Here is a 57,671-nt window from a genome sequence, read left to right on the forward strand (position 1 = left end):
TACCACAGAGTCAAGCCTTCTTGGATGCAGATTGTGACGGTGATGGTATTACCAATGGACAAGAGATTATTGACGGTACAGATCCTCAAGATCCTTGTAGTGGAGATGCTGCAAATGCTACATTACCACAATCAGGTGATTACTTGGATGCAGATTGTGATGGTGACGGAGTTACCAATGGTGATGAAATTTCAGATGGAACGGACATTAATGATCCTTGTGACTTTAATGAAGCTAGTGTGACATTGCCGCAGACAGGTGACTTCTTAGATGCAGATTGTGATGGCGATGGTGTTACTAATGGAGATGAAATAAATGACGGAACTGATCCTACCGATCCTTGTGACTTTGATGATGCAAGCGTAACACTTCCACAGACACAAATATTCTTGGATGCAGATTGTGACGGTGATGGTGTTAGTAATGGAGATGAAATTTCAGATGTAACGGACATTAATGATCCTTGTGACTTTAATGAAGCTAGTGTGACATTGCCGCAGACAGGTGACTTCTTAGATGCAGATTGTGATGGTGATGGCGTTAGTAATGGAGATGAAATTTCAGACGGAACTGATCCTACCGACCCTTGTGACTTTAATGATGCAAGCGTAACACTTCCGCAGACACAAATATTCTTGGATGCAGATTGTGATGGTGATGGTGTTACCAATGGAGATGAATTAATGGATGGAACAGACCCATTAGATCCTTGTGATTTCAATATCAATAGTGTTACGCTACCTCAAGATGCGGATTTCTTAGATGCAGATTGTGATGGTGACGGTGTAACTAATGGAGATGAGATTATGGATGGAACAGATCCTACAGATCCTTGTGATTACATTGATGCTAGTCAAACAACAGGAACAAGCACTGCTTGGAACGATTTAGATTGTGATGGTGATGGTGTAACTAATGGTGACGAGATTATGGATGGTACAAACCCTCTTGATCCTTGTAGTTATGATAGTGATAGCCAGGATATAACTAATACAACTACTGCATTTAATAATGCAGATTGTGATGGCGATGGTGTAACTAATGGTGACGAGATTATGGACGGAACTAACCCACTTGATATTTGTGACTTTATTATAGATAGCCAAACGATTGATCCTGCCGCTCAATGGTATGATATTGATTGTGATGGTGATGGGGTAACTAATGGAGATGAATTAATGGATGGGACAGATCCACTAGATCCTTGTGATTTTGAAATTGGAAGTGTAACAGTTGAGCCGAGTATCGCTTTCTTAAATGGTGATTGTGATGGTGATGGCATTCCTAATGGAATAGAACTTGGAGATGATAATGGAAACGGAATACCAGATTACTTAGAAATAAACAATGGTAATCCAGATGGGGACCTTGATATCTTTGATATAATGACTCCTAACGGAGATGGATTGAATGATGTGTTTACTATAAGAGGTATTCACTTATACCCTAATAATAATGTGAAAATATATAACCGTTGGGGAGTATTAGTTTATGATGTTGATGGATATGCGCAAGGTGATAACTTCTTTAGAGGCTTCTCTGATGGTCGTGTAACAGTAACAGAGGAGGAGCAACTTCCTGTAGGAACTTATTATTATGTTGTTCGCTACGTTGTGGAAAGTGGAGAAACTAAAAAACAAGCTGGTCCATTATACATCAATAGAAAATAAATAAATCAATAATAATCCCGCCTTTGTTGGCGGGGTTTAAATAAAGACTTATGAAAAAATTACTTATACCTTTTTTGGGGTTGCTGTTTCTAGGGTTTTCCAGCGTTGAGAGCTATGGTCAACAAGATGCCCAATATACCCAGTATATGTATAATACATTGAGTATCAATCCTGCCTATGCTGGTAGTCGTGATGTCTTCAGTTTTTTAGGATTGTACAGAAACCAATGGTTTAATAGTATTGAAGGTGCTCCTAATACACTAACATTATCTGCTCATTCTCCTGTGGGAGAACATGTAGGGTTAGGTTTAAATATTGTAAGGGATGAAATCTTTATTACGAATGAAACATATTTTGACCTTGCTTTTAGTTACAATTTTAATATAACAGAGAAAGGAAAACTTTCTTTAGGTCTCAAAGGAGGAGGTCATTTATTGGATGTAGATACAGCACGTTTAAATACGGGTGGGTTTAATAATGGCGACCCAGACGCCGAGATCAATATAGACAATAAGTTTTCTCCTCAATTTGGTTTAGGGGCTTATTATTACACTGATAAATTTTATGTTGGCTTAAGTGCACCAAATGTTTTAGAAACTGATCATTTTGATGAGAGCCAAACAGACCCTAATAGTCTTTCTAGTGCAACAGCTAAGGAGAAGATAAACTATTACCTTATGGCAGGTTATGTGTTTGAAATAAATTCTGACTTAGATTTAAAACCATCTGGATTATTAAAAGCTGTTGAAGGAGCACCTATTGCGGTAGATCTTTCTTTAAACGCTTTGATAAAAGATAAAGTTACTTTAGGAGTTGCGTATAGATGGAGTGCAGCAGTTAGTGCAATGGCAGGTTTTCAAGTAACAGATAAAGTAATGCTTGGATTTGCGTATGACCGTGAAACAACAGAACTAAATCAATACAATTCAGGTTCGTATGAGATTTTCTTACGCTATGAGTTATTCAAGAAAGAGGAGCGTTTAATTTCTCCAAGATTCTTTTAATATTTTAAACAACTGACAGATGAAATATTGTATTAATATTATTGCAGTTATTTTCTTGCTAAACGCAGGGTTAGTAAATGCTCAAAAGAAGGCAATTAAAAAAGGTAATAAAGAAATTGAAGGCTATTCTTATATAGATGCGCAAGAACAATATCTTAAACTTGCTGACGAAGGTTTTAAGTCTGAAGATTTATTTAAGGGTCTAGGTGACTCCTATTACTTTACAGCAGATTACATAAACGCTTCAAAATGGTATGGTGAGTTATATCAATTTATGGAGTTAAATGATACTCCAGATTACCTATATAGATACGCACAATCTTTAAAAAGTGCTGAACAATATAAATTATCTAATAAGATAATGATTGAGTATAGAAGTGCTGCTGGTATTCCTGATCCAAAAGAAAATAATGAGGAGAAAATGAAAGAAATAGTTTATAATTCTGGTAGATATGAAATACGACCGGTTTCTTTCAATTCATCGTTATCAGATTTTGCTCCAGCTTTCAATGGTAATAAATTAACATTCGCATCTAATCGTATTGTAGGAAGCAAGCCTGATAAAATTCATAATTGGAATGAACAACCTTTCTTGGATTTGTATTCTGTAATTATGGAAGGTGCTTATTCTGGGACTGTACCTGAGAAAATTGATGACAAGTTAAATACTCAATATCATGAGTCGACAGCTGTTTACACTAAAGATTTGAATACAATATATTTCACAAGAAATAATTATACAAAAGGAGATTATAAATCTGACAATAGTGGAACAAATAGATTAAAGTTGTACAGAGGAATTAAAAACGAAAAAGAAAAATGGGATATTATTGAACTTCCATTTAATAGCAATGAATATTCTGTAGCCCATCCAGCTTTGAGTGTGGATGAGAAAACATTATATTTTGCCAGTGACATGCCAGGAGGTTTTGGACTTTCAGACTTATATAAAGTAGATATTACAAACGATGGTTTTGGAACTCCTATAAACTTAGGTGATAACTTTAATACAGAGCAAAGAGATACATTCCCATTTATTAGCAGCGATAACATGTTATATTATGCATCAGAAGGACTTACTGGTTTAGGTGGTTTAGATATATTTGTTGCAGACTTAAATCAAAATACTGCCTTTGATGGTATTGTCAATGTTGGTAAACCAATAAATAGCCCTAAAGATGATTTTGGCTTTATTATACATGGAATATCTAGAAAAGGTTTCTTTTCTTCTAATAGAGATGGAGGAAAAGGATTTGATGATATTTATGGGTTAACTGAATTAAAACAACTTCAACGTATTTGTACTCAATCTGTAATAGGAATTATTCGTGATAAAAATACCAATCAAATTATCTCAGGTGCTAAAGTAATTTTGCTAAGCGATGCTAATGAAGTTTTAGCAGAAGATATCTCAGATGATAATGGAGCATTTAAATTAGGGGAGATTGATTGTGAAAGAACTTATACTGCAAGAGCAACAAAAAATGGATATAGTATTGCTGAAAAAATTTTCACAAGTACTGCTGAGCTAGCATTAGAACTTGACCTTACTCTTAATATGTCGCCTATAATTACAGGTCCATCTGTTGCTATTGGAACAGATTTAACAACCCTGTTAAATTTAGAAAATATTAATTTTGACTATGATAAAAGTTTTATTAGACCAGACGCAGCTGCGATTTTACAACGAGTTGTTAACTATATGAATGAATACCCAACGGTTAAAATTGATGTGCGTTCACATACAGACTCAAGAGGTAGAGATTCCTACAACCAAAAACTATCTCAAAGAAGAAATAAAGCGACAAGAGAGTGGTTGATTAACAAAGGCGGTATTTCAAGTACTAGATTATCAGGTCAAGGATATGGTGAGTCAAGGTTGGTTAATGAGTGTTCTAATGGCGTTCCTTGTGGGGATGAAAAACATGAAAGAAATAGAAGATCTGAGTTTATAGTAGTTAGTAAATAAACCTTAATACTTAAGCAATAAAAAACCCATTTGTCTCAAGGCAAATGGGTTTTGTAATTTAAACTACAATAAATTAATTATCGTCGTTCCCTTCAATTTCATCTTCAACTTCTTGAGCAGCGTTTTCAATAGCATCACCAGTCTTTTCTGCAGCATTTTCAATAGCATCTCCAGCTTCTTCAAGATTGTTTTCAATATCCTCACCAGCTTTTTCAAGAGCTTCATTAGTGCTGTCTTTTGTAGTTTCTCTACAAGAAGAAATTGATACTACCATTGCTAAAGCAGCAAATGTTACAAGTACTTTTTTCATAATGTTTGGGTTAAGTGTTAATGGTGCAAAGGTAATAATTTTTCCTATTGAGGATTCTTTTCACTTAAATATTTCCAGTACCTTTTAGGTACATGTCTTACATGTAATTTCATATTTTTTCGTGATTTGATATTTGTGCTTTTAAAATAATTTTTCCATAAATTTTGATAGTCAAATTCTTCTAAAGTAAAATAATTACTGTTTTTTTCTGAAATATTAATTGAACGGTCAAGATCAATACAAATGGTTTCTACCGTTTTTAAATTATAATACAAACCATATTTTCGTTTTAAATCATAAATAATCCATCGTTGGTCTGCATACCTATTTTTAAAATGTTTCAAATTTAACGGCAATACGTTAAAGTCGGGTTCAATAGTAGCAAAGTAAATACCATCTTTCGTAAGTCTAAATCTCACAAAAGCATCCATACGGTGTTTTTCTCTTCGTACCATTTTTGCAACTTTAGAGGTTCTTAAAACATGTTTATTTCCATAGTCACCATCAATACTTTTTAAGCTCTTAAACGCATATCTTATATATTCAAGCAAGGTGTTTTCTATATCATCATATTCACTTAAAAAAGCACGATAAATGTTAGAAGTACCCGCTGACGAACATTTTTTTTTCAATCCTTTCCAGACTCTCTCTGCTTTTCTTTCTTCAGTAATAACTGTTTCACAAACCTCAAAAAAAGTATCTGTAGCAATGGTTGATTTACAGATGCTTACCTTATCAATTTTTCGTTCATAAACCTCAAAGACGCATGTTAAAAAACCTTCAAAACTCCCATCATATTTAAGTATGAAAATCATACGCTCAGGGGAAGATTAGAAGTGAAAAGGTTTAATTGATTACTATACGTTTTTGAAAATTTACTTTTTGATTCTTGTAAAATAAGTCCTTTTATTTGAGCAGCAGTCCTGTCTTTTGTTTCAAAATTTCTAGAATTACACACCATAAAATATTTTGCTCTGTTGAGCGCTATACCAATTGCCTTTAAATGTTCCCAATTTAATTTTCGAAACCTTCGAGCATTAATAATTTTATGGACACTCTTCATTCCAAGACCAGGAATTCTTGCAAGCATGCGTTTATCTGCTGTATTGACATCAATTGGAAAGTGCTGAAGATTACGTAAAGCCCAACTTAATTTTGGATCAACATCAGTATCAAGATTAGGATGTTCCTTATTCAAAAGCTCTCTTACATCAAATCCATAAAACCTTAGTAACCAATCTGTCTGGTACAATCTATTCTCTCTAAGTACAGGAACTTCAGTGCCAATGGAAGGTAACCGCTCGTCATAACTAATAGGAATGTATCCAGAATAATACACTCTTTTTAAATTATAATTTTTATAAAATTGAGCAGAGGTATACATGATTTCTGCATCTGTTTCTCCACTTGCACCTACAATCATTTGAGTGCTTTGACCTGCAGGCGCATAAATAGGGGTAGATTTTATAAGCTTCTTTTCATTCTTATATTGTATAATTTCATTTTTAACCTTTTCCATCGGTTTTATAAAATCTGCTCTGTTTTTATCCGGAGCTAATAATTTTAATCCTTTTACAGAAGGTATTTCAATATTAACCGAAAGTCTATCAGCATACAGCCCAGCTTCTCGCATCAACTCATCACTTGCCCCAGGGATTGACTTTAAATGGATATAACCGTTAAAATTTTCTTCCTCTCGTAATTTTTTTGCAACTGCAATAAGTCGTTCCATTGTGTAGTCTGCATCTTTGAAAATACCACTACTTAAAAAAAGACCCTCAATATAATTTCGGCGATAGAAGTTGATGGTTAAATCCACCACTTCTTGTACTTTAAATGCTGCGCGTTTGATGTCGTTACTTTTCCGAGTAACACAATAGGCACAGTCAAAAATGCAATGATTAGTCAAAAGTATTTTTAGTAGTGAAACACATCGACCATCCTCAGTGTAGGTATGACAAATACCCATACCACTGCTATCACCAAGACCTTTGTTTTTATTAGATCGTTTACTACCACTTGAAGAGCACGATACATCATATTTTGCTGCATCAGCAAGGATGTTTAATTTTTCTTTAATGCGTTCAAAATTCATAAATTAGTAATTTTTTCTTCGGAAATATTACAAAATTATGGAAATAATCCGTTAAGTGGGAAAAATTCCGAAGAAAAATTTGGATATATTCCAAAAAAAAGTATATTTGAATATGGAATCAAAACTTTCTATCGAAGCTCGAAGATTTAAAAAAATTAGAGAAGAGCAACATCACACCCAACAATCGTTTGCCGAATTACTGAAAATAGGAGCGACAACGGCAGATATTGAACGTGGTAAGACTAAAATTTCTGGTAAAATAGTGATGGAATTACTTAAACAATTTTCAATAAATCCTTTGTGGTTATTTGGAGAAAGCTATACTAAAGTTGTTAATATTAATGGGGGAGACGTTAGTCCTAAAGTAATTACACTTGATGTTAATCAAAATGATACGATTGCTTTAGTAAATCAAAAGGCAGCTGCAGGGTATCCACACAATATTCAAGATGTTGAATGGTATGAAACATTGCCGGCTTTTAACATTCCACTGCCACAGTATCGCAATGCAACGTATAGGGGTTTTCAAGTAGAGGGTGATAGTATGCTCCCTAATATTAGGCCTAATGAATGGGTATTAGGAAAAGCTGTTCCTAATGTTTCAGAAGCCAGTGATAGCAAAATTTATATAGTAGTATTGAATGATTCTGTTCTCGTAAAAAAATTACAAAAAGTACCTAATTCTCCCGAGAAAGTAAGGCTTATATCATTAAATCAAGAATACATTCCTATTGAAGTTGAGGTTAAAAATATTCAAGAATTATGGTTAGTGAATAGCAAGCTTACATTTGGGATTGACGAGCCTAATGAAAGCTCACTCTTAAGAGAGCTACAACAATCAATGGAAGAGTTAAAAGGGCAGATTAATAATTTAAACACTTAACTTAAATGCTATTAAAAAAAAAAGCGATTCTTATATAAGAATCGCTTTTCTCTTTTAAAAATGATAATTATTTTTTAATTATTATCATCTGTTTTGATTTTAACGTCGCCATTATCATCTGTTTTGATTTTAACTTCGTCACCATCAACTTCTTTGATTTTGACTTTATCACCACCGTCTTTCATTTCAATGTCGGCGTTATTGTCACGAGCGTCTTCAATAATAGTTTCAGCTTCAGTCTTTTTTTTATCTTCACAAGAGGTAAGTCCTATTGCGAATATGGCAACTGCCATTAAAATTATTTTTTTCATTTAATTGTTTTAAATGGTTATTAGTTGTCGTCTTCTCCTGTAATTGCATCTTCTACATCATCTGCAGCATCTTCGATCGCATCACCTGCATCGTCAATTGCATCTTCGATATCATCCGCAACATCGTCTGCATCATCAGTTACTTCTACTTCTATTGTTTCTTTTTTAGTATCTCTGCAAGAAACAAATGTTGTTCCAAGTACTGCTACTGCTGCTAGTGTTAAAAATATTCTTTTCATAATATATTGAGTTAAGGTTAATGTTAGTTTATTAAAAATTATTGTGATTAGTCATCATCACCTATTCTGTCTATCTCTTCATCAATTTCATCATTGACTCTCTCGTCAACTTTTTTTGCAGCACGTTCTAGAATGCCGTCATCGTCTGTGCTTTTTGCTTCTACTTCACGAATAACTGTTTTAGTTTCAGTTGTTTTTTCTCTACAAGAAGTTGTTGTAGCAAATGTAACAACTAATAATGTTAGGGATAAAATTATTTTTCTCATAATGATAGGTTAATGTTAAGAGTAGTACAAATGTAAATTTTTAACATTCTTGATATGATAATTTTATGATAAAACTTTCGTAAAGCATTCACAATTTTTCTGTACTTTATAAAGAAAAAATGTCCTTTAAATTATTATATTTTTCTTAGAAAAACTTCAAAAAAATAATACCAAGGAATGAATGGATACAAACCGTAAAGACTATTACAGAGTGCGTGATTTCTATATACATTAGTTAAATAATATGAATATTGAACTTGCTAAAATATCTCCAATAAGGGTATTCACAGGAACATATACATATATTTATTAAGAAGGAAATTTTTTGCAGTAGGAGTAAACTTCACTCGGGAAGAGGTAGTATCACCAGATTTTAATAATTATCGTAATTGAAACTTACAAAGAGCTATTACCTTTTAGACGGTATTTGAATAAAGCGGTGAAAGTATAAAATGTAACTATATTTTTCCCGTATATTCCATCACTACTTTTGTAGCCCCAGTATTACTATTAATCCAATGCCCAGAAATCATCCCAGTTTTACTTCGGAAATTTTTATCAATTACTAATTTGTCAAGTATTTCACTACATTCTTCCTTATTGCTAATCGAAAATAATCCAGCCAAAGAACGAAGCCTTTCCGCCTCAGGAAATTTTGAGTAATTACATCCTATTACAATAGGAACCCCAAAAGTTGCAGGTTCTAAAATGTTATGCAAACCGGTATTTCCCATCGCTCCACCCACATAAGCAATATCTGCATAACTATATATTTTAGTCAACAACCCTATAGTGTCAATTATGAATACTTGATTGTCTTCTATTTTCAAAGGGTCAGCATTTTTTGCAATATGCTCAGATAATGTTTCACTATATGAAATATTTTCAACCTTTAATTTATTTCGTAAACTCATCACTTTTGAGACTTCTATTTGGTGGGGAGCTACTATAAACTTTGTGGTTTTTGGAGCATTATTTATGTAATCAATAAGTACATCCTCATCTTCTGGCCACGTACTTCCGCAAACAATACATGTGGCATCTCCTTTAAATTTTTCTATAAAAGTAAGTGTATTGTCCATTTCAATTTGGTGTGATACACGATCAAACCTTGTGTCACCACTAACAGTACAGTTAGTAAAGCCTAGTTTTTTCAATAGTTTCTCACTATTTTGGTCTTGGAGAAAAAAATGGTTAAAAGCTGTAAGTGCTTTACGCATAAAATTTCCATAGGGTTTAAAGAAGAGTTGATTTTCTCTAAATACACCTGAGACTAAAAGAGTTTTAATGTTGTTACGTTTCAGCTGTGCTAAATAATTGGGCCAAAATTCATACTTCACAAATACTGCAAGCGATGGGTTTATAGCCTTAATAAATTGCTTTGCATTAGCCGTTGTATCCATTGGTAAATACGCAACAGCGTCTGCAATGGGCGTGTTTTTTTTATTTTCGTAGCCAGATGGTGAGAAAAAAGTTACAACCAATTTATGCTGCGGAAACTTTAATTTCATAGCTTCCATTATAGGTAATCCTTGTTCAAATTCGCCCAAAGAGGCACAATGAAACCATATTGTTTTATCGCCAAGTTTAATTTGAGTATTTAAAATAGCAAATGTTTTTTTTCTTCCTTGAACAAATAATTTGAGTTTAGGGACAACCCATTGCGCTACCCAAAGACCAGCAGAGATAATATATGTAAGTACGTTATAGATGATGCGCATAGGCTGCTAAATTACAAAATTGCGGTTTATAGTTTTCATCAACGACAATACTCTTTTGCATCTTGTATTTTAGTATTTTTGCATTTTAGAAATAAATAATAGGTTTTCTGACAAACGATATTAAATAGTTACCCCACTTACAGGGCGTTGAAGATGAAAAAAATACAAATGGTAGACCTTAAGGGTCAATATGCTGCAATTAAAGAGCGCGTAGACGCTTCTATTCAAGAAGTAATTGAGACAACTGCTTTTATAAATGGGCCAGAGGTAAAAGCTTTTCAAGAGGAATTAGAAAGTTATTTAGGTGTAAAACACGTTATTCCATGTGCTAATGGGACAGATGCTTTGCAAATAGCAATGATGGGTCTTGGTTTAAAACCTGGTGACGAAGTAATTACTGCAGATTTTACCTTTGCTGCAACTGTAGAAGTAATTGCTCTTTTGCAATTAACGCCTGTTTTAGTTGATGTTGATCCAGTAAACTTTAACATTGATATTGCTGCGTTAGAGAAAGCAATAACACCTAAAACAAAAGCAATTGTTCCTGTTCATTTATTTGGACTTGCGGCAAATATGGATGAAATAATGGAGCTTGCTGACCGCCATAACCTTTATGTAATTGAGGATAATGCACAAGGTATAGGTTCAAAATATACATCAAAAGATGGTACAAAGACAATGACAGGCGGAATAGGTCACGTAGGGTCTACGTCATTTTTCCCTTCTAAAAACCTTGGATGTTATGGAGATGGAGGTGCTATATTTACCAATGATGATGATTTAGCACATACTTTAAGAGGAATCGTAAATCATGGAATGTATATTCGCTATCATCATGATGTAGTAGGAGTAAATTCTAGATTAGATTCTATCCAAGCAGCAGTATTGCGTGCAAAATTGCCAAAATTAAATGAATACAATACAGCGCGTAGAAATGCAGCAAGAAAATACTCAGCAGCCTTTGCTGGTGTTGAACAAATTGTAACTCCTACTGGTTATTGTAATGCTGGAAATACAATTTGCGATACCTGTGATTGTCATGTGTTTCATCAATATACACTACGAATAATCAATTCAGATAGAGATGCACTAGTGAAGCATCTAAATGATAATGATATTCCTTGTGGAGTTTATTACCCAATTCCATTACACTTACAAAAAGCATATGCCGATTCTAGATATAATGAAGCTGACTTTAAAGTAACAAATCAATTAGTTAAAGAAGTTATATCATTACCAATGCATACAGAGCTTGATGATGACCAGATAGAATTTATCACTAAGACAGTGATAGATTTTGTAACAAAATAATTGTTACAAAAAATAATGCTCAAATGTAAATAAACTCATTTGGGCTTTTTTTGTGCCTTTTTTGCTCAAAAAAAGTAATTTCTGCTCATTTTTAGTCAATTAACAGTGGTTTAACGAAGGTTTAACTGTTTAATATTGGAATTGTTACTAGTGATTTGTTGTTTTGTAACCGTTGGAAAAACTCCAGTAAAATTAAAGTTATGAAGTTGATTAAAATTAGAAGAAAAACTAGAACTGAAAAAAGATTTTCACCTGCAATGGGTATTTTGACTGCAAATGTAACGTACGTTAAAAAAACAGTCTTAAGCATTCCAGTTAAAACATTACACAAGTATAGAGAAACCTATTATGGCGAAGTAAAAGATTGCGAAGATTGTAGAATAACAGCATAACGCAGCTTAATAAATTAAAAATCCCGAATGAACATTTTGTTTCATTCGGGATTTTCAATTTTATGGTTATTGAGATTTTAGCTTATTTCAGCTTTGCTTGTGGTAACACCTCTATCAATTTTGCGCATTAAACCTTGAAGTACATTTCCTGGGCCTACTTCAACAAATTCCGTTGCACCATCTTTAATCATGTTCTGCATGCTTTGTGTCCATTTAACAGGTGCTGTTAATTGGAAAATCAAATTTTCTTGAATTTCCTTTGGATCTGTAACTGCAAACGTAGAAACGTTTTGATAAATTGGGCAAGCAGGTTCTGTGAATACTGTTTCTTTAATTGCTGCGGCAAGTTCTTCTCTAGCGGGTTCCATCAATGGACTGTGAAAAGCGCCACCTACAGGTAAAATTAATGCTCTTTTTGCGCCAGCTTCTTTTAAAGCTTCACATGCTTTTCCAACAGCTGCTATATCACCGCTTATTACTAATTGTCCAGGGCAATTGTAATTTGCGGCTACAACAATCCCATCTTGGTTTGCACAAATAGATTCCACCGTACTATCTTCTAATCCTAAAACAGCGGCCATAGTACTAGGTGTTGATTCACATGCTTTTTGCATTGCTAAGGCACGTTTGTAAACTAATTTTAACCCATCATCAAAAGCAATGGTACGATTTGCTACTAATGCCGAAATTTCTCCAAGTGAGTGACCTGCAACCATATCTGGTTTAAAGGCATCACCCATTACTTCGGCAAGGATTGTGGAGTGCAAAAATATTGCGGGTTGTGTAACTTTAGTTTCCTTTAGTTCTTCAGGTGTGCCTTCAAACATTATTTTGGTTATATCAAACCCTAAAATATCATTTGCACGTTCAAACATTTCTTTAGCTTTTGGCGAGGAATCAAATAGATCTTTCCCCATTCCTGTAAATTGGGCGCCTTGTCCTGGAAATACGTATGCTTTCATAGTTAGTTTTAGTTTTATAATTTGTAAAAATAATTAAACCTCTTTCAAATGAATGAAAGAGGTTCAAATAATTAATATTTCAGAAGAAAATAATATATGCTTCGGAAATATTAATGGGGAAAATAATTGTTTTTAATTAAACTTTTAGTGTTCCTGAAACACCTAAATCTTGTTTTTCTCCAGTAACAGCAGCTTTACCCATTTTAAACAAGCTCACTAATGCATTACTTTTTGAATCCCAATAAGCGGCTTCCTTAGGAGCAAATTTTATCGCTGTAATCTTTGGGTCATTAACACCTTCAAACCAAGCATCATCGGTGCTGCTATATAGCTCTTTAATTATATCTTTATCTCTAAAAATACCTGCATTTCCATAAACACTCAAAAACTTCATGTTTTTATTACCGTTGTAGAATAATTGGGTTTCACTATTTGCAGCAATATTTTTATTGTGCTCACTGTTTGCGTTACTTAAAAACCAGATGCTACCATCTTCTTCTACTTTTTTAGTAGACATTGGTACAGCATTAAGTGGCTTTTCGCCCAAGTTAGTGACCATCATTGCAAAATCAACTGCTTCAGCAATTTGTTTAATTTTATCTTTCGCGTCTTGATTATATAGGTTTTGTGTGCTCATAGTTTTTTATTTTTAATAAAGATACTACGAGGATTAGTTACTTTGCGCTAAGAAATTACTAAACTAAAACGAATGTTTTGTTAAAAATTAAATACGCTCCCATGTCTCATAAGTAAAGGCATATTTATGCTTTTCGTCTTTCTCGTGTTTTTCTTTTAAAACTAACTCCCATTGAGTTTTATCAAATTCAGGGAAATAAGTATCAACTTCAAAAGTGCCATGAACTCTAGTAAGTTCAATACGGTCAGTAACCTCTATGCCCAATTTATATATCTCGCCACCACCTATTATAAAAGGAGTGGTATCGATTGAAGCTTTAATCAATGCTGCATCAATCGAGTTTACAACAATAACATCTTGTTCGCGACCTTCAGGAACTTTTGGAGTGTACTTTTTACTTCGTGTAATAATAATATGCAATCTTCCGGGTAAGGGTTTAGGGAAAGACTCAAACGTTTTACGCCCCATGATCATAGGGTGTCCCGTAGTAAGTTTCTTAAACCTTTTAAAGTCGTCTGGTAAATGCCAAACTAAATCGTTGTCTTTACCAAGTTCATTATTCTCGCCAGCGGCCGCTATTATTGTAATCATCCTTGTTCTGGGGGTAGTTGGTTAGGGTTGTTCTTTTTAACTCTAGGAAGTTCTGATTTTGTGTCGCGGGTCATTTCTTTGAGCGCGTCTTGTTCTTTTGCAATTTTATTTTCTCTAACAGTAACTTCTTGCATTGCTTGTTTTTTAAGTTCGGCAACGCGTACTTCTTGTTTTGCTTTTAGTTTTTCTAATTGTTTGTCTTCCCATTCTTTGTCCATAAATTTATTAGTGATAAATACATTGAAAAGATGAATTAGAAATATAAAGACCCAAATTAATATTGCAAAAATCCACCAATCGTTTGGTAAAATATCTTTACCTACGTTAAGAATATTCAAAACAATAATTAAAACCGAACCTGCTAGAAAGGCCACAAAATGCCGCATCAGTTTTTTCTTTTGGGCAATACGACGACGGGCATAATCATACTGCTCGCGTGATTCAGAATCAATTCTTTCTTTATTTTTATTTTTTGAAAACATAGTTGGTTACCTTTATAGTTGGTATAATATATAGTAAAAGTACCCAATTTTAACAATTTTGCCTATCGCTTTATGGAAGATTTAAGAAATGAATTCCCAGCATTACAAGGTCAAACTTATTTAAACACAGCAAGCTCTGGACTACTTTCTAAGACCCTTTACAGGTGGAGGGCAGCTCATGAAAAGGAGCTATTAGAAAACGGAGCCAACTTTACAATCCGTAAAAAAATTCCTGAGGATACACGCCAAGCAGTAGCTCAATTTTTTGACGTAAAAGTAGATGAGGTGGCATTAATTCCTAATTTTTCATTTGGTTTTAATTCGGTTTTAGAAGGGTTGTCAAAGGGGCAAAAAGTGTTAATGCTTAAAAATGATTATCCGTCACTGCGATGGCCCATTGAAACACGTGATTTTAATGTGTGTTATGCTGAAATTTCTGAAAACCTTGAAGCAAATATTTCCGAAGCCTTTGAAAAACACCGTCCAGATATTTTTGTGTTCTCAATTGTGCAATGGTTGAGTGGTGTAAAAATGGATTTTAATTTTTTAAAAGAATTAAAGGCACATTACCCTAATGTGTTATTTATGGCAGATGCTACACAGTATTTAGGGACAGAATATTTTAGTTTTGCTAATAATGCAATTGATGTTGTAGCTGCAAGTTGTTATAAGTGGCTGTTAGCAGGCTTCGGAAATGGAATAATGCTGGTAAAACGCGAAGCACAAGAAAAAATTTATCCAGCGACTATAGGTTTTAATGGTGCCGAAACGTTTGAAAGTAATGCAGAAGACACAAAATTTAATAGGCATTTTGAACCAGGCCATCAAGACACTTTTAACTGCGGAAGTCTTCATCAAGCAATCCTCCAAGCCGAAAAATATGGAATTGATGCTATAGCAAATAAAATTAATGTGCTTAAAAGTACTGCTATAGAAGGATTAAGTGGATTAGGGTTGCTTACTTCAATGACAGCAAATCGATCAACTCACTCCTCAATTATTAATTTTAAAGGGGATGGTGTTCTATTTCAGAAATTAAAAGAAAAAAATATTATATGTTCCCTTCGTGGTGGAGGCATAAGGGTAAGTTTTCATTATTATAACGACCTAGATGATGTTGCCAAATTATTGGATACATTAAAAAAGGAGTTATGAAAAATATTTTATGGGTTTTTATTTTGCTACTAACGATACCTGCATCTTTTGGTCAAGGAGCTATTGATGGTTTTTTCAAAGAAAAGGGTAGTGGTTCTATAGTTTTGGGAGCGGGATTTGAGGATACAAAAAATTATTTTGCGGGTAATACGCGTACAGACATAAGTAGATCACTTTATTATGGTAGTCTTTTTGGCGCTTATGGCGTTACAAATAATTTTGATGTCAATGTTTCTGTACCTTTTTTAAGTAGTAATGATAATACAAGCTTCCAAGATATTTCAATTTATGCTAAATATAAAGTAGCAACTTTTGAAAAAAACAACTTTAAATATGATGTAGGAGTTGCTGGGGGATTTTCAACTCCTTTAACAGATTATGATGTGGGTGGTCTCAATGATATAGGGCAGCAAGCCACTGTTGTAAGTGGTAGAATATTGATACATGTGACGTATGATTTTCAATGGTTTGCTACATTACAAACAGGTTATGCTTATAAATTTGATGAAGTCCCCGAAAGTTTGTTAACTACACTAAAGCTAGGAAAGGCAACCTCAAAATGGTATTATGATGTTTTTTTTGATTATCAGCATTCCTTTGGCGGGATTGACTATTTAGGTACACCTCAACCACAAAATTTTAAAGAATTTGGGGTAGATTTCAAAAAAGTGGGTGGTACAGTATTTCATTCTTTCAATAAGCAATGGGGTGGTTATTTAAGTTTAGGTTATGTTATCAATGGTCGAAATGTTTTTCAAGGTCCAAGTTATGGAATAGGTGCAGTTTATAATTTTAAGCGTGTAAAATAAAATTGTTTACTTCGGAAATTTTAATTTCATAAAACTCCTTTTTAATATTAAAAGAGTAGTTTTATTGCATAGAAATTTTGAAAATGAAAATAGTAGTTACTGGAGGTTTAGGTTTTATAGGCTCTCATGTAGTTGTTGAATTGCAACAAAAAGGATTTGAGGTTGTTATTATCGATAACCTATCAAACGCCGATAAAAATGTGCTTAATGGTATTGCCGAAATTACTGGTATCACTCCCGTTTTTGAAGAACTAGACTTGCGAGATAAAGACTCTGTTGTTGATTTCTTTTCTAGATATACTAAAATTGATGGCGTAATACATTTTGCTGCTTCAAAAGCAGTGGGCGAAAGTGTTGAAAATCCATTATTGTATTATGAAAATAACTTGAATACGTTAGTTTATGTATTACAAGAAATGCAGAAAAAGGAAAACGCTAATTTTATATTCAGCTCCTCTTGTACCGTTTATGGACAGGCAGATATAATGCCTATAACAGAAAACGCACCAGTAAAACCAGCCGAATCTCCCTACGGAAACACAAAGCAAATAGGGGAGGAGATTATTAAAGATGTTTGTAACGTAACACCTAGTTTAAAGGCAATTGCTCTTAGATACTTTAACCCAATTGGAGCTCATAAAAGTGCAATTATTGGTGAATTACCAATAGGTACACCACAAAATTTAGTTCCATACATTATGCAAACCGCAACTGGACAACGAGAACAACTTTCTGTCTTTGGAGATGATTATCCTACGCCAGATGGCACAGCAATACGAGATTATATTCATGTAGTAGATCTAGCTAAAGCACATGTTGTGGCGCTTGAAAAATTATTAAAGAATGATATGCAATCTAATTTTGATTTTTTCAATATTGGAACCGGAAAAGGAAGCTCAGTAATTAAAGTTGTAAATACTTTTAAAAAAGTAACAGGAACTAATTTAAATTATAAAATAGTTGCTCGCCGTAAAGGTGATGTTGTTGAAGCGTATGCAAATACAACAAAGGCGAAGAGTATTTTAGGTTGGCAAACCGAGTTAACATTAGAGGATGCATTAGCTGATGCATGGAGGTGGGAGCAGAAAATTAGTTCTTAAATTATAATTTCATTCTGTTTTAATCAATAATAGTTTAGTTGTTTAAAAAACCTTTTATATGGATTACTTTTTAATAATTACAGTATTGGTTTTTTTGGCTGCAGCATTTGGATATACAAATGTTCGGTTTTTGAAGTTACCTAATACAATTGGATTAATGTTGATTACTATTTTATTCACTTTTGCGGTGTTTATTTTAAGTTATATTGACGATTCTTTATTAAACGCAGAACGATATATAATAACACAGATTGATTTTAAAAAAGTATTGCTAGATATTATGCTTAGCTTTTTACTTTTTGCTGGTGCATTACATACAAATTTTGACGAGTTAAAAACACAAAGATGGCCAGTGCTTTTGTTTTCCACAGTAGGAGTAATTGTTTCAACATTCTTAGTGGGAACAGCTATGTTTTATGTGTTACAAATTTTAAGCTTTAATATAGAGTTTATACATTGTTTGTTATTTGGGGCTTTAATCTCTCCAACAGATCCAATTGCAGTATTAGGAATTTTAAAAAAGGCGGGAGTTCCTAAAAAATTAGAAGCTAAAATTGTAGGAGAGTCTCTATTTAATGATGGTGTAGGAGTAGTTGTTTTCTTAACTATTTTTCAAATTGCAGAATTAGATAAAAATGGCACAATAAATCCAATGGATGTGGTGGTATTGTTTTCTCAAGAAGTTTTAGGCGGAATATTATTAGGACTACTATTAGGGTATATAACATATAGACTTTTAAAATCAATTAACGACTATGACATTGAGGTCATAATTACTCTTGCAACAGTAATGGTTGGAACTGCTATAGCTCAAAAACTTCATCTTTCAGCACCATTAGCTATGGTTACAGCAGGGCTTTTTGTAGGTAATGATATAATTCGTCAGAGGTCAATGTCTCACACTACAGAAACCTACGTTGATAAATTTTGGGAGCTAATAGATATTTTATTAAACACCATCCTTTTTGTATTAATAGGTATGGAAATACTAGTCCTTACTTTTTCATTAAATTACATTATTGCTGGATTTTTGGCAATTCCAATAATATTAGCATGTCGCTATGTGTCCTTACTCTTACCAATTAGTATCTTCAGAAAAAAATTAAAATTTATACCTAAAACCAACTTAATAATGACTTGGGGTGGACTTAGAGGAGGTATTTCTATAGCACTCGCACTAGGATTGACAGAAACAATGGAGCGGGATTTATTTGTTGTAATTACATATGTGGTTGTTGTGTTTTCAATTTTGGTTCAAGGACTTACGGTAGGTGCTTTGGTGAAACGAGTGCGGGTAAAATATATGCATGAAATAGAAAATTAGTCATTTATTATAAAATTGCCTTAGCAATTTTTAAAGTAGTTATCTTTGCACTATGGAAGAAACTACAGTACAACATAAAGCTGGATTTGTAAATATTATAGGAAACCCTAATGTGGGTAAAAGTACCTTAATGAATGCCTTTGTAGGCGAACGACTCTCTATAATTACTTCAAAAGCACAAACCACACGTCATAGAATTTTAGGAATTGTAAATGGTGATAACTTTCAGATGTTACTTAGCGACACTCCAGGAATTATAAAACCTGCGTATGAGCTACAATCAAATATGATGGACTTTGTAAAAAGTGCGTTTGAAGATGCAGATGTATTACTTTACATAGTTGAGCTTGGAGAAAAGGAGTTAAAGGATGAGGCGTTTTTCAACAAAATTAAAGCAAGCAAAATTCCCGTTTTATTATTACTTAATAAAATTGATAAAGGGAATGAAGTGTTGTTAAAAGAAGCTTTAGAACATTGGGGAGAAAAAGTGCCTAATGCAGAGATTTTTGCGATATCTGCTTTACAAAACTTTGGCGTAGCCGAAGTCTTTACTCGTATTATAGAACTGCTTCCAGACTCACCTCCATTTTATCCTAAAGATCAATTAACAGATAAGCCAGAACGGTTTTTTGTAAACGAAACTATCCGAGAGAAAATATTGATTCATTATAAAAAAGAGATTCCTTATTCTGTAGAGATTGATACAGAAGAGTTTTTTGAAGATGAAGATATTATTCGTATTAGAGCTGTGATTATGGTGGAGCGTGATTCTCAAAAGGGGATTATCATTGGTCACAAAGGGGAAGCTATCAAACGCGTGGGGATTGAAGCAAGAAAAGACCTTGAAAAGTTCTTCGGAAAACAAATACACTTGGAAACATATGTAAAAGTGAATAAAAACTGGAGAAGCGATGTGAGACAGTTGAGGCGTTTTGGGTATAATAACAAAGGATAGTTAATTTTTATTCCTTGTCAATCTTAGTTTATTTTAAAATTAGGTTGCTAGTATTAGTTTAATTTTCTTCAAAGTATACTTTGAAAGTTTTTGATTTACTAAAGTTTAAATCTATTTATATGCTTCTCCCAATAATTCTATTTGTTCTACTCGTTATTTTTGCTATCTACGCGTTTAGTACTTTAAAAAGCAAGGCTGTGCAAAAATTTCCGAAGGAATGGGACAAAGCATTGTTAAATCGTGTGCAGTTTTATAAAAATCTATCTGAGGAAAAAAGAAAGGTTTTCAAAAAACGAATGATGGCTTTTTTAAGTGAAATCAATATTGAAGGTGTTAAAACACAAGTAACAGAAGAAGATAGAATGCTAATTGCTGCAAGTGCAGTAATACCCGTTTTTGGATTTGGTGATTGGCGTTACAATAACTTGAGTAGCATACTCATTTATCCAGATAATTTTACTGAAGATTTAGAATTTACAGGCTAGGGTAATCAACGCATGATTGCAGGTCTGGTAGGAACGGGACGGTTTGAAAAGCAAATGATCTTGTCAAAAAGAGCAATTCATCATGCATTTGAAAACAACACAGACAAGCACAATACACCCGTACATGAGTTTGTGCATTTGCTTGATAAGCTTGATGGTGAAACAGATGGCATTCCAGAACGCTTGTTGGAACATAAGTATATCATACCTTGGACAAAATTAATGCATGATGAAATGGAGTCCATTAATAATAATGAAAGCGACATTAGAAAATATGGAGGAACAAATCAAGGCGAATTCTTTGCGGTTGTAAGCGAATATTTTTTTGAACGTCCAGACCTCTTTGAAAAAAAACATCCAGAATTATACCAGATGCTTGTGAGGTGCTTTCAACAAAAACCTTAAAAATATGTTGTTTAGCTTTTAAACATAGCATACATATTGAGTTTTTTCTAATGAATAATATTTCCGAAGAAAGTCAGAATAATCTTTAATTTCGCTTACATTTTTAGCTTTATAAAGTTTAAGTAGAACTACCTGTTATACATGGTTTTTCTGTCAAATAAAGAGTATTTTTGCAAACTATTAAATTTGATGAATTATGAGTATAGTTGCTATCGTAGGACGCCCTAATGTGGGAAAATCTACTTTTTTTAATCGGTTGATACAAAGGAGAGAAGCCATTGTTGATGCTGTGAGTGGGGTTACACGAGACCGCCATTATGGGAAAAGTGATTGGAATGGGAAAGAATTTTCTGTGATTGATACTGGAGGTTATGTGAAAGGTAGTGATGATGTTTTTGAAGCCGAAATAGATAAACAAGTAGAACTTGCCATTGATGAAGCTGATGCTATTATCTTCATGGTAGAAGTAGAAGCGGGAGTTACAGGAATGGATGAGGAAGTAGCCCGTTTACTTAGAAAATCTAAAAAGCCTGTCTTCTTAGCCGTTAATAAAGTGGATAATGGACAGCGTGCTCAAGATGCTGTTGAGTTTTATTCCTTAGGTTTTGAGAATTTTTATACTATTTCGAGTATTAATGGAAGTGGGAGTGGAGAGCTGCTGGATGATTTAATAAAAGCATTGCCAGAGCAAGAACAAAAAACTGAAGATGCATTACCACGTTTTGCTGTAGTAGGAAGACCTAATGCTGGAAAATCATCATTTATAAATGCTTTAATTGGTGAGGAGCGTTACATAGTAACAGATATTGCGGGAACAACAAGAGATAGTATTGATACAAAATACAACCGTTTTGGGTTTGAGTTTAATCTTGTTGATACTGCAGGAATTAGAAAAAAACGAAAAGTTAAAGAAGACTTGGAGTTTTATTCTGTAATGCGAAGTGTACGCGCTATAGAACATAGTGATGTTATTATTCTTGTTTTTGACGCCGAACGTGGATTTGACGGTCAAGTACAAAAAATATTTTGGCTAGCACATCGCAACAATAAAGGTGTTGTAATACTGGCTAACAAATGGGATTTAATTGAAAAAGATACTAAGAGCGCTAAGGAATTTGAAACTTATATTCGTCGACAATGTGAACCTTTTACAGATGTGCCTATTGTTTTTATGTCAGTTTTAAACAAACAGCGCATTTTCAAAGCTATTGAAACAGCTGTTGAGGTTTATGAGAATAGAAGTAAGAGGATAAAAACGAGTGAGCTAAACGATACGTTGTTGCCAATTATTGACAGAACGCCACCTCCACAGCACAAAGGAAAATATGTAAAAATTAAATACATTACACAATTGCCTACACCGCACCCGTGTTTTGCGTTTTTTGCAAACTTGCCTCAATATATAAAGGACCCATATAAGCGTTATCTTGAAAATCAATTACGTAAAGAGTTTGATTTTAATGGTGTACCTGTAACTGTTTATATTCGTAAAAAATAACTGTGCGTTTCATTGCTATTATAGTCTCTTTTTTATGTGTTGTTTTTTTTATGAGTTGTAATAATATAGCCGAAAAAAACAACAACGAAGTCCTTGATGCCTCCAAAAAAATAAATATTAGTCTTGAAAAAGCAAACATTGAAAGCCAAAGCGTTAATGATGCTACCTTACAAATAGCAATCAAAGAATACCCTTTATATTCAACACAGCTAATTCAAGTTTCAAAGGCAAGTGAACAATTAAGGTTAGTAATTGACTCATTAAAATCTAACGGACTTGAATTAAGTGAAAACTATCAAGAAATGAACGGTTCAAAGTATTATGATACGTTGTTTTTTGAAGGGGATAATATTTCAGAAAAGGGCCAAACTCTAGTGAGTGCTATCGAAAATTATAGACATACGCTACGTTCAAATTTTAGGGATAGGATGCCTCAATTTATAAAAACGGTCCAACCACTTTTTACAACTCACAGTATTAATGGTAAATTATGGCTTGTATATCATTTTAAAGGATTCTCAACAATTACAACAATTACAAAACTCACTCAAATAGAGGCAGATATAGTGCAAACCAATAATAGACTGGTTGATATGATATCTCAAATGTAACATTAGTTTAGATAGCTTGTTTGTTTTATATCGCGGCAACAATTATTTGTTTAAACCGTTGTTTTATAGTCAATCAAAAATCAATCGCATGCGCTTACTAACCTTAACGCTATTTTTTTTCACATCCATAATATTTGCTCAAGAGTTTATTATTGAGGGTTCCCTTACAGATGCACAAAGTGGTGTTCCTCTAGAATCTGCAACAGTCTATGCAGAGAAAATTCAAGATTCAACCTTAGTAACATATACTATAAGTGATCAAAATGGATATTTTAAATTAATTGGGAATTCTGGAGCAAAAGAGGTAAATGTCAATATTAGCTTTATAGGTTATGAAGGTTACTTGAAAAAAGTTTCAATAAAAGATAGAATTGTAAACTTAGAAAATATAAAAATGTTGCCTTCTTCTGAAAAACTAGACGGTATAACCATCACCGCAAAGCGAGCACCTGTAACAATCAAAAAAGATACATTAGAGTTTAACGTAGCATCTTTTAAAACTAAGAAAGATGCAAATGTAGAGGATCTTTTAAAAGAACTTCCTGGCGTTGAGGTAGACAGTGAAGGGAATATTACTGTTAATGGAAAACCAGTAAATAAAATTCTAGTAAACGGGAAACCATTCTTTGGAGATGACCCAACCATTGCCACCCGAAATCTTACTAAAGAGATAGTTGATAAAATTCAAGTAACAGATACAAAAACGGATAGCGAAGCATTTGCTGGAGAAGCTGGTGATGATGAAAATAAGACCATCAATATTACAATTGATGAAGAAAAAAATAAAGGAATCTTTGGAAGAGTTGCAGCTGGAGGAGGTACTGATGAAAGGTTTGAATATGCAGGGCTAATTAATTATTTTGATAATGAATTAAGAGTAAGTGCGCTAGGAGGTGGTAATAATACAAATTCGCCTGGGTTTAGCTTTGGAGAATTAGATAAAATGTTTGGTGGCGCTCGGTATGTTTCTATGAACAGTAACGGGGCTATTAATTACGGAGGGCGCAATTTTGGAGGAGGACAAGGAATTACAAACTCAAGAGTAGGTGGTGCTAATTTTGCAGATGAGCTGGGTAAAGAGACAGAAATTTCCGCAGACTATTTTTATTCAGCATCAAATTCGTTTAATAACGAAATTAGAAATAGAGAAAATATCCTTCCAGATGATAGGTTTATTTCAAACAGTGCTTCAAGTTCAAAGAGTGAAACTGATGGTCACAATGTAAATGTCTCATTCAAAACTGAAATAGACAGCACATTTCAGATTGAAATAAGACCCCAATTTAATTATAGTAAGGGGGTAAGTGCATATAGTGATACTGAAACTTCTAGTAGATTAAACGGGGATATAACAAACCAATCAAGCACTAATAGATTAAGTGAGAGCAAAAATTCTTCTTTTGAAAATAGACTAGAACTCACAAAAAAATATGGTGCTAATGGCGGGTTTTTTAGAATACGATTTAATAACGATGTTTCTAAAGATGAAAATGATGACGAGCTGCAAAGTAATACAGAGATTTTTGGCGATGACCCTAATACCATTATAAGAAATCAACGCACTGACGGTGAACAAAAGAATAGTGGGTTTGAGGTACAAACAAGATTAAGGTATCCTATATTTTCAAAAAAATTGTACCTTGAAGGTACATATACTTACGAAACTGATGACAGAGAGGATAAACAGAGTGTTTTTGATTTTGATGAAGGTACTCAAACCTATGGTCTATTTAATATTGAGCAAAGCACAGATTTTAATAACAAAAATAAGAGTTCTAAACCAGAGATTGGGTTGACATTTAGAGGCGAAAACTTTAATATTTCAGCAAATGTAGGATACGTCTCTAGAAAATTAGAGAGTGATGACCAAGTAAGGAATGTAACTTTTAAAAATGACTTTGACGCCATCGAAGCAGGGCTGAGGTCAAGCTATTCCTTTACTAAAAAGCTTCACAGTTGGATGGGGTATAGGCTAAGTAACAACGCACCTTCAGTGGGGCAGTTGTCGCCTTATGTGAATGTTACAAACCCACTTAACATTAGGACTGGAAATCCAGATTTAAAACCTACAAACCGTCATAGCATTTATGCTGGAGTGAATAATTATGATTATCAAACCAAGTCTGGGTTTTTTGGTTATTTAAATGGTAGTTTGAGTAACGATAATGTAGTTTCAAAAACCACAACAGATGAAAATTTTGTTAGAACTACAACATTTACAAATGTGGATGGCGTTTATGATTACAACGCAAATCTAGGGTGGAATAAATCAAAACAATTAGATAGTATTCGCACCGTTAAATTAAATTTAGTTTTAAATTTCTATGGAAATAAAACCGTCAATTTTAATAATGAAATTCAATATGATAGTCGTACAATAACTTTTAGTCCCAAAGTAGGAATAGGTTTTACTTGGAAAGATTTATTTACAATAGAACCAACATACTCAATTAGTTCAAGTAAAAATACATTTGATCTTGTCGCTTTTGAAGATGAGACATACTTACAGCATACTTTAGAATTGGAAACTAATTTTACATATCCTGAAAGGTTTGAGTGGAACAATGATATTAATTATAATTATAATCCAGACGTTGCAGATGGTTTTCAAAAAAGTGCTGTTTTTTGGAACACCTCAGTTTCATATTCAGTCATCAATAATAAAGGGTTGTTAACCCTAAAAGCATACGATTTGCTAAACCAGAATACAAATGCTCGCCGCACCTCCACAGCAGATTATATTCAAGATATTCAAAGCACCGTATTACAACGATACTTTATGCTAAGCTTTAGTTATAAGTTTAATACTTTAGGCAAGAAGGGTGAGACTGATGATAATGGCTGGTGGGATTAATATTGAATAGTGAAAAATATAGATAGGCGGTTTCTTTTTAAATGATTTATAATTTTAAAGAGTTGAGGGATTTTTTGAATGGACTTTTTACTTCGGAAATTTGACTACGGGAAGCAAGTACAATTTATTAAAATTTGTTGACACAATTTAAAATTAGAATCAAAGTCACCACTTATTTTTAATCAACCACCGCCACTTTTTTTGAAGTAGTTTATTTTATAATTGACATAGGTTTTTTTGAGTACTATTTAGTTAAAATTACCAGCCTCCAGAAGCTCCTCCGCCTCCAAAGCCACCTCCACCGAAGCCTCCGCCAAAACCACCTCCAAAGCCTCCGCTTGAAGAGCCGCCACCAAAACTCCCACCTCCAAAGCCACCAGTACGGCCCATGTTTGAAAGTATAATAATGTCTAGTAAACTACTTCCTGTACTTGATCCATTACCACCTTTTCCTCCTCGTCCATTTTTCTTAGAGCTTAGTGCAATTACAAATACAATAAAAAGGAAAATTAAAAAGAAAATTACTTGAGGAGGAATGCCGCCTTCATTTGAGAAGTCACGTTCTTCTTTAAATTCTCCATTAAGTGCCGCAAAAATTGAATCTGCTGCTTGGTCAAGTCCACCATAAAAATTCCCTGCTTTAAATTGTGGTACCATTACACGGTTTATAATACGCTCAGCCATTAAATCTGTAATACGGTATTCAATACCATAACCCGTATTAATATCAACATGTCGATCATCTTTAGCTAATAATATTAAAATACCATTGTCTTCATCTGCTTGACCAATGCCCCATTTTTGTCCCCACTTTGCTCCTAAAAACGAAATATCTTCCCCTTTAGTGGTGCTAATAATGGCGACGACTATTTGGGTTGAGGTAGAATCTGCATATCTAACTAATTTTTGTTCAAGTGAACTTTTCTGCGAAGGTGTCAACAAATTAATATAATCATACACAGATGTCTGCTCCTTAGGAACAGATGGGATTTCAAATTGCGCCACTACATTTCCACTCATTAATAAAGAAAGAGTAAAAAGTAAAGCAGAAATATATGTTTTAATTTTGTTCAAATTATTGTTGATTAATACTCAAGTAAACAAGTTTAGTTTATTGTGAAATCAGCGATTTATCCCACTGATATATCATCTGGTAATTCATTAACATCTCCAGATTTATAAGGGAAGTACTTTTTTAATTGTTCCCCAGCTTTTATAATTCCATCGACAAGGCCTTGGGCAATATTTCCTTTCTTAAAATGGTCAATAATGACGTCTTTAGTGCTTTCCCAAAAATGTGGTGATACTTTATCATTGATGCCTTTATCTCCCATAATAACAAGTGTTCTGTCTTCAACGGCAACATAAATAAGTACACCGTTGCTATGCTTTGTGTTATTCATGTGTAGAATATCAAAAATCTCTGCAGCTCGATCAAAGGCATCAATTATTGAAGTAGCTTCAAGATGTACGCGTATTTCTCCACTGGTATTCCCTTCAGCAATACGAATAGCATTAATAATACTAGCCTCGCCTTCAGCTGTTAAAAAATCTTCTACTTTTGACATTAGCGGTGTTCTTTAATTATTTAAAATATTATTTTCTTCTGAAATATATTTCAATTTAATTTTTCGTTTTAAATGTTTCAATTACTTTTTTAATATCGCTTTCTGCTTTCACGCTTTCTGAGAGATATGTTCCAACAAATATAAAGTAGCCTCCATCTTCATTAAATAAGATTACTTGATACATTTCTTCGTTCTCAGTATTGTCATTTTTAGCATAAAGTGCGTAACCATCTATAGAGTCTAAACTAATATCTTCAACTCCCTTTTCTTTAATTAAAGAATAAGTATCTGGATAGCTATTTAACCTTGAGATGCAAAACTTTTTTTTATCTCTGATTTCTACTTCGGCGTATGATTTATCTATTATTAACGTAGCCTTATCTTCACTTTCAGTAGGTGTTTTTAAATCTCTGTTAAAAAACATAGCATTTCCAATTACCGAGTTAAACTTTAGAGCACCAACTGTTTCATCTACAGTAAAGGCTAATGTTTCTCTAGGGGATAATGCTAAATCATTATCTATATACGCTGAAAGTACACTTGCTTTTATCGACTTTCCAGCTGCAATATCTTCTTGTAAATGCATGCCATTAATCAACATTGTAAATTCATTATTTCCATAAATCAACATTTCTTTTGAAAATACTAAACCATTAGCAGATTGATCTAACTCAATATATAGGCCATCATATCCAGCAATTTTAATTTCTTTTTTGCTTTTCAACTCCATACCCTGTTTTTCTAACATTTCCGTAGTAAATCCATTTTTTACTTCTGGATAAGGCCCTGGAATTTCCATAGTCATTATCATCATTGTTTGATCTTCAGGATTTGCCAATCCTTTAAAGTTTGTGGACTGTTCAAAAGTTGTAGGTGGTATGAGGTAAATGTTTGTTCCCTCAATTAAAACATGTTTTTCTGTGATTGACGTAGGTAACTCTTGTGCATAGCAAAAATTAGTCAATAAGGACAGCCATATTAAAATTTGAAAACTTTTAAACATTGATGATATTCTTTAAAAACTATTTGCTAAAATCAAACTCCACATTAGGAGCAACATCACTACCTTCTTTTGCTTTGAAATAGGCTATTTGATCAAATTTCCCAACAAAATTATTTATCATATTATTTGGAAAAGTTTGAATGTGCTTATTAAATGGTCTTGCGCTTTCGTTAAAACGATTACGCTCCACATTGATTCTGTTTTCAGTGCGCTCTAGTTCGTTGATGAGTTCTTTAAAATTTTCATTAGCTTTTAAGTCTGGATAACGTTCAAATACTGCAAGTAATCTTGATAATGCTCCAGTCATGTTTTCTTGAACCTGTTGAAATTGCGCCATTTTCTCAGGTGTAATGTTTGTTGGGTCTATTGTTATTGAAGTTGCTTTGCTTCGAGCTTCAATAACCTTAGTCAATGTTTCTTGCTCAAATTCAGCATATCCTTTTGCCGTATTTACAATATTAGGAATAAGATCAGCTCTACGCTGGTAAGCACTTTCAACATTACCCCACTGTGCTGTTGCATTTTCTTTGAGATCAATTCCAGTGTTGTAAAATTTAGGTCCCATTGTAAACCCTATAATAGCAAGAATAGCTACGACTGCGATAATAAAAATGAGTGATTTTTTCATGATTTGTATTTTATAGTTGGTTTTTTATTTTAAGTAATTCTGCTTTAACACTGGATAGTTTTCTAATGATTTCAAAATTATCTAGCGTTTTCTTTTTATTTTCTTTTAAATGGATTTTAGCACCCTCAAGAGTAAACCCTCTTTCTTTAACTAGGTGATAAATTAATTCCAGATTTTTAATGTCGGCTGGTGTAAATTTTCGATTTCCTTTAGCGTTTTTTTTAGGCTGTAATACATCAAATTCCTTTTCCCAAAAACGAATCAAACTATTATTCACGCCAAAAGCAGTGGCTACTTCGCCAATATTATAATATAGCTTTTCAGGTAAATTTATGTGCATTGTTTAATAGGTCATGTTTAGTTGTTAGGCAGTATTTAAAGCTTTGAAAATCTGTAAAGATCATTTTTAAAATGTCCTTTCAATAATTTTAGATAAAGTTCAATCAAATTTAAATGAAACACTAATCTAAACTTTGATTTTCCGCTTGAGATTTCTTTAATATATCTGCAAATTCTTCGGGGCTTAAATTTCCGTAGTAAAAGTTAATAGGATTTATGCGTTCTCCATCTTTAAAAACTTCATAGTGTAAATGTGGAGCCTCAGATCTTCCCGTACTTCCTACAAACCCAATGAGGTCACCACGTTTTACTTTGTAACCCCTTTTGACATTGTATTTGTAGAGGTGTGCGTAAAGACTTTCATACCCAAAACCATGTTCTATGCGTATGTGATTACCATAACCAGAAGCTGAGTTGTCTGCTCTCGTCACAGTGCCATCACCACTCGCGTATACTGGCGTTCCACGAGGCGCAGTAAAATCCATCCCAAAATGAAACTTACGTGCCTTTGTAAATGGGTCTGTACGATACCCGTAACCAGAAGCCATGCGTGTTAAATCTTCATTATTTACAGGTTGTATTGCTGGAATCGCAGCTAATAATTCTTCCTTTTCTTCTGCCATAATCGCAATCTCATCTAGTGATTTTGATTGTACAACAATTTGTTTTGTGAGAATGTCTAATCTTTTATTACTTGAAACTATTAATGAAGAATTGTCAAACCCTTCAAGGTCTTTGTATCTATTAATTCCACCAAAACCAGCTTTACGTTGCTCATCTGGTATAGGGTTTGCTTCAAAATAAACACGATACAAATTATTGTCGCGATCTGCAATTTCATGAAGCACCACCTCTGCTTCATTCATTTTTTTATTCAATAAATCTAGCTGTAATTCTAGGTTCGCTAGCTCACGTGCTTGTGTTTTCTCCTTAGGAGTTTCAAACCCAGGGAGATTTATAAAAAATAGCATTAATAGGAAGCCGCTTAATACAACACCCAATACACTCAAGAAAAAAATGCTCGTCTTGCGGCCCTTTTTTCGTTCTATTTTTCGATAGGAAAGAGTTTCGCTATCGTAATAATATTTTACCTTAGACATACGCCAAAAAAACTTATTTTTGCTCGTTGATATGTTGCGCTTTTTAGCACAACGTTACACAAATATAGAAATTGTTTCGCTACTACACTAAATCGTATTAGCTACCACAAAATATAACCTATGAAGTCCAGCGAAATACGCTCCAAGTTTTTAGAGTTTTTTGAATCAAAATCACACGATATTGTACAATCTGCACCTATGGTGTTGAAAAACGACCCTACGTTAATGTTTGTCAATAGTGGGATGGCACCTTTTAAAGAGTATTTCCTCGGAAACGGTACCCCTAAGAACACTAGGTTAACTGATACACAAAAATGTCTTCGTGTTAGTGGAAAACATAATGATCTTGAAGAAGTAGGTTACGATACCTATCACCACACTTTATTTGAAATGCTGGGTAATTGGAGTTTTGGAGATTATTTTAAAACCGAAGCAATCGCTTGGGCGTGGGAGCTTTTAACCGAAGTTTTCAACATAGACAAAGACATTTTATATGTAACTGTTTTTGAAGGGAGTGATGATGCTGATAATCTCAAAATGGACACGGAGGCATACGATATTTGGAAGCAATATATTTCAGAAGATAGAATTCTTAAAGGGAATAAAAAGGATAATTTTTGGGAAATGGGCGACCAAGGACCATGTGGGCCTTGTTCTGAAATACATGTGGATATTCGCTCTGCAGAAGAAAAAACCAAAGTTGATGGCAAGTCATTAGTAAACATGGATCATCCACAAGTGGTGGAAATTTGGAATCTCGTTTTCATGCAATACAACCGCAAAGCAAACGGTAGCCTTGAGGTTTTGCCCAATAAGCACATTGATACTGGGATGGGGTTTGAGCGTTTATGTATGGTGTTGCAAAATGTAACATCTAACTATGATACAGATGTTTTTACACCTATTATTCGTGAAATTGAAACCATCACAAATACAGATTACGGGAAAGATGAAAAGATTGATATTGCGATTAGAGTAATTAGTGACCACGTGCGCGCGGTAGCATTTTCAATCGCAGACGGACAATTACCAAGTAACACAGGAGCAGGTTATGTAATACGTCGTATTTTAAGACGTGCTGTACGTTATGGTTTTACATTTTTAGATAAAAAAGAACCTTTTATTTACAGGCTCGTTTCAATATTAAGTGCAAGAATGGGCGATGCTTTTCCTGAAATTAAAAGCCAAAAACAACTTATTGAAAATGTAATTAAAGAAGAAGAAACTTCCTTTTTACGCACTCTAGACCAAGGATTAGTTTTACTTGATAGAATGATTGAAGGTGAAAGTTCTAAAGAAATTTCTGGTGCAAAAGTGTTTGAGTTGAAAGATACTTATGGTTTTCCAGAAGATTTAACAGATCTTATTCTAAGAGAAAGAGGTTTTACATATTCAAAAAAGGAATTTGCCAAAAAATTACAAGAACAAAAAGATAGAGGGAAAGAAGCATCTGCATCACAATCTGATGATTGGGTTGTCATAAAAGAAGATGCAGAAGAGGAGTTTGTAGGGTATGATACACTAGAAACACAAGTAAGCTTAACGCGCTACCGTAAAGTAACATCAAAGAAAGACGGTGAGCAGTATCAACTTGTATTTAATATGACACCATTTTATGCAGAAGGTGGTGGGCAAGTAGGAGATAAAGGTTATTTAGAACAACCTAATGGCGACGTTATATACATCCTTGATACTAAAAAGGAGAATAATTTAATTATTCACTTCGCAAAAAACTTACCTAAGAATTTAGATGCGACAATGAAAGCAGTTGTTGACGTAAAACAACGCTATAGAACAGAGTGTAATCATACAGCTACACATTTATTGCACCAAGGGTTGCGCGAAATTTTAGGAACTCACGTTGAGCAAAAAGGAAGCTCGGTACACTCAAAATATTTACGCTTTGACTTTTCACATTTTTCAAAAGTTACTGATGAGCAATTACGTGATGTTGAAGATTTTGTAAATGCAAGAATAGCAGGTCGTTTACCACTTCAAGAAAACCGAAGTGTTCCCATGGAACAAGCAATTGAAGAAGGTGCGATGGCGCTTTTTGGAGAAAAATATGGAGATGCGGTGCGTACCATTCGTTTTGGGCAATCGATAGAACTTTGTGGAGGAACTCATGTGGCCAATACTGCAGATATATGGCACTTTAAAATTAAAGGTGAAGGAGCAGTTGCAGCAGGAGTTCGCCGTATTGAAGCAATTACCAATGATGCAGTAAAAGATTATTTTGCAGAAAACGATAAGGCTTACGCCGATATAAAATCACTTTTAAATAATGCCAAAGAACCTACTGCAGCTATCGAAAAAATACAATTAGAAAACGCAGATTTAAAGAAACAAGTAGAACAATTATTAAAAGATAAAGCTAAAAATATTAAAGGCGATTTAAAAGCCGAAGTCAGTCAAATCAACGGAGTTAATTTCTTGACAAAGGAATTGGATTTAGACGCTAATTCACTCAAAGATTTAGCTTTTGAACTTGGGGGAGAAATAGATAATTTATTTATTCTCTTTGGAAGTAATAATGATGGGAAGGCTTTATTAACGTGCTACATCGACAAAAAACTAGTGGCCGAAAAAAGCCTCAATGCAGGAACTATTGTTAGAGAGCTAGGAAAACACATTCAAGGTGGCGGCGGCGGACAACCATTTTTTGCGACAGCAGGTGGAAAAAACCCTGATGGAATTGCAAAAGCACTTGAAGAAGTAAAAGCTTATTTATAGTAGAATGAAACTCCAAACAACAATTCCACTTTCAGCAGCGCTAAATCAAATTGATTATAACTCAAAAGTGCTTTTTTTAGGGAGTTGTTTTGCTGAGAATATTGGGGAGAAGTTGGAATACTTTAAGTTTCAAAATTTAGTAAACCCTTTCGGGATTATATTTCATCCTATTGCAATAGAGAAGTTAATTACTCGCGCAATTAATGAAGTCAATTTTACAGAAAATGATATCTTTTATCATAATGAACAATGGCATTGCTTTGAAGTTCATTCTTCGCTTTCAAATGCAGATAAAGAGTTGTTTTTGTCAACGCTTAATGCAGTTATAGATGATTTTAAAAATTATATTTTTGAAGCTTCTCATTTAGTATTGACCTTGGGAACAGCCTGGGTATATCGTGAAATTGCAAGCGATATGGTAGTTGCTAATTGTCATAAAATTCCGCAGAAAAAGTTTTTAAAAGAATTGCTGTCGCCTTACGATGTAAGCGATGCATTGCAAGGTATTGAAGCTTTAATTAAAAATGTAAATCCTAATTGTATAATCATTAATACGGTTTCGCCCGTGCGACATACTAAAGATGGTATTGTAGCAAATAGCCTAAGTAAGGCGCGTTTGATTTCAGGTGTTCACGATGTTATAGAACCTAGAAAAAACACTCATTATTTTCCATCTTTCGAGATTATGATGGATGAACTTCGTGATTATCGTTTTTACGAAGAGGACTTAATCCACCCTAACAATACTGCTATTTCTATTATTTGGGAAAAATTTAAAACGGTTTGGATTGCTTCGGAAACGGAACCACTTCAAAAAAAAATTGACACCATTCAAAAAGGGCTACTCCACCGTCCTTTTAACGAGGAGAGTGAGGGGCATTTAAAATTTAAAGAAGATTTAAAGTCTAAAATTTCCGAAGTAAAATACATATTACCTCAAGTAGATTTTAATTAAGTTATTTTAAAGTAACTGCCATCAATTTAGCGATATACGTCAAATGCCCTATTGAATCTGTTTGATTCTTAGGGCATCTTTGTTTCATAACTAATCATTCCTCTATAGATGAGGATTTAAAACCCAAAATTATGAAACTTTTCAAACATTTTTTCCTTACAATTATTATGGTATCCTCTCTTGTTGCTTGTAAAAGCGATGACGACGCAGGCGGCGATGGAGCTGCAGCAGATGGCACTTTGACGGCAACAGTGAGCGGTGCAGGTTTTACTAGTAATGCTGCTGCAACAACTGCAGTAATTCAAAGCGCAGGTGGCACCCAATCGCTATTAATAACGGCTAACGATTTAGGTGGTAAAAATATAACGCTTACTGTGAGTGGTGGTTACGAGGGTGTTGGCACCTATAATATAGGTGGAGATAATATGGTTTTTGTAACAGGTTCTTACATTGAAGTAAATCCTTCAAACCCACAAGATGCACAAACATGGTCAGCACCATATGCAGATAGCGGAATTGCAGGTGAATTAAATATAACCGAAGTAAGTGATACTGCAGTAAAGGGCACTTTTTTCTTTGATGGTAAAAACAACAATGATGACTCTATTAAGAATATTACATCTGGTTCATTTAGTATCAATTTATAACAGATTATAAAGTTGTAATTATTGAGGAGTAATTACAATGTTTGAAGAGCCCTGCGCTGTGGAGTGCAGGGTTTTTTCTTCGGAAATATTTAAAAATTATGATGATAGCTATTGTTTTTGGACTTCTGCTTATATTTATCTGTACTATTATTATACTAGTGTTTAATTTCAGAAATAAGTTGCTCAGAAAAACACATAGTCATACATGTCAAAATTTATCAAAATCATTACAAGTACATTCTTCTCAAATTGAAGAGAGACACTATTATTTTAAAAAGTATGATTTTTTGGAATACAATCTAAACGAGTCACTTGTTGTTCAACATAAAATAGTTTTGTAGCTTTATGACAACTAACTCATTAAGCAAAATATCTTTGTTAAAATTAAATCTTATCTCCTTTGTTTTCTGCTTTTCATTTGCCTTTTTAAATGCGCAAGAAAGACTGGATAGCTTGATTGAAGTTTCAAAAAACCAACAGGGAGAACAGTTAGTAGTTACCCTCAATGAATTGTCATGGGAGTATAAAAATTCAATCCAAGACAGTGCCTTTTATTATGGTAGAAAAGCCCTTAAAATTTCGAAAAAAGAGAATATAAAAAAGGGTATTGCTGCTTCTTACAATAGTATTGCCAGTGCATTCCAAGCTGGAGGTATGTTTGACAGCGCTCAAGTATATCAAAACCGGAGTTTTAAAATACATAAAGGGCTTGATGATAGTTTAGGCATGGCAGATAATCATAATAATCTAGGTATTATTCTGGATGAGTCTGGAGCTTATGACAGTGCATTAAAAAATTATTTTGATGCTTTAAAAATTTACGAAAACACCTCTAATAATGAAGCTAATGTTGCAATGGTATTAGGCAATATTGGTATTGTTTATAAAAAGCAAAAAGAATTTGATAGAACGTTGTCATATTATAAGAGAGCTTTAAAAATTTATGAATCTACTAAAAATGAAGTAGGCCAAGTTATTACAAGAGGAAATATAGGTTCGTTATTGCTTCAAATGGAAAAGTATGAGGAAGCAATTAGTTATGCAATCGAGGCAGCAAATCAATATGAAAAATTGGGGTATGTGCGTTATGTTCCCTACATGCAAAATAATATTGCAGTAGCAAAAGACAGTTTAAAGTTTCATGAGGAAGCAAAAGCGTTGTATTTAAAAGCTATTCAGCAATTTAAAGCTGATAAAAATTTTTATGAGCTAACAAATACCTATATAGGGATAGGTCAAAATTCACTATATAAAAATCAACCTCAAAAAGCAATTAATTACTTTGAGCAAGCATTAATGTTAGCTAAAGAAAATAGCTTTAAAGAATTTGAAGTTAGAGTGTATGATAAATTAGCAAGCGCATTCGCACGAAATAAAAATTATAAACAAGCATACCAATTTAAACAGTTATTTAATGCTGAGAACGATAGCCTTTTTAGAGCAGATAAAACAAAAACAATCTTTGAACTTGAAACAAAATACCAAACTCAACTCAAAGAAAAAGAGATTTTAAAACAACGGGCTCAACTAGCTGAAAAGGAAATAGAAGTCAATCAAAAAAATAATCTTCTTTATGGAAGTTTAGGTATAGCCATTATTCTTGGATTATTAGGATATTTGTTTTATAACCAACAGCGTCTTAAAAATCGTCAGCTTAAAAAGGAGGTAGAGTTAAAACAGGCATTAGCTAATATTGAAACAAAAAATAAATTACAAGAACAGCGCCTTCGTATTTCACGTGACTTGCATGATAATATAGGGTCACAACTTACATTTATTATAAGTAGCCTTGATAATCTAAAGTTTGGTTTTCCCGAAATGAAAGAAAAATTAGCAAGCAAATTAGGCGGTATAAGTCAATTTACATCTCAAACAATTTATGAACTTCGGGATACGATATGGGCAATGAATAAAGAAGAGATTTCGTTTGAAGATTTACAAGTGAGGATAGCAAATTTTGTAGAAAAAGCAAAAGGTGTTTCAACAACTTCGGTTGGGTTTATTGTGGATGATAATGTATCTAAAAAAGCAATGCTAAGCTCTGTAGTTGGGATGAATGTATATCGTATTATTCAAGAAGGAGTTAATAATGCAATTAAATACGCAGATGCAAATAGTATTGATATTAAAATTTCAGAAGAGAAAAATTTTTTTAAAGTTGTGGTCAAAGACGATGGGAGAGGTTTTAATATAAATGAAGTGGTAATGGGCAATGGACTTAATAATATGAGAAAACGTACACGAGATATTGAAGGGGAAATTGTCTTTAATTCTGAAATATTAAATGGAACAGAAATTGTTTTAAAAATTTTGTAAATAAGGCATTTGCCCTATATAAATTAAAAATTTAATTGCTGAAATTTGATACAATTAAACAAAGTGATTCTTTCAACTAACTAATTATTTTGCTAAACTAAATCCATAAAAATTGTCTTTAAAGATAGCCATTGTTGACGATAACAGTTTCTTGATTCATGCGGTCAAGGAAAAGTTGTCGTTTTTTGATGATGTCCATGTAAAACACACTTCATTAAATGGGAGCGAGTTGTTATCAAAACTTGATGAAAATCATGTTATTGATTTGATTTTGATGGATATTGAAATGCCAGTACTTAATGGTATTGAGACAACAGAGGTGGTAAAGAAGAAATTTCCGCAGATAAAAATTATTATGCTTACTGCTTTTGATAATGATGAGCATATTTTTAATGCTATTAAGGCTGGGGCAGATGGGTATTTATTAAAAGAGACTGGACCGCAGGAATTGTATGATGGAATTCTAGAGACAATTTCTGGAGGGGCGGCGATGAATCCATCAATTGCAATGAAAACGCTAAAATTATTACGTAATCCGTTGAATATTGATAATCGTAAAGACAAGGAGGAAATTTCTCTATCAAAAAGAGAGGTTGAGGTTTTAGAGCAATTAAGTACAGGTTTGAGTTATTCATTGATTGCAAATAATCTTTTTTTGTCACCAAGTACGGTGAGAAAACACATTGAAAATATCTACAAAAAACTGCAAGTGCATAGTAAAATTGAAGCTGTTCAAAAAGCGAAAAATCATAATATCATATAATTTGCGTTAACAATATATTGAGAGTTTATTGTTAATCTTTCTTAATCGCATAGGCAAGTAATAACGTGCCGTGTAATTTTAATAAAAAAATTATATCTATGAAATATTTCCTTTTTCTTACCTTTTCTTTAGCCCTTTTATCTTGTACATCATGTAATAAAAATGATGATAATAATGGAGGTGAAGTTACCATAACAACTCCAGAAACACGTGGGCTTGGATATTCTTTGAGCGAAAAAGACTTTTCAAATACCTATTTAGATTTACGAAGTGCGCTCCAGAGCAATCCAAATATTTCTATCGTAGCAGAAGTAAACCATACCCAAAATGCACAAAATAATGGATTAGAGCTCCCAAATACTAGAGTTATACTTTTTGGAAATCCTGCGTTGGGTACACCTTTAATGCAAGAAGACCAATTGGCAGGGTTAGATTTACCACAAAAAATGCTCGTATATGAAAATGCAGATAACAACGTATTTGTAGCGTTTAATACGACTACATATTTGAGCGCAAGGCATGATGTGGGTAGCGCTCAAACCATAGGACAAATTAGCGCAGCGCTCAATAATATAGCAACAGGCGTTACTAATGGAACAGCGTCAGAAAACCCTGCTACTTCAATTACATTAAATCAAGGAATCTCGACTGTAGTAAGTGATAACAACTTTAATCTTACATATAGTAAGTTGCGTAATAGTATTATGGAAAACGAAAATTTAACGGTAGTGGCGGAGTTGGATCACCAAGCAAACGCACAGAGCGTAAATATGGAACTAAATCCCACACGTTTGATTGTCTTTGGGAATCCTAATCTGGGGACACCTTTAATGCAAAATAAACAAACCACTGCCATTGATCTACCGCAAAAAATGCTAGTTTGGGAAGATGCACAAGGTGTGGTAAAAATATCTTACAATACACCAAGTTACTTAAAAGATAGACACGCAATTAATGGAAATGATGAGGTAATTAATACAATAAATACAGCCTTATTTAACCTAGCTGAAAATGCAGCTAATTAAAAGAAGCCTCATTCAAAAAAAATCAAAACCCACGAAGCAAATTACATTGTTTCGTAGGTTTGTTATTTTTTGTGTTTAATACATGGTTTATAATCCAAACGCTTCTTTTACTTTGTCTACATAATCAAGCTTCTCCCAAGTAAACAACTCAACATCCATAGTTTTATCGCCACCATTTGGTAATGAAAATGTTTTAGAGACAACTTCGTTTTTACGTCCCATGTGTCCATAAGCAGCAGTTTCGCTATAAATAGGTTGGCGTAAGTTTAGTCTAGTTTCAATTGCAGAAGGTCGCATGTCAAAAATTTGTGCTACTTTTTTTGCAATCTCTCCATCTGTTAAGTTTACTTTTTTAGTTCCGTAGGTATCTACAAAAATCCCCATAGGTTCAACGACTCCTATTGCATAACTTACTTGTACTAAAAGCTCATCACAAACTCCAGCAGCAACCATGTTTTTAGCAATGTGTCTTGTTGCATAGGCTGCAGAGCGGTCTACTTTACTAGGGTCTTTTCCTGAAAAAGCACCACCACCGTGTGCGCCTTTTCCACCATAAGTATCAACAATAATCTTACGACCTGTAAGGCCAGTGTCACCATGAGGACCGCCTATTACAAATTTACCTGTAGGATTAATATGATAGGTAATATCATCATTAAACAATGCTTGAATTTCTGGTTTTAATGTCGCTTTTACTCTTGGGATTAAAATAGAAACAATGTCACTTTTAATTTTAGCAAGCATTTTTGTATCATCAGCGTCAAAGTCATCATGCTGAGTTGATATTACAATACTGTCAATGCGCACTGGTTTATTATCATCACTATATTCAATAGTTACTTGACTTTTTGAGTCTGGCCTTAAATAAGGTATATCTTTTTCTTCTCTTCTAAGTACTGCAAGTTCTTGCAATAATTTATGAGATAAATCAAGTGCTAAAGGCATGTAATCTTCAGTCTCCTTTGTAGCATAGCCAAACATCATTCCTTGGTCGCCTGCACCTTGTTCTTCCTTGGTGTCACGGTCAACACCACGATTAATATCGTCACTTTGCTCGTGTATCGCAGAGAGTACTCCACAGGAGTTACCGTCAAATTGGTACTCTCCTTTTGTGTAACCAATTTTGTTGATTACATCACGTGCAATTTTTTGCACGTCTAGATATACGTCACTTTTAACCTCGCCGGCAAGCACCACTTGTCCAGTAGTTACAAGCGTTTCGCAAGCTACTTTTGACTGTGGGTCAAAGGCAAGAAAATTATCAATTAATGCATCGCTTATTTGGTCTGCAACTTTATCTGGGTGTCCTTCCGAAACACTTTCAGAAGTAAATAAATACGCCATAAAATGGGTTTTAATGTTTAAAATGTTGAGGTTGATTTGACGCAAGTGGTCACAGAAGATTACAAAAAAAATGTAATACCTGATTTAGCATTTTAATCCAATAGTTATTGGATTATTTTTTCTGAAATTTAAAATTTTCAGAAGAGGTTGCAAGCAGTCAAATCTTTCCTCTTTAATTATTGAGCAAAGATACTTCTTTCTTATACAATGACAATGATTATTGCTTTAAAAGCGTAGCTTGTTGTATTACTTGGATTGGGTATGAAAATACTTCGGGTATTTTTTCTTGAGTACCACCACTTTTCCATTTTTTCTCTGTTTGGACAAAAATAATTTCAAATAATAAATGGTCTTCTTCAAAAGTTATAAAGGTGGTTAATAAACTGTCGTTAACTTCAAATAGTGTGTATAGTTTATTATTTATGACTTTGTTTTCTAAAAGTATTCCGTTGTTTTCATCGACTACATATATTCCTTTTTCAACATCTTTCTCTTTTAATGTGTATAAACGTTCTTGTCGTTGTTCTCCATTTCCGTAGATAATAGTATAGGTGTATTCCTTTTCAAAACTAGTGGGTTGTAAATGGAATTCCATAGGATACTCGGTGTTCCCTTTGTCATTATAAATGTGTAGTGTACCAGTGTAATTCCCGAAGAAATCATGCGGGAAATTAATGGTTTTTTCTTGTGCCGAAATATAAAACACCGAAAAAAGGAGAAATAAAAGGAAAAATGAACGCACTGTTGTATTTTTAGAAATGTAAAAGATAGCTATTTTGTTTATAACAATGAAAATTTAGATCTAAGGAATGAAGGTAACATTAGAAAGAAAAAATGACGATTATTTATTTGAGGCAAAAGGAAAAAGTGGCGTCCCTTTGCATATTGATAATACTGTAGATGGGGTGAGTAATGGCTCTAGCCCAATGGAACTGCTATTAATGGGTGTGGGTGGTTGTAGTGCTATTGATGTGATTCATATTTTAAAAAAACAACGACAAAAAATTACATCGTATACTATTGAAATTTCTGGTGAAAGAGAAAAAATAAAAGAGGCTAATCCTTTTAAATCAATGCATGTGCATATTAATCTCGAGGGAGAAATTTTACCTCAAAAAGCTATTAAGGCGGCTCAGCTAAGTTTTGAGAAATATTGCTCGGTTTCTATAACATTAGAAAAAAGTGTGATTATTAATTATTCAATTACACTTAATTCGGTTAAAATTGTATAACAATAAAAAACGATCTCTTTATGTTGACTAGAAAAACTAAATATGGATTAAAAGCATTATCATTTTTAGCTAAACAAGAACCTGGAATTCCGGTCCAAATTTCAAAAATTGCGGAGGCAGAAAATATATCTCTCAAATTTTTAGAAAGTATTTTATTGATGTTGAAGAAAAATGAACTGCTTATTTCTAAAAAGGGAAAAGGAGGTGGTTATATTTTAGCTAAAAGTCCTAACGATATATCGCTAGCATCTGTATATAGGGTTTTAGAGGGTCCTATTGCTTTAGTGCCTTGTGTGAGTCTAAATTTTTATCAAAAATGCGACGATTGTAAAGATGAAGAGACATGCTCAATTCATGATTTTATGATAGAAGTTCGTGACAGTAATTTAAAAATTTTTGAAAATAAATCTGTAGCAGATTTAGTGTAATATATTGCATTAGCTAAATAGTTGTAGTTAGTGTTAAAAAAAACTTATAATCTAATTTTCAATTTCATTATAGGTTTTTTTTAAATACATTTGTTTATCCTAGTAGATAAATAGGGTAATATGAATTTACATACGATAACCACTGGTTCTATAAGTGAGTTAAACAAAAAATATAGATTTAGTCAACCTAAATTAATTATTGAATTTGCTTTATCAATTGCAAAAAATCCATTGTTAACAACTAGCTTTGGGCCTAACTCAGCAGCTATTCTACATTCTGTTGCTACAATAAAAAATGATATTCAGGTTGTCTGGTGCGATACAGGGCATAACACTAACGCTACAATTAAGCATGCGGCTAAACTACAACACTTATTAACACTAAATCTTGATGTTTTTAGGCCAAAGAGAGCGCTCCCTATACCTACTAAAAATAAAAATGATACTCAAGAATTTGAATTATTTGTTGATACAGTAAAGTTAGAGCCATTTGCTAGAGCAATAAAACAGTATAAACCAGATGTGTGGTTTACTACAGTTAGAAAAAAGCAAGGTGCTTATAGAGACGAGTTAGATATATTTAGTATAACTAATGATGGTGTATTACGAGTAAGTCCATTTTATCATTTTAATAATGAGCAAATTACTAGTTATTTGAATCTAAGAGGGCTCCCTATTGAATATGATTATTTTGACCCTACAAAACCAGATGCTAATAGCGAATGCGGAATTCAATTTCTTGTTTAATTGTATATTTCTTTTGTAAATTAGATGGATGAAAATCCCATCAAAAATTGATTTTATAAATACTGTAGCTCGTGTATCTCCACATGTACATCAAACGCCTATTTTAACATCTAGACTTTTAAATGAAATTAGCGGTGCGCAGCTTTATTTTAAATGCGAGAATTTTCAAAAAATGGGTGCGTTTAAAATGCGTGGTGCCATCAATGCAATGTTAAAATTAAGTGAGGCTCAAAAGAGAGCAGGGGTAGTAACTCATTCGTCGGGTAATTTTGCTCAAGCAGTTTCACTAGCGGCAAAAAACTTGAATATTCCTGCATACATTGTAATGCCATCAAATGCGCCACAAGTAAAAGTCAAGGCGGTGAAGGGTTACGGAGGACAAATTACAACCTCAAACCCAACTATACAAAGTCGTGAAGAAGAAGCATTGAAAATTGAAAAAGAAACAGGAGCAACATTTTTGCATCCCTCAAATAATATTGACGTTATTTTAGGGCAAGGAACCGCAGCATTTGAGTTACTTGAAAAACATACAGATTTAGATATTATTGCAACTCCAGTGGGAGGAGGTGGGTTGCTTGCAGGCACAGCTGTTGCAGCACATTATTTTGGCAATACGTGTACTGTAATTGCAGGAGAACCCTTTGAAGCAGACGATGCATTTCAATCACTCCAAGCGGGTAGTATTCAATATAATGATACTGTAAATACGGTAGCAGATGGTTTGCGTACACACTTGGGGAATCATAATTTTCCTATTATACAAGAGTTGGTTTCTCAAATTATACGTGTTGACGAAGAGGAAATTATAACCGCAATGAGATTAATTTGGGAGCGTTTAAAAATAATTATTGAGCCTTCCTCTGCTGTTCCTGTCGCAGCGATTTTAAGAGAAAAACATCAATTTAAAGGAAAAAAAATAGGGGTCATAATTTCTGGCGGAAATGTCGATTTATCAAACTTGCCTTTCTAAAATGAACAACTTTGCTTTAATTTGTCGCCATGAGCAGAATTTTACTTGCGTTTTTTTTATGTATTACAGTTTCTGCATTCGCACAGGAAACTCCACATGCAAACGTTGAGGTCAATTACTTTTATGGAACTATTCTAAGGCACAATAAGGATATTGCACATTTAATAAAAGGACATCCAGAAGGATTTATTTTAAGTTACAACCAGCAAACCTTTGGTAAAAATCGTTGGGAAGAAGCCTTTAATTATCCAGATTATGGCTATTCAATTTTATACCATAATTCACATAATGGCACATTGGGGAATACTATTGGGGCATTAGGTCACTATAATTTTTATTTCTTAAATCGAAATTTAATGTTACGAGTTGCACAAGGAATATCTTATGCGACCAATCCATTTGATTTAGACAAAAACCCTAAAAACAATGCCTACGGAAGCGATTTACTCGCAACCACATATATTCTACTCAACTATCAAAAGAAAAATATATTCAAAGGTTTTGGTGTTCAAGCCGGTTTAACTTTTATTCACAACTCAAATGCAAATTTTAAAGCACCCAATTCCAGTACAAATACCGTAGGTGTAAACCTAGGTATCACGTACGAGCTTGACGGAGGGTTAGAAAAAGAATATGTAGAAAATAATACCTTCGGAAAAGTGACTGCACCCATACATTTTAATTTGATGGTACGGGGGGGTGTTAATGAAAGTGATTTTTTAGGACTAGGGCAGAAACCATTTTTTATTCTTAGTGCATTTGCTGATAAACGCTTGAGTTTTAAAAGTTCTATCCAATTAGGAACCGAAGTATTCTTTTCAAAATTTTTAGAAAGTGAGATTGATTATATCGCTGCAGCTTTCCCAAACAGAGGAATATCTGGTGATGAAGATTATAAAAGAGTAGGGATTTTTGCAGGACACGAATTACATGTCAATAAATTATCTTTCATCACACAAATAGGGTATTATATATATTATCCATACGATTTTGAAGGACGAATTTATTTTAGACCTGGTTTAAAATATTATATTTCAGAAAAAATATTTACCGAAGTAACTCTTAAAACACACGGGGCAAAAGCAGAGGCAATTGAATTTGGATTAGGGTTTAGAATATAATTTAAAATGAAAAAAAAGACTCATATAATACAAAAAGCACTTACAGTTTTTACAATTGTAGTCCTCTTAATTTCTTGTAATTCAGAAAACGGAAGCGATTGTTTTCAATCTGCAGGAACTATTGTGGAAACTAATTTTACGGTAGCTCCATTTTCCGAAATTAGAGTAGAAGGAGAAGTCACTTTAACAATAGTTCAAGGTGAAGTACAAGAGGTTATTGTAGAGACCGGAGAAAATTTATTGTCAGATGTACAAGTTACAGTTGAGGGTGATATTTTAGTTATTAGGGATGATAACACATGTAATTTTGTTCGTGATTATGGAGTGACGAAGGCGACTGTAACTACCCCAGTTTTAACTAAAATTCAAAACTCGTCAAGTTCTGACGTAACGGGAGTTGGGCAATTAACATTTCCGAAGTTAACCTTACAGAGTAATACCTCGGGAGGATTAGCAGACCCATTAAAAGGTGGTGATTTTTATGTAAATGTTGCTTGTGATGAACTTAGGGTTAGCGCAAATGGGCAAAGTATATTTTATGTAAGTGGCTCAGCTTCCACAACAATTATAAGTTTCCTTGATGAAAATCCTCGATTTGAAGGAAGAGATTTAGCAATAGAAAATTTAGAGGTGTTTCAAAGGAGCGCTAATAAAATAATAGTCAATCCTCTCAATGAAATTAAGGGGGCAATTGTGGGTACAGGAGATGTGATTTCAATCAACAGGCCGCCAATTGTTGAGGTTGAAGAACGGTTTACAGGACGTCTTATTTTTGAATGATGCGTTGGGGATTTGCTTCATATTTCCAGTATAACTATTCACTATCGGTACTTTTATTTTTTGTTTTTTTGAGTGTGAATGCTCAAGATTTAGAAAATGAAAAGTTGCCTTCATTTTATAATATTCAAGTTGATTATTACTACGGAAATATACTAGAACATAACCCAGATTTATCTCATTTAATACAAGGACATCCCACAGGTGTTTTAGCCTCTTTTAACCGAAAATCTTACGGTGCAAAAAACTGGGAGCGTTTTTATAATTATCCAGATATAGGGGTGACTTTTGGCTATCAAGACACTCATAATCCCATTTTAGGAAAGCAGTTAAGTTTAAATGGTCATTTCAGCTTTTATTTTCTAAAACGAAATTTACAGCTTACCGCAGGGCAGGGGCTTGCATATATTACAAATCCATACGATTTTAATAACAATCCATATAACAATGCCTATGGGTCACGATTTACTACCTCGATGTTCTTTAAGTTAGGGTATGTAAAAGAGAATATTTGGAATGGCTTTGGATTTCAAACAGGGTTATTTTTCATGCATTATAGTAACGGAAATTTTAAAGCTCCTAACACTAGTACAAATACAATAGGAATAAACGTAGGAGTTAAATATAATTTTAATCATGAAAATTTTCCAGCATATATATCATTACAAGATGGGGAAAGTACTAAGGATTTTTCCGAAAGAATAAAATACAATATTATGTTTAGAGCTGGTATTAACCAAAGTGATGTCATAGGCTCGCCACGATATCCTTTTTTTGTAATTTCGGGGTTTGCTGACAGGCGGTTAAATTATAAAAGCACCTTGCAAATGGGGGTGGATATATTTTTTATGAAATATCTTAAAAAATATATTGCGTATAGAGCAGTGGCGTTCCCGGAAGATGGATATTCAGGAGATGAAGACTACAAGCGAGTAGGTTTGTTTGTAGGGCATGAGTTGCGTTTTAGTAAAACTGCATTTGTAACTCAATTAGGGTATTATGTATATTTTCCGTTTGATAATGGTAATAGGATATACAACCGTTTAGGGATAAATAGATATTTGTTTAACGACAAATATTTTGCTGGAATATCAGTAAAATCACATTGGGCAAAAGCCGAAGCTATTGAATTTAGTGTAGGAGCAAGACTTTAATTAGTATTTCTGAAATGAGACATATTTTATACATATTTATTACATTAGGATTCATTAGTTGCGATGATGAAAACAGCTCAAATTGTTTCCAAACCGCAGGGGATATTGTGACTTCCGAAGTAAGTATAGCGGCATTTAATAAAATATTAGTTTGGGAACAAGTCACACTATTTATTGAAGAAGGCGACACACAAAAAGTGCGTATTGAAACTGGTGAAAATTTATTAAAGGATATTGAATTAGTAGTAATTGATGATCAGCTCAATATTTATGATAATAACAGCTGTAATTTTTTGAGAGATTATGGCATTACTAAAGTATATGTAACCTCACCAAATATTACCGAAATTAGAAGTAGTACAGGCTTTCCCATTTCTAGTATTGGGACGTTAAATTACCCAGAAATTAAACTTATTAGTGAAGACCAAGGTGTCTCTGGAATAACACATACAGATGGCGATTTTAATATCACACTTGCTACCGAAAAATTAGATATAATTTCAAATGGTTTTGCAATTTTTAAGATAGATGGTACTGCAACAAATGCTAGTATGAGTTTATTCGCTGGTAATACGGGTATAGAAGCGCGAAACCTTGTAGTTGAAAAGTTAAATTTATACCACCGCAGCAGCAATAATATGTATGTAAACCCCATTCAATCCATTAGAGGTCAAATTGTTAGTTTTGGTAATGTGGTTTCGGTAAACATGCCAGATTTTATTGCGGTTGAAGAATTGTTTGACGGTAGGCTACTTTTTGAATGATTAAGTTATATTTACGCTTCTTAATTTCTATATGAAGCATTTCTATTTTTTATTTATTTTCTGTTTTTGTAGCATTTCGCTATTAGCCCAAGATGCTCCCAAAGATGAAAGTAAAAAGTATTTTTCTTTGGAAGCAGATTACTACTATGGTAGTATTTTAGAACATAATCCAGATATTCAACACGTTATTACAGGACACCCTCGTGGAGTTACTTTGTCTTATAATAGAAAGACATTTGGAGGAGAAGCTTGGGAGCGTTTTCATCGCTATCCAGATTGGGGTGTGACTGCTATTTATCAAGACATGCAGAATGAGTTTTTAGGCGAAGCTTTTAGTTTGTACGGTCATTATAACTTTTATTTTTTTCAACGTAATGTGGTTGTGAGGGTAGGTCAAGGTATTGCTTACAGTACAAACCCATTTGATCGTGAATCAAATTTTAATAATAATGCATACGGAACAAGGTTTTTGAGTTCCACATTCTTAAAGTTTAACTATGTAAAAGAAAATTTTTATAAAGGATTTGGTTTTCATGCAGGATTTTCAATCATTCATTATAGTAATGCAAATTTAAAGGCACCTAATAATAGTACAAACACATTTGGGCTGAATGCTGGTGTGAGTTATCAGTTAGATTATGAGAACCTTCCTGAATATACACCTATTCAAGAAGGGGAAAATAGCAAAGATTATGCAGAGCCTATTAAATATAATATAGCATTTAGATTTGGAGTGCACGAAAGTGATGTCGTAGGTTCTGGGCAATTTCCTTTTTATATTGTTTCGGCTTTTGCAGATAAGCGTATTAATTATAAAAGTACATTGCAGGCAGGTATTGATGTTATGTTTTTGCCTTTCATGAAAGAGTTTATAAAATATCGCTCTATAGCTTTTCCTGAAGACGGATTATCTGGAGATGAAGATTGGAAACGGGTAGGATTGTTCGTAGGACATGAATTGCGATTTAATAAAGTTGCTTTTGTATCTCAATTGGGGTATTATGTATATTATCCATTTGAATTTGAAAACAGAGTTTATAACCGCTTAGGATTAAAACGTTATTTCTTAGGAGATAAAGTGTTTGCTTCTGTAACCGTAAGAGCACATTGGGCAAAAGCAGAGGGAGTAGAATTTGGTTTAGGAATACGATTGTAATATGAAAAAACTACTTTTAATATTGAGCGTTTTATGGTTGGTAAGTTGTACCTCACCTCAAGATTCATTAAATTGTTTTCAAAGCGCAGGTAAAATTATAGAAACCGAAATGAGCGTTGCTCCATTCACAAAAATAATTGTTTGGGAACGCACTCAGTTATTTATTTCACAAGGAGAAACACAGCGAGTTGTCATTGAAACTGGTGAAAATTTACTTGATGATGTAGAATTACAAGTCATCGATGGTGAACTCAATATTTTTAATAATAATAGTTGCAATTTAGTACGGGATTATGGCATTACTAAAGTATACGTGACCTCGCCCAACATTAACCAAATAAGGAGCAGTACAGGGCTTACAACACAAAGTATTGGTGTATTAAGATTCCCAGAGTTATTATTGTTAAGTGAAGATCAAGATAATGAAGATGAATTTCATACAGATGGCGATTTTATCCTTGATCTAGATGTTCAAAATTTAAGAATAGTTGCAAATGGACTTTCTAGATTTTATTTGAAAGGGAGTGCTGAAAGAGCAGATTTTGGACTTTTTTCTAGTGATTGCGGTATTGAAGCACGAGACTTAGTAATTCAAAATTTAAATATATTTCATCGCAGTACAGATGTAATGGTAGTTAATCCACAACAATCCATAACGGGAAGAATTGTAAGTGTTGGTAATTGTATTTCTACAAATAGACCTCCCATTATTAATGTAGAAACGCCATATCGTGGTGAGTTAATTTTTGAGTAGATTAGTAGTAATCAAAAATTTAATTTTAGCAATTTTTCTAGTTGAGCGCAGTCGAAACTTTCATTAAATTCTATAGGGTTCAGCTACATATGTTTCATTGAGAGGCTACTTTTATTATTACAGTTCTAAAGGGATCACTCACAAAATTTAGAATTTAAATTACTCTTTAGTTAATTCTACAAATAACTTTTCAAGCGTAGTGTTTTTTTGATGTAATTGCAGAATTTTTAAACCGCTATCGTGAGCAAAATCAAACACGTCTCCACGCATATCCTTCTCAGTATTGCAATAAATATTATAGACAAAACCAACTACATTTTCTACTTTTGACACGTTAGGTATTTTGCATAAAGCAACTTCTTCTACACGATAATCAAACTCTACCTCAATAATTTGTTGTTTACTTTTATTTAAATCTGCAATTTTTTTATCAAGTACAATTTCGCCTTTATTTATTATGATAACACGGTCGCACATAGCTTCCACTTCTTGCATTATATGTGTTGAAAGAAGGATTGTCTTTGGCTCTTTTTTATTGCTAAAATTTTTAATTAATGACCTAATCTCAATAAGTTGATTAGGGTCAAGACCCGTTGTTGGTTCATCAAGGATTAAAACTTTAGGGTCATGTAATAAGGCATTAGCAAGACCTACACGTTGACGATACCCTTTAGACAATTGCCCTATTTTTTTATGTGCCTCCGGAGTTAAGTCTGTTTGTGTGATGACTTCGGCTACCGCTGTTTTAGAGACACCGTAAATGTTTGCATTAAACTCTAAATATTCTTTTACATACATATCCAGATATAAAGGATTGTGCTCTGGTAAATAGCCTATGCTTTTTTGGACTTGTTTTTTTTCTTTATCTACGTCAAAACCATTTACTATAGCGCTACCTTTAGTTGCATTGAGATAGGTTGTTAGTATCTTCATCATTGTAGATTTTCCTGCACCGTTAGGGCCTAAAAACCCTACGACTTCTCCCTCATTAATATGAAATGATACATTTTTTAAGGCCTGCTGATTTCCATAGGTCTTTGTGATATTTTTTATAGTAATTGCCATAATTTTATTTCTATTTCAAAACTAGTTAATTAAAAAAAGTAAGAAAACATTTTGTCGTTTTAAAATAATACCTACTTTAGCCATAACAATAACGCACAATGAATAACTCACGTACATATTTTAACTTTTGGTATTTCTTCTTTAGTCGAGAGGCCAGGGTTACTGTATAGTATATTACATATATAATTTACAAATCCTGAATGTTTATTCAGGATTTTTTTTGTTTTAAACCGAAATATTATGAAATTAAAAATCGCAATCCAAGGAATAGAAAGTAGCTTCCACGACCTTGCAGTAAGACAACTATTTCCTGAAGCCGAAGCAGAACTCGTGCCTTGTAATTCCTTTGCAAAAGTAACAGAAGCGGTTAAAAATTTTAACGCAGATTTGGGAGTTATCGCCATAGAGAATACCATCGCCGGAACTATCTTGCCCAACTATAAATTGATTGATGATGGTAACTTTAGTATCCTTGGAGAGACATTTTTAACCATCGATATGTTTTTGATGGCATTACCGGGACAAACGGTCCATGACATTGATGAAGTCCATTCACATCCCGTAGCTTTGCAGCAGTGTACAACCTATTTACAGCGACTACAACCGCATTGTAAATTGATTGAAGGAAAAGATACCGCTAGTGAAGCAAAACGAATTTTAGATGATAATTTAAAAGGAGTTGCCGCTATTGCAGGTAAGCAGGTGGCAGAAAAATATGGACTGGAAATTATAGCCAGTGATATTCAAGCAGAAAAAGAAAACAAAACACGGTTTGTGGTTATAGGCCGAAATGCAACTAAAGAAATTGAACCTAATAAAGCTACATTAAATTTTGAATTGGATCACGAAATAGGAAGCCTTTCAAATATATTACAACTATTAGCAACATTTAAAATTAACTTGACTAAAATACAATCATTACCAATTGAAGGTAAACCTTGGCAATATTCATTTTTAGTTGAAGTATTATTTGATGATTATGAGGTTTTCAAAGAAGTAATAACAATGCTCAAAAAAGCAGTGTTAGAATTAAAAATAGTAGGTGTTTATAAACATAATTTACATAACGCAATGAGCACTTTACACAAAGAACTAAATTATGCAGAATAAAAAAGAATTGAGAACATGGTTAGACAAAATGGAGCTTGCACATCCATTAGTAATTGCTGGGCCATGTAGTGCAGAGACTGAAGAACAGGTATTAAAGATTGCACACCAATTAAAAAATACTGATGCAACTGTATTGCGTGCAGGAATATGGAAACCTCGCACACGCCCAGGAAATTTTGAGGGAGTTGGTGCTTTAGGTTTAAAATGGTTGCAAAAAGCAAAGGAAGAAACAGGTATGTTAACAACTACAGAAGTTGCAAATGCAAATCATGTAGATTTAGCATTAAAACATGATGTAGATATTTTGTGGATTGGTGCGCGCACAACGGTTTCACCATTTATAGTTCAAGAAATAGCAGATGCCCTAAGAGGAACAGATAAAGTTGTGTTAATTAAAAATCCTGTAAATCCAGATTTAGCTTTATGGTTAGGAGCTGTAGAGCGTTTTTATACTGCAGATGTTAAAAATCTAGGTGTAATACATAGAGGGTTTTCAACGTATGAAAAAACAAAATATCGTAATAATCCAGAGTGGCAAATACCAATTGATTTACAAAATAAATTTCCAGATTTACCACTTATACTAGACCCCTCACATATTGCAGGGCGTCGTGATATTATTTTTGACCTTTGCCAGACAGCTTTAGATTTAAACTATGACGGTATGATGGTAGAAACACATTACGATCCAGATAATGCGTGGAGTGATGCAGCTCAACAAATAACACCAACTACGCTTGACCAAATGACTATTGATTTAAGAATTAGGAAAAAAGATGGAACGGCTCTAGAGTTTAAAAACCAATTAAATACACTGCGTACACAAATTGATGTCATTGACAATAAATTGCTAGAGATGACAGGTAAGCGAATGAAAATTGCAGATTCAATAGGTAGGCTTAAAAAAGAAAATAACGTTTCAATTTTACAAGCAAAACGATGGAATGAGGTTCTTGGAAGGATGATTCTTGAAGGGGAACAGCATCAATTAAGTGAAGAATTTATTCTTAAATTATACAAAGCAATTCACCAAGAATCAATCAACCATCAAAAGAAAGTAATTAATACTTAAAAACTGTATTTTTACTGCCAATGAAAGGACTCGTTTATAAATCAACAGGAAGCTGGTACACCGTTAAATCAAATGCAGGAAAATTCTATGACTGCCGTATTAAAGGTAAGTTTAGAATGGAAGGGATTAAAAGTACAAATCCCGTTGCCGTAGGAGATACTGTGGAGTTTGAAATTGAGACCATTGGTGATGAAACAATAGGGATCATCTCAAAGATTGATAAGCGAGATAACTATATTATTCGTAAAAGTGTCAATCTTTCAAAGCAAACACATATTATTGCTGCTAATGTTGACATTGCTTTTTTGCTAGTAACTCTTAACAATCCACCTACTTTTACAACATTTATTGACCGTTTTTTAGTGACTACCGAAGCGTATCATATAAAAGCGGTTTTGTTGTTTAATAAGATTGACACCTATAATGAAGATGAAATTTTAGAAGTAAAATACCTTGCAGCATTATATCGCAGCATTGGGTATGAATGTCTTGGAATTTCAGCAGAAACTGGGAAGAATATTGATAAAGTTAAGGAGATGATGCAGGACAAGGTGGTTATGTTTTCTGGACATAGCGGTGTTGGAAAATCAACATTAGCAAATGCACTGGAACCAACGTTAGAGTTAAAAACAAAGAAAATTTCGGCACAGCATAGTCAAGGTCAACATACTACTACTTTTGCCGAAATGTATGACCTTGATTTTGGCGCAAAAATTATTGATACACCTGGCATTAAAGGCTTTGGTGTAGTGGAAATGGAAAAAGAGGAAATTGGTGATTATTTTCCAGAATTTTTCGCTCTTAAACAAGAATGTAAATTTAATAATTGCTTACACATTGAGGAGCCTAAATGTGCTGTAAAAGATGCACTAGAAGAAGATAAGTTAGCTTGGAGCAGGTATAAAAGTTATGTGCAGATAGTTGAAGGAGACGAGGAACATTTTAGAAAAGATATTTACGAAAAAAAATAGTTTGAGAGTAGTTTTACAAAGAGTAAGTGAAGCCTCAGTAACAGTTTCAGGCGTTAGAATTTCTGAAATTAAACAAGGGTTATTAATCTTGCTAGGCATTGAAGCTGAAGACACAAAAGAGGACATCAACTGGTTAACATCAAAAATTGCTAAAATGCGCATTTTTAGTGATGCCGAAGGTGCGATGAATCTTTCAATATTAGATGTAAAAGGTGATGCAATTGTAGTTAGCCAATTTACATTACACGCTTCCACTAAGAAAGGCAATCGACCTTCATTTATCAAAGCAGCAAGACCTAAAATTGCCATTCCTTTATATGAGCGATTTATTGCAGCCTTAGAATTACAAATGAATAAAAAAGTGCAAACAGGCGAGTTTGGTGCTATGATGGATGTAGCACTTGTAAACGATGGGCCAATTACTATTACAATGGATTCAAAGAGTAGGTCTTAGGTTTTTTAAAAATTATACTTTAGTTTTAATTGATTTCCATAGATTTGAAGCCAAACCTATTTTATGCGTATCACTTACTTCTTTCTTCTATCGTTTATCAATTTTTTTTCTAATGCCCAAGACTATAGTGTAAATAATATTGATGCTACCTTAATTAAAAATGCAAATGCTGTTGTTCGTAATGAAACTACAACAATTACTATAAATGATTTTGATTCTTTAGAAGAAGAATTTAGTTCTACAATAACTGTTTTAAATAGAGGTGGATGGGACGCCATTGATCCAGTTGTTTACTATAGCGGCGATGATAAAGTAAAAAAAATATCGGCAATTTTATATGATAGGGATGGCGATGTAATAGAAAAATATAAAGAAAAAGACTTCCTTGATGTCACGGCATCTGGTAGTAATTTATACTCAGACAATCGAAAAAAAATACTTGAGTTCATCCCTTCTTCCTATCCGTTTACATTAACTTTTGAGTACGAATTAAAATCAAGAACAACTGGTTTCTTAAAACAATGGCTTCCGTTAAGAAAAACAACCGTTGCGGTGGAGTCTTCTAATTATAAAATCGTCAACGAAAGACAAATTCCAATCATTAAAAAAGCATACAATCTGGATAACTTTGATGTTACGGCTAAAAGTTTAAACGGAAATCTTGATTATACTATTAAGAATGTTTTAGCTTTTGAATCTGAATTTGCTAGCCCTCATTACTCAATGTACCTGCCAATAATGAGAGTAGCCTTGAAAAAATTTCAGCTTGAAGGAGAAATTGCCGAGGTTTCAACTTGGAAAGATTTTGGGATTTGGCAGAATGAAAACTTATTAAAAGATAGAGATAAGTTAAGCGATGCTACTAAATCTAAAATAAATGAACTTGTTAAGGATTTAGATACAAAAAAAGAAAAAGTAAAAGCTATTTATGAATATATGCAAAATAAAACTCGATATATTAGTATACAAGTTGGGATAGGTGGATGGCAGCCATCAGCTGCTCAAGAAGTAGATGAGTTGGGTTATGGTGATTGTAAAGGGCTTACAAATTATACAAAAGCACTATTAGATACGCAAAATATACCTTCATATTATACGATTGTAGATAGTGGGTCTGACGGCAGGGATATAGAAGAAGATTTTGTAGCAATGCAGGGCAATCATGTTATACTTACGGTACCACTAGAAGAGGAAAATTTATTCTTAGAATGCACAAGTCAAGATTTACCCTTTAATTTTATAGGAACTCATACAGATGACAGAAAAGTAGTTATGTTAACTCCAGATGGTGGGGTTGTGGGTAAAACGCACTCGTACACTAAGGAGGATAATACACGTAATTTTGAGGCGACTGTTGTACTAGATGAAAATTTAATAATTACAGGTACACTTAAGGAAGTTTCAAGAGGTATTGAATATGATAATAGTTATTATTTAAAGGATGGAGATAGTGATGAATTAGATGCATATTATAAAAAAAAATGGTCACATTTAAATGGTCTCCAATTATCAAACATTAAATTTGATAATGATAAAGTTAATGTGGTTTTTACTCAAGAATTATCGTTCTTAGCTAAAAATTATACATCAAAAGCTGGTGATAGACTATTACTGAATCCTAATGTTTTTAATCGATTTGCTTACATTCCAGATGTTAACGGTGAACGAAAGCAAAGTGTTTATGTTCGACGAGGGAAAACTTTTAATGATACAACTACTATCATTTTACCAAAAGGTTATAAAGTAGAATCTATGTTTGATACACTTGAAGTTTCAAATAAATTTGGGTCCTACAAAGCTACATTAGTAAAGAAAAATGAAACAACACTTATATATTCTAGAAACGTAGTTTTATATGCTGTTGATGAACCCAAAGAATCTTTTAATGAATTAGATACACTTATTAGAAAGCTGGTTAAGAACGATAATTCTAAAATTGTTCTAATAAAAAAGTAGCATGAAGCAATTTCTGTTTTTTATCTTCTTAATTGCTACACTAAGTATTTATGCCCAAGAGTATAAATATACGCCAGTCACAATAGCTCAATTAACTGAGCAAAAGGATTCTTTGTTTCTTGAGGCAGATGCCAAGTATATTTTAAAAGATATTGAATATACTTATGGCCAAAAACTACGCATTTTTGAACGAATAAAAATTTATACAAAAGAAGGTTTTGCCTTTGCAAAAGAAGAAATAGGTTTTACAACTATCGAGGATCTTGAAGCTTACACATACAATCTTGACGAGGGAGAAGTAAAAAAAACAAAGGTGCCCAGTTCTAGTATTTTTGTTGAAAAATTTGAAGATGAAAATACAATTACAAAAGTTACATATCCAGAAGTTAGAGTAGGTAGTATACTAGAAATTTCATATACTATCCCCTATGCTGGATTAAGAATGATAGGCGTACAATCAATCATCCCAATAAAATCTATCCGTGTATATTTAAAAAGTGCCGTTTTAAGAGAGTTGACGATTACTCAAAACCCATTAAGCGGGATTGTTTTAACTTCAGAAAAAAATGACGATGGGATTTTTTATTCTGGAAAAAATATACCTCCACTCAAACAAGAAAAGTTTGTGACAAATATCCAAAATTATCGTGCCCAAATACGAATTGAACAAGTGGGGAGTTACGGTGAGCGATATATGGAAAGCTGGGAAGAAATTGCTGCGCTTTATAATGACACAGGCTTTTTCGGTAAGCAACTAGAACGCAAACGCTATTTTGAATATGACCTCCCAAAAATTTTAGGTGATGAAATAAATCCCTTAAAAAGAGCAAAGCTAATCTACGCTCATGTACAAGATAAAATGGAGTGGACAGAATATTATAGTAGGGGCTCAGAGGATATTAAAAAAGCATATAAAGAAGAAAAGGGCACTATTGCCGAAATTAATTTTATTGTAATTGCAATGATGCGCAAAGCAGGTCTCAACGCAAACCCGCTACTAACAGCAACGTTGAGCCGTGGATATGTGCTTTCGCCCTCAGCTACTATATTTAATGCAACAATTTGTAGTGTTGAAATTTTTGGCAATACCTATATTTTAGATGCCTCAAGAAAAATAAATGCCTTTGGAGAATTATCAAACGAGATGATTAATGGGAACGGCCTCCTAATCTACAAAAATGATGATTGGAAATTGTTTCCTACCAGTCCCACTTTAGTCTCAAAGGAAATTAATATTGTAAATGCTACAATTGATCCCATTGTAAAAAATATTAAAGGCGAAATTAAAACAAGAATTAATGGCTATTTCTCTAATAGATATCGTTCTAATTATGAAAATTCAATGAAAGATTCATATTGGGAAAACCTGGAAGAGATGCATAACACGCTTAAAATTGAAAATCCTATAATTACGGGTGATGAGAATGTAGATTTACCAATAACTTTTAAAGCAAATTTTCAAAAAGAGACATATGTA

Annotated in this window: 56 protein-coding genes and 1 pseudogene (1 of these 57 running past the window's edge); 37 read left to right on the forward strand and 20 right to left on the reverse strand. The window is 33.4% G+C overall.

Going from position 1 to position 57,671, the window contains the following annotated elements:
* The 3 genes from GB234_RS11905 to GB234_RS11915 form a co-directional block, all read left to right on the forward strand.
* On the forward strand, nucleotides 1-1,670 hold a 1,670-nt coding region (locus GB234_RS11905; RefSeq protein ID WP_151894800.1), incomplete at its 5' end, for a T9SS type B sorting domain-containing protein.
* Nucleotides 1,671-1,720: 50 nt separating this feature from the next.
* Nucleotides 1,721-2,674, forward strand: coding sequence for a PorP/SprF family type IX secretion system membrane protein (locus GB234_RS11910; RefSeq protein ID WP_151894801.1), 954 nt, complete (start codon nucleotides 1,721-1,723; stop codon nucleotides 2,672-2,674).
* Between the two features lie 19 nt (nucleotides 2,675-2,693).
* The gene (locus GB234_RS11915; RefSeq protein WP_151894802.1) at nucleotides 2,694-4,643 is read left to right on the forward strand and encodes an OmpA family protein; all 1,950 of its coding nucleotides are present in this window, start codon (nucleotides 2,694-2,696) and stop codon (nucleotides 4,641-4,643) included.
* A 73-nt stretch (nucleotides 4,644-4,716) separates the two neighbouring features.
* Here the strand turns inward: GB234_RS11915 and GB234_RS11920 are convergent, their stop codons facing one another.
* From GB234_RS11920 to GB234_RS11930, 3 genes are read right to left on the reverse strand one after another with little or no spacing between them, the layout of a single operon-like run.
* Nucleotides 4,717-4,953, reverse strand: a complete 237-nt coding sequence (locus GB234_RS11920; RefSeq protein WP_151894803.1) for a hypothetical protein — start codon at nucleotides 4,951-4,953, stop codon at nucleotides 4,717-4,719.
* Between the two features lie 44 nt (nucleotides 4,954-4,997).
* A complete protein-coding gene (locus tag GB234_RS11925) occupies nucleotides 4,998-5,768 on the reverse strand; it encodes a TIGR03915 family putative DNA repair protein (protein ID WP_151894804.1) in 771 nt (256 codons plus the stop codon).
* On the reverse strand, nucleotides 5,765-7,048 hold the full coding sequence (locus GB234_RS11930) for a putative DNA modification/repair radical SAM protein (RefSeq protein WP_151894805.1): 1,284 nt from the start codon (nucleotides 7,046-7,048) through the stop codon (nucleotides 5,765-5,767). The genes GB234_RS11925 and GB234_RS11930 overlap by 4 nt, the downstream gene beginning before the upstream one ends.
* A gap of 112 nt (nucleotides 7,049-7,160) precedes the next feature.
* On the opposite strand from GB234_RS11930, the gene GB234_RS11935 reads away from it, so the two are divergent.
* Nucleotides 7,161-7,931 (forward strand): LexA family transcriptional regulator, encoded by a 771-nt coding sequence (locus GB234_RS11935; RefSeq protein WP_151894806.1) that lies wholly within the window; start codon nucleotides 7,161-7,163, stop codon nucleotides 7,929-7,931.
* A 74-nt stretch (nucleotides 7,932-8,005) separates the two neighbouring features.
* Here GB234_RS11935 and GB234_RS11940 read toward each other — a convergent pair whose 3' ends face one another.
* The 4 genes from GB234_RS11940 to GB234_RS11955 all read right to left on the reverse strand — a co-directional run bounded on the left by GB234_RS11940 (nucleotide 8,006) and on the right by GB234_RS11955 (nucleotide 10,468).
* A complete protein-coding gene (locus tag GB234_RS11940) occupies nucleotides 8,006-8,242 on the reverse strand; it encodes a hypothetical protein (RefSeq protein WP_151894807.1) in 237 nt (78 codons plus the stop codon).
* A gap of 20 nt (nucleotides 8,243-8,262) precedes the next feature.
* On the reverse strand, nucleotides 8,263-8,481 hold the full coding sequence (locus GB234_RS11945) for a hypothetical protein (RefSeq protein WP_151894808.1): 219 nt from the start codon (nucleotides 8,479-8,481) through the stop codon (nucleotides 8,263-8,265).
* A gap of 47 nt (nucleotides 8,482-8,528) precedes the next feature.
* Complete coding sequence (locus GB234_RS11950) at nucleotides 8,529-8,747, reverse strand: hypothetical protein (protein ID WP_151894809.1); 219 nt, start codon at nucleotides 8,745-8,747, stop codon at nucleotides 8,529-8,531.
* Nucleotides 8,748-9,205: 458 nt separating this feature from the next.
* On the reverse strand, nucleotides 9,206-10,468 hold the full coding sequence (locus GB234_RS11955) for a 3-deoxy-D-manno-octulosonic acid transferase (protein ID WP_151894810.1): 1,263 nt from the start codon (nucleotides 10,466-10,468) through the stop codon (nucleotides 9,206-9,208).
* Nucleotides 10,469-10,621: 153 nt separating this feature from the next.
* Between GB234_RS11955 and GB234_RS11960 the strand changes: the two genes are divergently transcribed.
* A complete protein-coding gene (locus tag GB234_RS11960) occupies nucleotides 10,622-11,779 on the forward strand; it encodes a DegT/DnrJ/EryC1/StrS family aminotransferase (protein WP_151894811.1) in 1,158 nt (385 codons plus the stop codon).
* Between the two features lie 200 nt (nucleotides 11,780-11,979).
* Nucleotides 11,980-12,171, forward strand: coding sequence for a hypothetical protein (locus GB234_RS11965; RefSeq protein ID WP_151894812.1), 192 nt, complete (start codon nucleotides 11,980-11,982; stop codon nucleotides 12,169-12,171).
* A gap of 77 nt (nucleotides 12,172-12,248) precedes the next feature.
* Here GB234_RS11965 and fabD read toward each other — a convergent pair whose 3' ends face one another.
* The 4 genes from fabD to GB234_RS11985 all read right to left on the reverse strand — a co-directional run bounded on the left by fabD (nucleotide 12,249) and on the right by GB234_RS11985 (nucleotide 14,843).
* Nucleotides 12,249-13,133 carry an ACP S-malonyltransferase gene (fabD, locus tag GB234_RS11970; protein ID WP_151894813.1) on the reverse strand — a complete coding sequence of 295 codons (885 nt, stop codon included), beginning with the start codon at nucleotides 13,131-13,133 and terminating at the stop codon, nucleotides 12,249-12,251.
* 136 nt (nucleotides 13,134-13,269) lie between these two features.
* Nucleotides 13,270-13,770 carry a pyridoxamine 5'-phosphate oxidase family protein gene (locus GB234_RS11975; RefSeq protein WP_151894814.1) on the reverse strand — a complete coding sequence of 167 codons (501 nt, stop codon included), beginning with the start codon at nucleotides 13,768-13,770 and terminating at the stop codon, nucleotides 13,270-13,272.
* Nucleotides 13,771-13,857: 87 nt separating this feature from the next.
* Nucleotides 13,858-14,361, reverse strand: coding sequence for a dihydrofolate reductase (locus tag GB234_RS11980; RefSeq protein ID WP_151894815.1), 504 nt, complete (start codon nucleotides 14,359-14,361; stop codon nucleotides 13,858-13,860).
* The gene (locus GB234_RS11985) at nucleotides 14,358-14,843 is read right to left on the reverse strand and encodes a 2TM domain-containing protein (RefSeq protein WP_151894816.1); all 486 of its coding nucleotides are present in this window, start codon (nucleotides 14,841-14,843) and stop codon (nucleotides 14,358-14,360) included. The genes GB234_RS11980 and GB234_RS11985 overlap by 4 nt, the downstream gene beginning before the upstream one ends.
* Before the next feature lie 72 nt (nucleotides 14,844-14,915).
* Here GB234_RS11985 and GB234_RS11990 point away from each other — a divergent pair, with 72 nt between their 5' ends.
* The 9 genes and pseudogenes from GB234_RS11990 to GB234_RS12030 all read left to right on the forward strand — a co-directional run bounded on the left by GB234_RS11990 (nucleotide 14,916) and on the right by GB234_RS12030 (nucleotide 26,039).
* Entirely contained in the window at nucleotides 14,916-15,998 is a 1,083-nt protein-coding gene (locus tag GB234_RS11990) for an aminotransferase class V-fold PLP-dependent enzyme (protein ID WP_151894817.1), read from the forward strand.
* Entirely contained in the window at nucleotides 15,995-16,807 is an 813-nt protein-coding gene (locus GB234_RS11995; protein ID WP_151894818.1) for a transporter, read from the forward strand. The genes GB234_RS11990 and GB234_RS11995 overlap by 4 nt, the downstream gene beginning before the upstream one ends.
* Before the next feature lie 83 nt (nucleotides 16,808-16,890).
* Nucleotides 16,891-17,907 (forward strand): UDP-glucose 4-epimerase GalE, encoded by a 1,017-nt coding sequence (gene galE / locus GB234_RS12000; protein WP_151894819.1) that lies wholly within the window; start codon nucleotides 16,891-16,893, stop codon nucleotides 17,905-17,907.
* A gap of 58 nt (nucleotides 17,908-17,965) precedes the next feature.
* On the forward strand, nucleotides 17,966-19,231 hold the full coding sequence (locus GB234_RS12005; protein ID WP_151894820.1) for a cation:proton antiporter: 1,266 nt from the start codon (nucleotides 17,966-17,968) through the stop codon (nucleotides 19,229-19,231).
* 52 nt (nucleotides 19,232-19,283) lie between these two features.
* Entirely contained in the window at nucleotides 19,284-20,186 is a 903-nt protein-coding gene (era, locus tag GB234_RS12010; protein WP_151894821.1) for a GTPase Era, read from the forward strand.
* A gap of 119 nt (nucleotides 20,187-20,305) precedes the next feature.
* A pseudogene (locus GB234_RS12015) lies at nucleotides 20,306-21,076 on the forward strand (M90 family metallopeptidase).
* A 193-nt stretch (nucleotides 21,077-21,269) separates the two neighbouring features.
* A complete protein-coding gene (gene der / locus GB234_RS12020; RefSeq protein ID WP_151894822.1) occupies nucleotides 21,270-22,574 on the forward strand; it encodes a ribosome biogenesis GTPase Der in 1,305 nt (434 codons plus the stop codon).
* A gap of 50 nt (nucleotides 22,575-22,624) precedes the next feature.
* Nucleotides 22,625-23,185 (forward strand): hypothetical protein, encoded by a 561-nt coding sequence (locus GB234_RS12025; protein ID WP_151894823.1) that lies wholly within the window; start codon nucleotides 22,625-22,627, stop codon nucleotides 23,183-23,185.
* A gap of 88 nt (nucleotides 23,186-23,273) precedes the next feature.
* Complete coding sequence (locus tag GB234_RS12030; protein WP_151894824.1) at nucleotides 23,274-26,039, forward strand: outer membrane beta-barrel protein; 2,766 nt, start codon at nucleotides 23,274-23,276, stop codon at nucleotides 26,037-26,039.
* A 258-nt stretch (nucleotides 26,040-26,297) separates the two neighbouring features.
* Here GB234_RS12030 and GB234_RS12035 read toward each other — a convergent pair whose 3' ends face one another.
* The 6 genes from GB234_RS12035 to GB234_RS12060 all read right to left on the reverse strand — a co-directional run bounded on the left by GB234_RS12035 (nucleotide 26,298) and on the right by GB234_RS12060 (nucleotide 30,677).
* Entirely contained in the window at nucleotides 26,298-27,059 is a 762-nt protein-coding gene (locus GB234_RS12035; RefSeq protein WP_151895075.1) for a TPM domain-containing protein, read from the reverse strand.
* 110 nt (nucleotides 27,060-27,169) lie between these two features.
* Complete coding sequence (locus tag GB234_RS12040) at nucleotides 27,170-27,607, reverse strand: TPM domain-containing protein (protein ID WP_151894825.1); 438 nt, start codon at nucleotides 27,605-27,607, stop codon at nucleotides 27,170-27,172.
* Nucleotides 27,608-27,662: 55 nt separating this feature from the next.
* Nucleotides 27,663-28,610 (reverse strand): hypothetical protein, encoded by a 948-nt coding sequence (locus tag GB234_RS12045; RefSeq protein WP_151894826.1) that lies wholly within the window; start codon nucleotides 28,608-28,610, stop codon nucleotides 27,663-27,665.
* Between the two features lie 19 nt (nucleotides 28,611-28,629).
* Complete coding sequence (locus GB234_RS12050; RefSeq protein WP_151894827.1) at nucleotides 28,630-29,238, reverse strand: LemA family protein; 609 nt, start codon at nucleotides 29,236-29,238, stop codon at nucleotides 28,630-28,632.
* Between the two features lie 10 nt (nucleotides 29,239-29,248).
* Nucleotides 29,249-29,578 (reverse strand): MerR family transcriptional regulator, encoded by a 330-nt coding sequence (locus GB234_RS12055; protein WP_151894828.1) that lies wholly within the window; start codon nucleotides 29,576-29,578, stop codon nucleotides 29,249-29,251.
* A 121-nt stretch (nucleotides 29,579-29,699) separates the two neighbouring features.
* Nucleotides 29,700-30,677 (reverse strand): M23 family metallopeptidase, encoded by a 978-nt coding sequence (locus GB234_RS12060; protein ID WP_151894829.1) that lies wholly within the window; start codon nucleotides 30,675-30,677, stop codon nucleotides 29,700-29,702.
* A gap of 120 nt (nucleotides 30,678-30,797) precedes the next feature.
* Between GB234_RS12060 and alaS the strand changes: the two genes are divergently transcribed.
* The 6 genes from alaS (at nucleotide 30,798) to GB234_RS12090 (ending at nucleotide 39,116) form a co-directional block, all read left to right on the forward strand.
* The gene (gene alaS, locus GB234_RS12065) at nucleotides 30,798-33,410 is read left to right on the forward strand and encodes an alanine--tRNA ligase (protein WP_151894830.1); all 2,613 of its coding nucleotides are present in this window, start codon (nucleotides 30,798-30,800) and stop codon (nucleotides 33,408-33,410) included.
* A 4-nt stretch (nucleotides 33,411-33,414) separates the two neighbouring features.
* Nucleotides 33,415-34,365: a GSCFA domain-containing protein gene (locus GB234_RS12070; protein WP_151894831.1), complete on the forward strand. Its 951-nt coding sequence runs from the start codon at nucleotides 33,415-33,417 to the stop codon at nucleotides 34,363-34,365.
* Nucleotides 34,366-34,496: 131 nt separating this feature from the next.
* Nucleotides 34,497-35,012, forward strand: a complete 516-nt coding sequence (locus tag GB234_RS12075; RefSeq protein ID WP_151894832.1) for a DUF6252 domain-containing protein — start codon at nucleotides 34,497-34,499, stop codon at nucleotides 35,010-35,012.
* 345 nt (nucleotides 35,013-35,357) lie between these two features.
* Nucleotides 35,358-37,328: a tetratricopeptide repeat-containing sensor histidine kinase gene (locus tag GB234_RS12080; RefSeq protein WP_151894833.1), complete on the forward strand. Its 1,971-nt coding sequence runs from the start codon at nucleotides 35,358-35,360 to the stop codon at nucleotides 37,326-37,328.
* Between the two features lie 112 nt (nucleotides 37,329-37,440).
* Nucleotides 37,441-38,091, forward strand: a complete 651-nt coding sequence (locus GB234_RS12085) for a response regulator (RefSeq protein WP_151894834.1) — start codon at nucleotides 37,441-37,443, stop codon at nucleotides 38,089-38,091.
* Between the two features lie 98 nt (nucleotides 38,092-38,189).
* Nucleotides 38,190-39,116 carry a DUF302 domain-containing protein gene (locus GB234_RS12090; RefSeq protein WP_151894835.1) on the forward strand — a complete coding sequence of 309 codons (927 nt, stop codon included), beginning with the start codon at nucleotides 38,190-38,192 and terminating at the stop codon, nucleotides 39,114-39,116.
* 87 nt (nucleotides 39,117-39,203) lie between these two features.
* Here GB234_RS12090 and metK read toward each other — a convergent pair whose 3' ends face one another.
* Nucleotides 39,204-40,460, reverse strand: a complete 1,257-nt coding sequence (gene metK / locus GB234_RS12095; RefSeq protein ID WP_151894836.1) for a methionine adenosyltransferase — start codon at nucleotides 40,458-40,460, stop codon at nucleotides 39,204-39,206.
* Between the two features lie 217 nt (nucleotides 40,461-40,677).
* Nucleotides 40,678-41,202 (reverse strand): hypothetical protein, encoded by a 525-nt coding sequence (locus GB234_RS12100; protein WP_151894837.1) that lies wholly within the window; start codon nucleotides 41,200-41,202, stop codon nucleotides 40,678-40,680.
* A gap of 67 nt (nucleotides 41,203-41,269) precedes the next feature.
* On the opposite strand from GB234_RS12100, the gene GB234_RS12105 reads away from it, so the two are divergent.
* The 10 genes from GB234_RS12105 (at nucleotide 41,270) to GB234_RS12150 (ending at nucleotide 49,566) form a co-directional block, all read left to right on the forward strand.
* The gene (locus GB234_RS12105; protein WP_151894838.1) at nucleotides 41,270-41,692 is read left to right on the forward strand and encodes an OsmC family protein; all 423 of its coding nucleotides are present in this window, start codon (nucleotides 41,270-41,272) and stop codon (nucleotides 41,690-41,692) included.
* A 20-nt stretch (nucleotides 41,693-41,712) separates the two neighbouring features.
* Nucleotides 41,713-42,120, forward strand: a complete 408-nt coding sequence (locus tag GB234_RS12110; RefSeq protein WP_151894839.1) for an RrF2 family transcriptional regulator — start codon at nucleotides 41,713-41,715, stop codon at nucleotides 42,118-42,120.
* A 120-nt stretch (nucleotides 42,121-42,240) separates the two neighbouring features.
* Complete coding sequence (locus GB234_RS12115) at nucleotides 42,241-42,867, forward strand: phosphoadenosine phosphosulfate reductase domain-containing protein (protein WP_151894840.1); 627 nt, start codon at nucleotides 42,241-42,243, stop codon at nucleotides 42,865-42,867.
* 28 nt (nucleotides 42,868-42,895) lie between these two features.
* Nucleotides 42,896-43,840, forward strand: a complete 945-nt coding sequence (locus GB234_RS12120; RefSeq protein ID WP_151894841.1) for a pyridoxal-phosphate dependent enzyme — start codon at nucleotides 42,896-42,898, stop codon at nucleotides 43,838-43,840.
* 29 nt (nucleotides 43,841-43,869) lie between these two features.
* Nucleotides 43,870-44,961 carry an acyloxyacyl hydrolase gene (locus GB234_RS12125; RefSeq protein WP_151894842.1) on the forward strand — a complete coding sequence of 364 codons (1,092 nt, stop codon included), beginning with the start codon at nucleotides 43,870-43,872 and terminating at the stop codon, nucleotides 44,959-44,961.
* A 6-nt stretch (nucleotides 44,962-44,967) separates the two neighbouring features.
* Nucleotides 44,968-45,741, forward strand: coding sequence for a head GIN domain-containing protein (locus tag GB234_RS12130; RefSeq protein WP_151894843.1), 774 nt, complete (start codon nucleotides 44,968-44,970; stop codon nucleotides 45,739-45,741).
* The gene (locus tag GB234_RS12135; RefSeq protein WP_235906130.1) at nucleotides 45,738-46,892 is read left to right on the forward strand and encodes an acyloxyacyl hydrolase; all 1,155 of its coding nucleotides are present in this window, start codon (nucleotides 45,738-45,740) and stop codon (nucleotides 46,890-46,892) included. The genes GB234_RS12130 and GB234_RS12135 overlap by 4 nt, the downstream gene beginning before the upstream one ends.
* 14 nt (nucleotides 46,893-46,906) lie before the next feature.
* Nucleotides 46,907-47,656: a head GIN domain-containing protein gene (locus GB234_RS12140; protein WP_151894844.1), complete on the forward strand. Its 750-nt coding sequence runs from the start codon at nucleotides 46,907-46,909 to the stop codon at nucleotides 47,654-47,656.
* A gap of 31 nt (nucleotides 47,657-47,687) precedes the next feature.
* Nucleotides 47,688-48,812 carry an acyloxyacyl hydrolase gene (locus GB234_RS12145; RefSeq protein WP_151894845.1) on the forward strand — a complete coding sequence of 375 codons (1,125 nt, stop codon included), beginning with the start codon at nucleotides 47,688-47,690 and terminating at the stop codon, nucleotides 48,810-48,812.
* 1 nt (nucleotide 48,813) lies between these two features.
* The gene (locus GB234_RS12150) at nucleotides 48,814-49,566 is read left to right on the forward strand and encodes a head GIN domain-containing protein (RefSeq protein WP_151894846.1); all 753 of its coding nucleotides are present in this window, start codon (nucleotides 48,814-48,816) and stop codon (nucleotides 49,564-49,566) included.
* A 159-nt stretch (nucleotides 49,567-49,725) separates the two neighbouring features.
* On the opposite strand, the gene gldA is transcribed toward GB234_RS12150, so the two are convergent.
* Nucleotides 49,726-50,631, reverse strand: coding sequence for a gliding motility-associated ABC transporter ATP-binding subunit GldA (gene gldA, locus GB234_RS12155; protein WP_151894847.1), 906 nt, complete (start codon nucleotides 50,629-50,631; stop codon nucleotides 49,726-49,728).
* A gap of 240 nt (nucleotides 50,632-50,871) precedes the next feature.
* Here gldA and GB234_RS12160 point away from each other — a divergent pair, with 240 nt between their 5' ends.
* The 6 genes from GB234_RS12160 to GB234_RS12185 form a co-directional block, all read left to right on the forward strand.
* Nucleotides 50,872-51,741: a prephenate dehydratase gene (locus GB234_RS12160; RefSeq protein ID WP_151894848.1), complete on the forward strand. Its 870-nt coding sequence runs from the start codon at nucleotides 50,872-50,874 to the stop codon at nucleotides 51,739-51,741.
* Entirely contained in the window at nucleotides 51,731-52,813 is a 1,083-nt protein-coding gene (locus GB234_RS12165; RefSeq protein WP_151894849.1) for a bifunctional 3-deoxy-7-phosphoheptulonate synthase/chorismate mutase type II, read from the forward strand. The genes GB234_RS12160 and GB234_RS12165 overlap by 11 nt, the downstream gene beginning before the upstream one ends.
* A gap of 20 nt (nucleotides 52,814-52,833) precedes the next feature.
* Complete coding sequence (gene rsgA / locus GB234_RS12170; protein ID WP_151894850.1) at nucleotides 52,834-53,784, forward strand: ribosome small subunit-dependent GTPase A; 951 nt, start codon at nucleotides 52,834-52,836, stop codon at nucleotides 53,782-53,784.
* Nucleotide 53,785: 1 nt separating this feature from the next.
* Nucleotides 53,786-54,238: a D-aminoacyl-tRNA deacylase gene (gene dtd / locus GB234_RS12175; protein WP_151894851.1), complete on the forward strand. Its 453-nt coding sequence runs from the start codon at nucleotides 53,786-53,788 to the stop codon at nucleotides 54,236-54,238.
* Between the two features lie 63 nt (nucleotides 54,239-54,301).
* Entirely contained in the window at nucleotides 54,302-56,194 is a 1,893-nt protein-coding gene (locus tag GB234_RS12180) for a DUF3858 domain-containing protein (protein WP_151894852.1), read from the forward strand.
* Nucleotide 56,195: 1 nt separating this feature from the next.
* A protein-coding gene (locus GB234_RS12185) for a DUF3858 domain-containing protein (RefSeq protein WP_151894853.1) crosses the window boundary here: on the forward strand, nucleotides 56,196-57,671 show its 5' portion. It continues 372 nt past the right edge of the window; only the first 1,476 of its 1,848 coding nucleotides appear in the window; it begins with the start codon at nucleotides 56,196-56,198; its stop codon lies off the right edge, out of view.

This window comes from Patiriisocius marinistellae (genome assembly GCF_009014635.1).
GTDB lineage: Bacteria > Bacteroidota > Bacteroidia > Flavobacteriales > Flavobacteriaceae > Patiriisocius > Patiriisocius marinistellae.

Coding starts and splice junctions, on each gene's coding strand:
- GB234_RS12040 (WP_151894825.1), bottom strand. CDS start 27,607: ATGTCAAAAGTAGAAGATTTTTTAACAGCTGAAGGCGAGGCTAGTATT.
- GB234_RS11985 (WP_151894816.1), bottom strand. CDS start 14,843: ATGTTTTCAAAAAATAAAAATAAAGAAAGAATTGATTCTGAATCACGC.
- GB234_RS12050 (WP_151894827.1), bottom strand. CDS start 29,238: ATGAAAAAATCACTCATTTTTATTATCGCAGTCGTAGCTATTCTTGCT.
- GB234_RS11960 (WP_151894811.1), top strand. CDS start 10,622: ATGAAAAAAATACAAATGGTAGACCTTAAGGGTCAATATGCTGCAATT.
- GB234_RS11965 (WP_151894812.1), top strand. CDS start 11,980: ATGAAGTTGATTAAAATTAGAAGAAAAACTAGAACTGAAAAAAGATTT.
- era (WP_151894821.1), top strand. CDS start 19,284: ATGGAAGAAACTACAGTACAACATAAAGCTGGATTTGTAAATATTATA.
- GB234_RS12165 (WP_151894849.1), top strand. CDS start 51,731: ATGCAGAATAAAAAAGAATTGAGAACATGGTTAGACAAAATGGAGCTT.
- GB234_RS12005 (WP_151894820.1), top strand. CDS start 17,966: ATGGATTACTTTTTAATAATTACAGTATTGGTTTTTTTGGCTGCAGCA.
- GB234_RS11915 (WP_151894802.1), top strand. CDS start 2,694: ATGAAATATTGTATTAATATTATTGCAGTTATTTTCTTGCTAAACGCA.
- GB234_RS11910 (WP_151894801.1), top strand. CDS start 1,721: ATGAAAAAATTACTTATACCTTTTTTGGGGTTGCTGTTTCTAGGGTTT.
- GB234_RS12105 (WP_151894838.1), top strand. CDS start 41,270: ATGAAGGTAACATTAGAAAGAAAAAATGACGATTATTTATTTGAGGCA.
- GB234_RS11975 (WP_151894814.1), bottom strand. CDS start 13,770: ATGAGCACACAAAACCTATATAATCAAGACGCGAAAGATAAAATTAAA.
- GB234_RS12075 (WP_151894832.1), top strand. CDS start 34,497: ATGAAACTTTTCAAACATTTTTTCCTTACAATTATTATGGTATCCTCT.
- GB234_RS12130 (WP_151894843.1), top strand. CDS start 44,968: ATGAAAAAAAAGACTCATATAATACAAAAAGCACTTACAGTTTTTACA.
- GB234_RS12110 (WP_151894839.1), top strand. CDS start 41,713: ATGTTGACTAGAAAAACTAAATATGGATTAAAAGCATTATCATTTTTA.
- GB234_RS11925 (WP_151894804.1), bottom strand. CDS start 5,768: ATGATTTTCATACTTAAATATGATGGGAGTTTTGAAGGTTTTTTAACA.
- GB234_RS12035 (WP_151895075.1), bottom strand. CDS start 27,059: ATGAGTGGAAATGTAGTGGCGCAATTTGAAATCCCATCTGTTCCTAAG.
- GB234_RS12030 (WP_151894824.1), top strand. CDS start 23,274: ATGCGCTTACTAACCTTAACGCTATTTTTTTTCACATCCATAATATTT.
- GB234_RS12060 (WP_151894829.1), bottom strand. CDS start 30,677: ATGTCTAAGGTAAAATATTATTACGATAGCGAAACTCTTTCCTATCGA.
- GB234_RS12145 (WP_151894845.1), top strand. CDS start 47,688: ATGAAGCATTTCTATTTTTTATTTATTTTCTGTTTTTGTAGCATTTCG.
- GB234_RS12150 (WP_151894846.1), top strand. CDS start 48,814: ATGAAAAAACTACTTTTAATATTGAGCGTTTTATGGTTGGTAAGTTGT.
- fabD (WP_151894813.1), bottom strand. CDS start 13,133: ATGAAAGCATACGTATTTCCAGGACAAGGCGCCCAATTTACAGGAATG.
- GB234_RS12120 (WP_151894841.1), top strand. CDS start 42,896: ATGAAAATCCCATCAAAAATTGATTTTATAAATACTGTAGCTCGTGTA.
- GB234_RS12140 (WP_151894844.1), top strand. CDS start 46,907: ATGAGACATATTTTATACATATTTATTACATTAGGATTCATTAGTTGC.
- GB234_RS12055 (WP_151894828.1), bottom strand. CDS start 29,578: ATGCACATAAATTTACCTGAAAAGCTATATTATAATATTGGCGAAGTA.
- galE (WP_151894819.1), top strand. CDS start 16,891: ATGAAAATAGTAGTTACTGGAGGTTTAGGTTTTATAGGCTCTCATGTA.
- GB234_RS11990 (WP_151894817.1), top strand. CDS start 14,916: ATGGAAGATTTAAGAAATGAATTCCCAGCATTACAAGGTCAAACTTAT.
- GB234_RS12025 (WP_151894823.1), top strand. CDS start 22,625: ATGAGTTGTAATAATATAGCCGAAAAAAACAACAACGAAGTCCTTGAT.
- GB234_RS11950 (WP_151894809.1), bottom strand. CDS start 8,747: ATGAGAAAAATAATTTTATCCCTAACATTATTAGTTGTTACATTTGCT.
- metK (WP_151894836.1), bottom strand. CDS start 40,460: ATGGCGTATTTATTTACTTCTGAAAGTGTTTCGGAAGGACACCCAGAT.
- GB234_RS11980 (WP_151894815.1), bottom strand. CDS start 14,361: ATGATTACAATAATAGCGGCCGCTGGCGAGAATAATGAACTTGGTAAA.
- GB234_RS11945 (WP_151894808.1), bottom strand. CDS start 8,481: ATGAAAAGAATATTTTTAACACTAGCAGCAGTAGCAGTACTTGGAACA.
- GB234_RS12080 (WP_151894833.1), top strand. CDS start 35,358: ATGACAACTAACTCATTAAGCAAAATATCTTTGTTAAAATTAAATCTT.
- GB234_RS11930 (WP_151894805.1), bottom strand. CDS start 7,048: ATGAATTTTGAACGCATTAAAGAAAAATTAAACATCCTTGCTGATGCA.
- GB234_RS12115 (WP_151894840.1), top strand. CDS start 42,241: ATGAATTTACATACGATAACCACTGGTTCTATAAGTGAGTTAAACAAA.
- GB234_RS12090 (WP_151894835.1), top strand. CDS start 38,190: ATGAAATATTTCCTTTTTCTTACCTTTTCTTTAGCCCTTTTATCTTGT.
- GB234_RS12045 (WP_151894826.1), bottom strand. CDS start 28,610: ATGTTTAAAAGTTTTCAAATTTTAATATGGCTGTCCTTATTGACTAAT.
- GB234_RS12070 (WP_151894831.1), top strand. CDS start 33,415: ATGAAACTCCAAACAACAATTCCACTTTCAGCAGCGCTAAATCAAATT.
- GB234_RS12180 (WP_151894852.1), top strand. CDS start 54,302: ATGCGTATCACTTACTTCTTTCTTCTATCGTTTATCAATTTTTTTTCT.
- rsgA (WP_151894850.1), top strand. CDS start 52,834: ATGAAAGGACTCGTTTATAAATCAACAGGAAGCTGGTACACCGTTAAA.
- GB234_RS12125 (WP_151894842.1), top strand. CDS start 43,870: ATGAGCAGAATTTTACTTGCGTTTTTTTTATGTATTACAGTTTCTGCA.
- GB234_RS11995 (WP_151894818.1), top strand. CDS start 15,995: ATGAAAAATATTTTATGGGTTTTTATTTTGCTACTAACGATACCTGCA.
- alaS (WP_151894830.1), top strand. CDS start 30,798: ATGAAGTCCAGCGAAATACGCTCCAAGTTTTTAGAGTTTTTTGAATCA.
- GB234_RS12160 (WP_151894848.1), top strand. CDS start 50,872: ATGAAATTAAAAATCGCAATCCAAGGAATAGAAAGTAGCTTCCACGAC.
- GB234_RS11955 (WP_151894810.1), bottom strand. CDS start 10,468: ATGCGCATCATCTATAACGTACTTACATATATTATCTCTGCTGGTCTT.
- GB234_RS11920 (WP_151894803.1), bottom strand. CDS start 4,953: ATGAAAAAAGTACTTGTAACATTTGCTGCTTTAGCAATGGTAGTATCA.
- GB234_RS11935 (WP_151894806.1), top strand. CDS start 7,161: ATGGAATCAAAACTTTCTATCGAAGCTCGAAGATTTAAAAAAATTAGA.
- GB234_RS12135 (WP_235906130.1), top strand. CDS start 45,738: ATGATGCGTTGGGGATTTGCTTCATATTTCCAGTATAACTATTCACTA.
- gldA (WP_151894847.1), bottom strand. CDS start 50,631: ATGGCAATTACTATAAAAAATATCACAAAGACCTATGGAAATCAGCAG.
- GB234_RS11940 (WP_151894807.1), bottom strand. CDS start 8,242: ATGAAAAAAATAATTTTAATGGCAGTTGCCATATTCGCAATAGGACTT.